The 57,076-nt window shown below is 65.4% G+C and carries 51 protein-coding genes and 6 pseudogenes (2 of these 57 only partly in view); 24 read left to right on the top strand and 33 right to left on the bottom strand.

What is annotated here, in order from left to right; translation table 11 throughout:
- The 3 pseudogenes from G6N61_RS30520 to G6N61_RS30510 all read right to left on the bottom strand — a co-directional run.
- Positions 1 to 331 (bottom strand): annotated as a pseudogene (locus G6N61_RS30520) (arsenate reductase ArsC) (it extends 299 nt beyond the left edge of the window).
- Positions 322 to 1,384, bottom strand: a pseudogene (arsB, locus tag G6N61_RS30515) (ACR3 family arsenite efflux transporter); the annotation flags it as partial. The pseudogenes arsB and G6N61_RS30520, both read right to left, overlap by 10 nt.
- A gap of 34 nt (positions 1,385 to 1,418) precedes the next feature.
- Positions 1,419 to 1,705, bottom strand: a pseudogene (locus G6N61_RS30510) (ArsR/SmtB family transcription factor).
- Between G6N61_RS30510 and G6N61_RS31055 the strand changes: the two are divergent.
- Together G6N61_RS31055 and G6N61_RS30505 are read left to right on the top strand one after the other, a co-directional pair.
- The gene (locus tag G6N61_RS31055; protein WP_235887704.1) at positions 1,599 to 1,826 is read left to right on the top strand and encodes a hypothetical protein; all 228 of its coding nucleotides are present in this window, start codon (positions 1,599 to 1,601) and stop codon (positions 1,824 to 1,826) included. The pseudogene G6N61_RS30510 and the gene G6N61_RS31055 sit on opposite strands and share 107 nt — an antisense overlap.
- A 203-nt stretch (positions 1,827 to 2,029) precedes the next feature.
- Entirely contained in the window at positions 2,030 to 2,815 is a 786-nt protein-coding gene (locus G6N61_RS30505; RefSeq protein ID WP_235887361.1) for a hypothetical protein, read from the top strand.
- Positions 2,816 to 3,058: 243 nt separating this feature from the next.
- On the opposite strand, the pseudogene G6N61_RS30500 reads toward G6N61_RS30505, so the two are convergent.
- From G6N61_RS30500 to G6N61_RS30470, 7 genes and pseudogenes are all read right to left on the bottom strand, one after another.
- Positions 3,059 to 5,189: pseudogene (locus G6N61_RS30500) on the bottom strand (heavy metal translocating P-type ATPase).
- 201 nt (positions 5,190 to 5,390) lie between these two features.
- Positions 5,391 to 5,666: a YHS domain-containing protein gene (locus G6N61_RS30495; protein WP_163916675.1), complete on the bottom strand. Its 276-nt coding sequence runs from the start codon at positions 5,664 to 5,666 to the stop codon at positions 5,391 to 5,393.
- 23 nt (positions 5,667 to 5,689) lie between these two features.
- A pseudogene (locus G6N61_RS30490) lies at positions 5,690 to 7,948 on the bottom strand (heavy metal translocating P-type ATPase).
- Positions 7,949 to 7,990: 42 nt separating this feature from the next.
- Positions 7,991 to 8,962, bottom strand: a complete 972-nt coding sequence (locus G6N61_RS30485; protein WP_163916672.1) for a DUF8832 domain-containing protein — start codon at positions 8,960 to 8,962, stop codon at positions 7,991 to 7,993.
- Entirely contained in the window at positions 8,959 to 9,171 is a 213-nt protein-coding gene (locus G6N61_RS30480; protein ID WP_163924532.1) for a heavy-metal-associated domain-containing protein, read from the bottom strand. Before G6N61_RS30480 ends, G6N61_RS30485 begins: the two co-directional genes overlap by 4 nt.
- A 647-nt stretch (positions 9,172 to 9,818) precedes the next feature.
- Positions 9,819 to 10,607 carry a methyltransferase domain-containing protein gene (locus G6N61_RS30475; RefSeq protein WP_163924531.1) on the bottom strand — a complete coding sequence of 263 codons (789 nt, stop codon included), beginning with the start codon at positions 10,605 to 10,607 and terminating at the stop codon, positions 9,819 to 9,821.
- A 44-nt stretch (positions 10,608 to 10,651) separates the two neighbouring features.
- Positions 10,652 to 11,404 (bottom strand): response regulator transcription factor, encoded by a 753-nt coding sequence (locus tag G6N61_RS30470; RefSeq protein WP_163916670.1) that lies wholly within the window; start codon positions 11,402 to 11,404, stop codon positions 10,652 to 10,654.
- A 372-nt stretch (positions 11,405 to 11,776) separates the two neighbouring features.
- Here G6N61_RS30470 and ripB point away from each other — a divergent pair, with 372 nt between their 5' ends.
- The 3 genes from ripB (at position 11,777) to G6N61_RS30455 (ending at position 14,511) form a co-directional block, all read left to right on the top strand.
- Positions 11,777 to 12,436 carry an NlpC/P60 family peptidoglycan endopeptidase RipB gene (gene ripB / locus G6N61_RS30465; RefSeq protein ID WP_163925218.1) on the top strand — a complete coding sequence of 220 codons (660 nt, stop codon included), beginning with the start codon at positions 11,777 to 11,779 and terminating at the stop codon, positions 12,434 to 12,436.
- Positions 12,437 to 12,733: 297 nt separating this feature from the next.
- Positions 12,734 to 13,504, top strand: a complete 771-nt coding sequence (locus tag G6N61_RS30460; protein WP_163924534.1) for a helix-turn-helix domain-containing protein — start codon at positions 12,734 to 12,736, stop codon at positions 13,502 to 13,504.
- 47 nt (positions 13,505 to 13,551) lie between these two features.
- Complete coding sequence (locus G6N61_RS30455) at positions 13,552 to 14,511, top strand: sterol desaturase family protein (RefSeq protein WP_235887360.1); 960 nt, start codon at positions 13,552 to 13,554, stop codon at positions 14,509 to 14,511.
- 67 nt (positions 14,512 to 14,578) lie between these two features.
- On the opposite strand, the gene G6N61_RS30450 is transcribed toward G6N61_RS30455, so the two are convergent.
- On the bottom strand, positions 14,579 to 14,848 hold the full coding sequence (locus G6N61_RS30450) for a metal-sensitive transcriptional regulator (RefSeq protein WP_137146001.1): 270 nt from the start codon (positions 14,846 to 14,848) through the stop codon (positions 14,579 to 14,581).
- A gap of 69 nt (positions 14,849 to 14,917) precedes the next feature.
- Positions 14,918 to 15,778, bottom strand: a complete 861-nt coding sequence (locus G6N61_RS30445) for a sulfite exporter TauE/SafE family protein (RefSeq protein ID WP_163924530.1) — start codon at positions 15,776 to 15,778, stop codon at positions 14,918 to 14,920.
- Between the two features lie 295 nt (positions 15,779 to 16,073).
- On the opposite strand from G6N61_RS30445, the gene G6N61_RS30440 reads away from it, so the two are divergent.
- The 5 genes from G6N61_RS30440 (at position 16,074) to G6N61_RS30420 (ending at position 21,093) form a co-directional block, all read left to right on the top strand.
- Entirely contained in the window at positions 16,074 to 17,450 is a 1,377-nt protein-coding gene (locus G6N61_RS30440) for an MBL fold metallo-hydrolase (RefSeq protein ID WP_163924529.1), read from the top strand.
- Positions 17,451 to 17,616: 166 nt separating this feature from the next.
- Positions 17,617 to 18,030, top strand: coding sequence for an ArsR/SmtB family transcription factor (locus G6N61_RS30435; RefSeq protein WP_163924528.1), 414 nt, complete (start codon positions 17,617 to 17,619; stop codon positions 18,028 to 18,030).
- Entirely contained in the window at positions 18,027 to 19,994 is a 1,968-nt protein-coding gene (locus G6N61_RS30430) for a heavy metal translocating P-type ATPase (protein WP_163924527.1), read from the top strand. The genes G6N61_RS30435 and G6N61_RS30430 overlap by 4 nt, the downstream gene beginning before the upstream one ends.
- Complete coding sequence (lspA, locus tag G6N61_RS30425; protein WP_163924526.1) at positions 19,991 to 20,497, top strand: signal peptidase II; 507 nt, start codon at positions 19,991 to 19,993, stop codon at positions 20,495 to 20,497. Before G6N61_RS30430 ends, lspA begins: the two co-directional genes overlap by 4 nt.
- Entirely contained in the window at positions 20,494 to 21,093 is a 600-nt protein-coding gene (locus G6N61_RS30420) for a cadmium resistance transporter (RefSeq protein ID WP_163924525.1), read from the top strand. Before lspA ends, G6N61_RS30420 begins: the two co-directional genes overlap by 4 nt.
- A gap of 410 nt (positions 21,094 to 21,503) precedes the next feature.
- On the opposite strand, the gene G6N61_RS30415 is transcribed toward G6N61_RS30420, so the two are convergent.
- From G6N61_RS30415 to G6N61_RS30405, 3 genes are all read right to left on the bottom strand, one after another.
- Complete coding sequence (locus G6N61_RS30415; RefSeq protein WP_163924524.1) at positions 21,504 to 22,469, bottom strand: M56 family metallopeptidase; 966 nt, start codon at positions 22,467 to 22,469, stop codon at positions 21,504 to 21,506.
- Complete coding sequence (locus tag G6N61_RS30410; RefSeq protein WP_163924523.1) at positions 22,466 to 22,840, bottom strand: BlaI/MecI/CopY family transcriptional regulator; 375 nt, start codon at positions 22,838 to 22,840, stop codon at positions 22,466 to 22,468. Before G6N61_RS30410 ends, G6N61_RS30415 begins: the two co-directional genes overlap by 4 nt.
- A 388-nt stretch (positions 22,841 to 23,228) precedes the next feature.
- Positions 23,229 to 23,606, bottom strand: a complete 378-nt coding sequence (locus G6N61_RS30405) for an SHOCT domain-containing protein (RefSeq protein ID WP_163924522.1) — start codon at positions 23,604 to 23,606, stop codon at positions 23,229 to 23,231.
- Positions 23,607 to 23,848: 242 nt separating this feature from the next.
- Here G6N61_RS30405 and G6N61_RS30400 point away from each other — a divergent pair, with 242 nt between their 5' ends.
- From G6N61_RS30400 to G6N61_RS30390, 3 genes are all read left to right on the top strand, one after another.
- Positions 23,849 to 24,028 (top strand): hypothetical protein, encoded by a 180-nt coding sequence (locus G6N61_RS30400; protein WP_163924521.1) that lies wholly within the window; start codon positions 23,849 to 23,851, stop codon positions 24,026 to 24,028.
- 121 nt (positions 24,029 to 24,149) lie between these two features.
- Positions 24,150 to 24,344 (top strand): hypothetical protein, encoded by a 195-nt coding sequence (locus G6N61_RS30395; protein WP_163924520.1) that lies wholly within the window; start codon positions 24,150 to 24,152, stop codon positions 24,342 to 24,344.
- 206 nt (positions 24,345 to 24,550) lie between these two features.
- Positions 24,551 to 24,736 carry a hypothetical protein gene (locus G6N61_RS30390; RefSeq protein WP_163924519.1) on the top strand — a complete coding sequence of 62 codons (186 nt, stop codon included), beginning with the start codon at positions 24,551 to 24,553 and terminating at the stop codon, positions 24,734 to 24,736.
- A 443-nt stretch (positions 24,737 to 25,179) separates the two neighbouring features.
- On the opposite strand, the gene G6N61_RS30385 is transcribed toward G6N61_RS30390, so the two are convergent.
- The 5 genes from G6N61_RS30385 to G6N61_RS30365 form a co-directional block, all read right to left on the bottom strand.
- Entirely contained in the window at positions 25,180 to 25,731 is a 552-nt protein-coding gene (locus tag G6N61_RS30385) for an MPT63 family protein (protein ID WP_163924518.1), read from the bottom strand.
- Positions 25,732 to 27,244: 1,513 nt separating this feature from the next.
- On the bottom strand, positions 27,245 to 28,183 hold the full coding sequence (locus G6N61_RS30380) for a M56 family metallopeptidase (protein WP_163924517.1): 939 nt from the start codon (positions 28,181 to 28,183) through the stop codon (positions 27,245 to 27,247).
- On the bottom strand, positions 28,180 to 28,569 hold the full coding sequence (locus tag G6N61_RS30375) for a BlaI/MecI/CopY family transcriptional regulator (protein WP_163924516.1): 390 nt from the start codon (positions 28,567 to 28,569) through the stop codon (positions 28,180 to 28,182). Before G6N61_RS30375 ends, G6N61_RS30380 begins: the two co-directional genes overlap by 4 nt.
- Positions 28,570 to 28,967: 398 nt before the next feature.
- On the bottom strand, positions 28,968 to 29,105 hold the full coding sequence (locus G6N61_RS30370; RefSeq protein WP_163916661.1) for a hypothetical protein: 138 nt from the start codon (positions 29,103 to 29,105) through the stop codon (positions 28,968 to 28,970).
- 71 nt (positions 29,106 to 29,176) lie between these two features.
- Entirely contained in the window at positions 29,177 to 29,407 is a 231-nt protein-coding gene (locus G6N61_RS30365) for a hypothetical protein (protein ID WP_163924515.1), read from the bottom strand.
- A gap of 113 nt (positions 29,408 to 29,520) precedes the next feature.
- Here G6N61_RS30365 and G6N61_RS30360 point away from each other — a divergent pair, with 113 nt between their 5' ends.
- Complete coding sequence (locus tag G6N61_RS30360) at positions 29,521 to 30,273, top strand: response regulator (RefSeq protein ID WP_163924514.1); 753 nt, start codon at positions 29,521 to 29,523, stop codon at positions 30,271 to 30,273.
- Positions 30,270 to 31,436, top strand: coding sequence for a sensor histidine kinase (locus tag G6N61_RS30355; protein WP_163924513.1), 1,167 nt, complete (start codon positions 30,270 to 30,272; stop codon positions 31,434 to 31,436). Before G6N61_RS30360 ends, G6N61_RS30355 begins: the two co-directional genes overlap by 4 nt.
- Positions 31,437 to 31,471: 35 nt before the next feature.
- Here G6N61_RS30355 and G6N61_RS30350 read toward each other — a convergent pair whose 3' ends face one another.
- Positions 31,472 to 32,125 (bottom strand): DUF305 domain-containing protein, encoded by a 654-nt coding sequence (locus tag G6N61_RS30350; RefSeq protein ID WP_163924512.1) that lies wholly within the window; start codon positions 32,123 to 32,125, stop codon positions 31,472 to 31,474.
- A 179-nt stretch (positions 32,126 to 32,304) separates the two neighbouring features.
- Positions 32,305 to 32,502, bottom strand: a pseudogene (locus G6N61_RS30345) (C40 family peptidase); the annotation flags it as partial.
- Positions 32,503 to 32,874: 372 nt separating this feature from the next.
- Here G6N61_RS30345 and G6N61_RS30340 point away from each other — a divergent pair.
- The 3 genes from G6N61_RS30340 (at position 32,875) to G6N61_RS30330 (ending at position 35,598) form a co-directional block, all read left to right on the top strand.
- Positions 32,875 to 34,017, top strand: coding sequence for a L,D-transpeptidase (locus G6N61_RS30340; RefSeq protein ID WP_407666509.1), 1,143 nt, complete (start codon positions 32,875 to 32,877; stop codon positions 34,015 to 34,017).
- Between the two features lie 352 nt (positions 34,018 to 34,369).
- Positions 34,370 to 34,606: a hypothetical protein gene (locus G6N61_RS30335; protein ID WP_163924511.1), complete on the top strand. Its 237-nt coding sequence runs from the start codon at positions 34,370 to 34,372 to the stop codon at positions 34,604 to 34,606.
- Positions 34,607 to 34,932: 326 nt separating this feature from the next.
- The gene (locus G6N61_RS30330) at positions 34,933 to 35,598 is read left to right on the top strand and encodes a DsbA family protein (protein ID WP_163924510.1); all 666 of its coding nucleotides are present in this window, start codon (positions 34,933 to 34,935) and stop codon (positions 35,596 to 35,598) included.
- Between the two features lie 136 nt (positions 35,599 to 35,734).
- On the opposite strand, the gene G6N61_RS30325 is transcribed toward G6N61_RS30330, so the two are convergent.
- A complete protein-coding gene (locus G6N61_RS30325; protein WP_163924509.1) occupies positions 35,735 to 37,660 on the bottom strand; it encodes a bifunctional copper resistance protein CopD/cytochrome c oxidase assembly protein in 1,926 nt (641 codons plus the stop codon).
- A 502-nt stretch (positions 37,661 to 38,162) separates the two neighbouring features.
- Between G6N61_RS30325 and G6N61_RS30320 the strand changes: the two genes are divergently transcribed.
- Positions 38,163 to 39,107 carry a L,D-transpeptidase gene (locus G6N61_RS30320; protein ID WP_163924508.1) on the top strand — a complete coding sequence of 315 codons (945 nt, stop codon included), beginning with the start codon at positions 38,163 to 38,165 and terminating at the stop codon, positions 39,105 to 39,107.
- Between the two features lie 26 nt (positions 39,108 to 39,133).
- Here G6N61_RS30320 and G6N61_RS30315 read toward each other — a convergent pair whose 3' ends face one another.
- The 8 genes from G6N61_RS30315 to ctaD all read right to left on the bottom strand — a co-directional run bounded on the left by G6N61_RS30315 (position 39,134) and on the right by ctaD (position 50,329).
- Entirely contained in the window at positions 39,134 to 39,916 is a 783-nt protein-coding gene (locus G6N61_RS30315) for a CbtA family protein (protein WP_163924507.1), read from the bottom strand.
- Positions 39,917 to 40,143: 227 nt separating this feature from the next.
- On the bottom strand, positions 40,144 to 40,668 hold the full coding sequence (locus G6N61_RS31045; RefSeq protein ID WP_235887359.1) for a hypothetical protein: 525 nt from the start codon (positions 40,666 to 40,668) through the stop codon (positions 40,144 to 40,146).
- A 110-nt stretch (positions 40,669 to 40,778) separates the two neighbouring features.
- Entirely contained in the window at positions 40,779 to 40,964 is a 186-nt protein-coding gene (locus tag G6N61_RS31040) for a hypothetical protein (RefSeq protein WP_235887358.1), read from the bottom strand.
- A complete protein-coding gene (locus G6N61_RS30305) occupies positions 40,964 to 43,045 on the bottom strand; it encodes a heavy metal translocating P-type ATPase (RefSeq protein ID WP_235887357.1) in 2,082 nt (693 codons plus the stop codon). Before G6N61_RS30305 ends, G6N61_RS31040 begins: the two co-directional genes overlap by 1 nt.
- Positions 43,046 to 44,503: 1,458 nt before the next feature.
- Positions 44,504 to 46,684, bottom strand: coding sequence for an acetyltransferase SucT (locus tag G6N61_RS30300; protein ID WP_163924505.1), 2,181 nt, complete (start codon positions 46,682 to 46,684; stop codon positions 44,504 to 44,506).
- 104 nt (positions 46,685 to 46,788) lie between these two features.
- Entirely contained in the window at positions 46,789 to 47,760 is a 972-nt protein-coding gene (gene ccsB / locus G6N61_RS30295) for a c-type cytochrome biogenesis protein CcsB (RefSeq protein WP_163924504.1), read from the bottom strand.
- Between the two features lie 169 nt (positions 47,761 to 47,929).
- Positions 47,930 to 48,424, bottom strand: a complete 495-nt coding sequence (locus G6N61_RS30290; protein WP_163924503.1) for a hypothetical protein — start codon at positions 48,422 to 48,424, stop codon at positions 47,930 to 47,932.
- 159 nt (positions 48,425 to 48,583) lie between these two features.
- Positions 48,584 to 50,329 (bottom strand): aa3-type cytochrome oxidase subunit I, encoded by a 1,746-nt coding sequence (gene ctaD, locus G6N61_RS30285; protein ID WP_163924502.1) that lies wholly within the window; start codon positions 50,327 to 50,329, stop codon positions 48,584 to 48,586.
- 484 nt (positions 50,330 to 50,813) lie between these two features.
- On the opposite strand from ctaD, the gene G6N61_RS31400 reads away from it, so the two are divergent.
- The 4 genes from G6N61_RS31400 to G6N61_RS30265 all read left to right on the top strand — a co-directional run bounded on the left by G6N61_RS31400 (position 50,814) and on the right by G6N61_RS30265 (position 54,476).
- Positions 50,814 to 51,830, top strand: coding sequence for a M23 family metallopeptidase (locus G6N61_RS31400; RefSeq protein ID WP_163924501.1), 1,017 nt, complete (start codon positions 50,814 to 50,816; stop codon positions 51,828 to 51,830).
- 226 nt (positions 51,831 to 52,056) lie between these two features.
- Entirely contained in the window at positions 52,057 to 52,443 is a 387-nt protein-coding gene (locus G6N61_RS30275; RefSeq protein ID WP_163924500.1) for a BlaI/MecI/CopY family transcriptional regulator, read from the top strand.
- On the top strand, positions 52,440 to 53,384 hold the full coding sequence (locus G6N61_RS30270; protein ID WP_163924499.1) for a M56 family metallopeptidase: 945 nt from the start codon (positions 52,440 to 52,442) through the stop codon (positions 53,382 to 53,384). The genes G6N61_RS30275 and G6N61_RS30270 overlap by 4 nt, the downstream gene beginning before the upstream one ends.
- Positions 53,385 to 53,759: 375 nt before the next feature.
- Complete coding sequence (locus G6N61_RS30265) at positions 53,760 to 54,476, top strand: DUF305 domain-containing protein (RefSeq protein ID WP_235887355.1); 717 nt, start codon at positions 53,760 to 53,762, stop codon at positions 54,474 to 54,476.
- 53 nt (positions 54,477 to 54,529) lie between these two features.
- Here G6N61_RS30265 and G6N61_RS30260 read toward each other — a convergent pair whose 3' ends face one another.
- Both G6N61_RS30260 and G6N61_RS30255 read right to left on the bottom strand, forming a co-directional pair.
- Positions 54,530 to 55,462, bottom strand: coding sequence for a cytochrome c oxidase assembly protein (locus G6N61_RS30260; protein WP_163925215.1), 933 nt, complete (start codon positions 55,460 to 55,462; stop codon positions 54,530 to 54,532).
- Positions 55,463 to 55,595: 133 nt separating this feature from the next.
- Positions 55,596 to 56,195 carry a TlpA disulfide reductase family protein gene (locus G6N61_RS30255; protein WP_407666352.1) on the bottom strand — a complete coding sequence of 200 codons (600 nt, stop codon included), beginning with the start codon at positions 56,193 to 56,195 and terminating at the stop codon, positions 55,596 to 55,598.
- A 294-nt stretch (positions 56,196 to 56,489) separates the two neighbouring features.
- Between G6N61_RS30255 and G6N61_RS30250 the strand changes: the two genes are divergently transcribed.
- Positions 56,490 to 57,076, top strand: the beginning of a protein-coding gene (locus G6N61_RS30250) for a L,D-transpeptidase (RefSeq protein ID WP_372481167.1). It continues 661 nt past the right edge of the window; the window shows 587 of its 1,248 coding nt (coding positions 1–587); its start codon is at positions 56,490 to 56,492; its stop codon lies beyond the right edge, outside the window.

Raw genomic sequence — 57,076 nt, 5'->3', positions numbered from 1 at the left:
CCAGGCCACCGCGTCGTCACCGGCGAAGTGGGTGAAGAAGCCCAGCGCCATTTGGGAACGACCGGCGTTGTGGGTGCACAGGAACAGCACCGTGGGCTTTCCGTCGGTGATCTTGCCTTCGACTCGGGCCAAGGCGTGCAGGCGTTGGCGCGCGAATCGTCTGACAGCAGGGCAGGAAGTTGGAAACGGTGGCGCGCCCGGCGAACTGGTCGTAGGAAGTGTGCGATCGTCTCGACGCCGAAACTGTCTGCGAAGTCGCGCTCCAGGTGGCCGCGGTCTTCAGGGCGTGTTGTTGATCTATGGAAAGGTCGCGGTGGGGCGCAGGGCAGATGGGCTGTCGTTCATGGTCAGGACCTTCGTCGCGGATGGCCGGTCGGCTGCTGACGCCGGCACAGAGGTGTGGTCGGCGAAGCGGCGGCGCAGCGCCAGCGAGACGTAGACCAGGGCGACCAGCACGGGCACTCGATCAGTGGGCCGACGACCCGCGAGCGCCTGGCCCGAAGTAGCTCCGTAAGTTGCGATGGCGACGGCGATCTCGAAGTTGTTGCCCGCAGCAGTGAAGGCAAGCGTGGTGGTGCGCTCATACCCCAGCCCGATGACCGCACCGAGCAAGTAGCCGCCGCCCCACATTGAAGTACACCAGCAGCGGTAGCGCGATGCGGACGACGTCGAGGGTCTGCTGGTGATCTGATCTCCTGCAGCGCAAAGAGAATGACGATGGTGAACAGCAGCCCGTAGAGCGCCCACGGGCCGATCCGGGGCAGGAACTTCGATTCGTACCAGTCGCGGCCCTTGGCCTTCGCCGAGCCGGCGCGACAGATAGCCCGCCAGCAGCGGGATGCCCAGGAAGATGAGCACCGATTTGGCGATCTGCCACGGCGAGGTGTCGATGGTGGTCTGCTCCAGGCCGAGCCAGCCGGGCAGGACCGACAGGTAGAACCACCCCAGGACGGCGAACATGACGACCTGGAAGATCGAGTTCAGCGCGACCAGCACCGCGGCGGCCTCACGATCGCCGCAGGCCAGGTCGTTCCAGATGATGACCATGGCGATACAGCGGGCCAGGCCCACGATGATCAGCCCGGTACGGGTATTCGGGCAGGTCGGGCAGCATCAGCCACGCCAGCGCGAACATCAACGCCGGCCCGAACACCCAGTTCAAGAACAGAGAACTCAGCAGGAGCTTGCGGTCCCCGGTCACGGTGTCGAGGCGGTCGTAGGACCAGCCAACACCGGGTACATCATGATCAGCAAGCCGGGCGATCGGCAACGAGATGCCGTCGATCTGTACGCCGTCGAGCGCCGCGTTCATGCCCGGCACCCATCGTCCGAGCAGCAGCCGGCGGCGGATCCACACCGGCAGGAACCGGTCGAGGGTGGACAGTTCACCGGCGTCGAGGAAGTCGCCACGGTGTCCGTCATGCCGTCACCCCTGCCAGCGCGGGACTGTCGAGATCCAGCAGCGCCGCGATCTGCAACGCCTCCGGGACGACGGCGTAGTACACCCACGATGCCCGGCGCTCAGAGGTCAGGCAGGCGGCGCGCAGCACCTTGAGGTGATGCGACACCGTGGCTGCGAAACGTCGATACCGCCGGAGATGTCGCAGACGCACGCCCGCCGCCGGCTGGCGATCGCGCTGAAGAGCCGCAACCGCACCGGGTCGGCCAGTGCCTTCAGCTTCGTCGCCATCTCGGCGGCGGCCAGTTCAGTCAGTGGCTCGCGCAGCAGTGGCGGCGTGGCACAGCAGCGGTCCGCCCGCTCTCCGGAATCGACATGCATCGATATTGACAGTGATCGAATCAACGCGCAAACGAACAGACGATGAATTTTCGAAAGGGAAACGAAGCCGCCGCAGACGCCACTGTCCAGAATCAGTGAGCTTTGCCCTCTGCCGTGATGCGGCATTCGCGCGTGGCGCCGTCGCCACCGCCTGCGCGGTCCGTGGCATCGGTGACGGATGCATCTCGGTCGGGTCTAAATGTGGCGTCACTCAACGACTACCGGTGGTCGCGCTGCCATCCTGGTTCCGTGGCACCCAGAACAGCGAGGAAGACTGACAGCAGGCTGGCCGCTCGGCTCGCCGCGCTCGCCTCGATCGGCGCGTCAGTAATTCACTTCGCCGTCGTGCCGAACCACTGGCAGGAGTGGATGCCAGCAGGCGTCTTCTTCGCATCGCTCGCACTCTTCCAATTGCTCTGGGCGCGGCTCATTCTCTCCCGAACCACGACCCCTGTGCTTGCTGTTGGCATTGTGTTCAACATTGGAGCCATCGCACTCTGGGCGTTATCTAGGACCGCGGGAGCCCCGTTCGGTCCCAACGCCGGAGAAGCGGAATTGGTCCAAGCCGCGGACCTCTGCGCGCTTCTACTTCAAATTTACGTCGTGATGGGCGCCAGCTGGGTGTGGTACCGCGGCCTACAGGGAGAGCCGGTACCGGTGTTCTTTAGCGCATCGGTGCTCATGAGCGCGGTCGGCATCGTTGCGCTGGCGTCGACAGTGGGCGTTGCCTCGGGCCTGCGGCATGGCCACGACGCGCCAGCGAGCGCCGATGGTGGTCATCACGGGACAGCCCCCGGGGACGCGCAAAGCGAGCACCACGGGACCGCCCCCGACGATGCACAGAGCGACCAACAAGCCAATGAGGCTGAGTCTGAACAGGCCAATCAGCACGACTCCAGCGCTCAGGAGCCCCATGACCCTGAGAGCAACCATGATTCGGCCGTCCCGCCGCCAGTGAACGAGCCCGCCGGCCAGTCGGCGGTGCGGGCCGGCAGAAGCCCCGGCTTCGCCCGCGGTACCTGCGCAAGACGGTGATAGCGATCATGATCACAGCGAGTGAACAATCGATCTCTGCGCTTGTTCGGGGCCCCTTGACGATCGAACAGTTACTCCGTTGGTATCCGGTCGGCCCGTCTCGAAAGATCAACGCTCACAGGGTACGTCGTCGGTCAGGCCGAGTAGTCAACGTCTAGGGACGCTTATCGCCAACCTCAACCCGACCGTGCAAGCGGCCTGCCATTCGCAGCGCACCACGGAAAAGCTTCGCCTTCCGCAGTCCTAATGATCAAGAACTGCGCGCGTGCTCGCCTCAGGACTGAGGTCGAGGCGGCGCAACACTTGCGCATTGAGAGCCACGACGATCGTCGACAAGGACATCAGAATCGCGCCAACTGACATCGGCAGCACGAACCCGATCGGTGCGAGGACACCCGCAGCCAATGGCACTGCGACGAGGTTGTATCCGGCGCCCCACCACAGGTTCTGCTTCATCTTCCGGTAGCTCGCCCGGGACAGCTCGATCACCGACAGCACCGATCGCGGGTCGGAACTGGCCAGGATTACACCGGCAGAGGCGATCGCTACGTCGGTACCCGCGCCGATCGCGATGCCAACGTCGGCCTGCGCCAACGCGGGGGCATCATTGACACCGTCGCCGACCATGGCGACCTTCTTGCCCTCGTGCTGCAGAGCCGAGACCTTCGACGCCTTGTCCTCCGGGCGCACGCCGGCAAACACCCGATCAATGCCGAGTTCGCGGCCCACGGCCTGGGCGACCGCCTCGGCGTCACCGGTAATCATGACCACCTCGACGCCGAGCTTGTGCAGGGCGGCGACCGCTTCCCGCGATTCGGGGCGGATTTCGTCTGCCAAGCGCAGGCCGCCGAGCACAGCGCCGTCGCGGACGACGTGCAAGATGATGGCGCCCTCCTCACGCCACGCGGTGGCAGTGTCGACCTCTTGTCCGCCGATCTCCTCGAGTAAGCGGGGGCCGCCCACCCGGATCTCGTGCCCCTCGACGATGGCAGTCACACCGACCGCCGGAGACGACGAAAGCCACTGGCGCGAGGCACACTGAGTGCGCGCTCCATGGCGGCTCTCACGATTGCCCGTGCCAGGGGGTGTTCACTGTCGGCCTCGGCGGCGGCCGCCAGGGCGAGCACGGTGTCATCGTCGAGGTCGCCGCTGGCCTCGATGGCGGTCACCGTCGGTTCACCCTTGGTCAGGGTGCCGGTTTTGTCGAAGAGGACGGCGTCGACGGTGCGCATTCCTTCTAGTGCCAGGCGATCCTTGATCAGCACACCTCCCCGCGCGGCACGTTCGGTCGCGATTGACACCACCAGTGGTATCGCCAATCCCAACGCATGGGGGCATGCGATGACGAGCACGGTGATCGCCCGGACGACCGAGGCGTCGGGGTCTCCGACGATCGACCACGCCGCGGCGGTGATTGCGGCGGTCCCCAAGGCGAACCAGAACAGCCAGCCGGCCGCCCGGTCGGCGAGGCGCTGGGCTCGCGAGGACGAGTTACGCGCCTCGGTGACCAAGCGCTGGATGCCCGCCAGCGCGGTATCGTCGCCCGTGGCGGTGATTTCGACCCGCAGCCCAGAATCTGTGGCGACAGTTCCGGCCGTCACCGCGTCCCCGAGACCACGGGCCACCGATCGTGATTCACCGGTCACCATCGACTCGTCCATGTCCGCGCGTCCGTCGATGATTCTGCCGTCGGCGGGGACGCTGCCGCCGGGTCGGACGACCACCAGATCCCCGACGTGCAGGTCGGCGGGTGAGACGGTGATGATGCGGTCGCCGTCGACTTTCTCGGCCTCGTCGGGAAGCAGGGCGGCCAGGGAGTCCAGTGCGGAGGTGGTTTGGGCGAGGGAACGCATCTCGACCCAGTGGCCGAGCAGCATGATCACGATCAGCAGCGCCAGTTCCCACCAGAACTCCAGTTCGTGGTGGAGCAGGCCCAGGCTCGCGCCCCAGGAGGCGAAGAATGCGACGGTGATGGCCAGCCCGATGAGCAGCATCATTCCCGGCTTGCGAGACCGGATTTCGCTGACGGCACCGGTGAGGAAAGGGCGACCACCGACGACGTACATGACCGTGCCGAGCAACGGCGCGATCCAGCGGGCGCCGGGAAAGCCGGGTACTTCGTAGCCGAGCAGCATTGCGAACATGGTCGAGAACACGATGACCGGGACGGCTATGATCACGTTGATCCAGAAGAGCCTCCGGAACACAGCGACGTGATCGCCGCCGTGGCCGGCATGGCCCCCGTGTCCAGCATGGCCGTCGTGGCCGGTGCTCGTTTGGTGTTCGGGGCGTCGTCCGTCTCCGCCGCGGCCTTCGTGGTCCGGTGCGCGCCGCCGTGAGACGCCGCCACCGCGTGCTCGTCGTGATGTGTCATTTTCGCTCCTTGGAAGACTCATGTGTCGGTTCGAACGTGTGAGCAGCGATCGGAGGGCCGACGCAACTGCGTCGAGATGCACCGCTGTCACGCGTCATGGCCGCCAGAGTCGGTCAATCTGGACTCTTCAGTGCGTTTGGCGTCGTCGGCCGGTCCTGCGGCGGCAGCGTCCCGAAGACGGTGGCGTCATGACGAATGCGGTCAGGCCACGCCGGCGTACTTGTCGGGATCACGGTCGAACCGCGGTCCACATCCTTTGCAGCACAACCAGTACCGCCGACCGCGGTAATCGCGGAACAGGCCTGCGGCTTCGGCGGCCACCTTGTCCACTGGCGTGCCGGGCATGACCGGGCATGTCGTCTCGTCCGTTGCGGGTTCGAGGAGGTTGGTGGGCGCGGGATTGATGACCGTCGTGCCGAGGTCTTGTGGTGAGCCGCTGCAGCAGCAGCTCGACGTCGCATTCTCGTTGCCGGACATGGGGTCTCCTTAGTGCAGGGGGGTTAGTGGGCAGAGGCTGTGGATTTGAAGCCGCGCAGTCGGAGGCTGTTGCCCACGACGAAGACGCTGGAGAACGCCATTGCCGCGCCGGCGAGCATCGGGTTGAGCATGCCCAGGGCTGCGACCGGTATGGCGGCGACGTTGTAGGCGAACGCCCAGAACAGGTTCGTCTTGATCGTCGACAACGTTCTGCGGGATAGCCGGATCGCGTCAACGGCGCTGCGCAGATCGCCGCGCACCAGGGTGATGTCGGAGGCCTCGATCGCCACGTCAGTTCCGGTACCCATCGCCAAGCCGAGGTCGGCTTGGGCGAGGGCGGGCGCATCGTTGACGCCATCGCCGATCATCGCCACGGTCTTGCCCTCGGATTGCAGCCGGACGATGACGTCGACTTTGTCCTTCGGCATCACCTCGGCGATCACGGTGTCGATGCCGACCTCGGCGGCAATCTGCCTCGCAACGGCTTCGTTGTCACCGGTGAGCAGCACGGGGGTCAGACCCATCTGACGCATCTGTGAGATAGCCTGCGCGCTAGTGGGTTTCACGGTGTCTGCGACGACGAGCACACCGCGAACCTGACCGTCCCAGCCGGCGGCGACCACCGTCTTCCCTGCGCTTCAGCCGCTTCTTTCGCCTGCACCAACTCCGGGCTCAAGTGTTGGGACCAGTCGGCGAGCAGAGATTGGCGTCCCACGACGACGGCGTGGCCGTCGACGACGCCCTGTACACCTTGCCTTCGACATTGGCGAAATCCTCAGGGTGGGCAGCGTCCCGAGTTCTTCGGTCGCGGCGGTCGCGATGGCCTGGGCGATCGGGTGTTCCGAAGCGTTCTCCAATGCTCCGGCTAGCCGGAGCAGGTCTGCGCGTTCGGTCCCCGCGGCAGTGATGACATCGACCAGGGTCATCTTGCCGGTGGTGACGGTGCCGGTCTTGTCCAGCACCACAGTGTCGACCTTGCGGGTGGACTCCAGCACTTCCGGTCCCTTGATCAAGACGCCCATTTGCGCCCCGCGACCGGTGCCGACCAGCAGTGCCGTCGGCGTGGCCAAACCGAGCGCGCATGGGCACGCGATCACCAGGACTGCAACGGCGGCGGTGAAGGCGGCCGCGACCGGAAACCCTGCGCCCAGCCACGCGCCCAGTGTGATCACCGCGATCGCGAGGACGATCGGTACGAAGACTCCGGAAACGCGGTCTGCTAAGCGCTGGACTTCGGCTTTTCCTGTTTGGGCGTTCTCCACCAGTTGCGCCATCTGCGCCAACTGGGTGTCCGAACCGACGCGGGTGGCTCGCACGACCAGTCGCCCGCCGGCGTTGACGGTCGCACCGACCACGGAGTCACCTGGACCGACCTCCACGGGTACCGATTCGCCGGTCAGCATCGACGCGTCCACCGCCGATGTCCCCGACGTCACCACCCCGTCGGTGGCGATCTTCTCCCCCGGGCGCACGACGAACTCGTCGCCCACCACCAAGTCGTCGACGGCGATCTTCGCTTCCGCGCCGTCGCGCAGCACCGACACCTCCTTGGCGCCCAGCTCCAACAAGGCGCGCAGCGCCGCGCCGGCCTGCCGTTTGGACCGTTTCTCGAAATACCGTCCCGCCAGGATGAATGTCGTTACACCTGCTGCGACCTCGAGGTAGATGTTGGCGGCGCCATGAGACGGTGCCAACGTCAGTTCGAAGGGGTGCTTCATTCCCGGGGTGCCGGCGGTCCCGAGGAACAGCGCGTACAGCGACCACAGGAACGCCGACAAAGTGCCCAGGGAGATGAGCGTGTCCATCGTCGCCGTGCCGTGACGCAGGTTGGTCCAGGCGGCGCGGTGGAACGGCCACGCCGCCCAGACGATCACCGGCGCAGCGAGCGCCAGCGACGCCCACTGCCAGTACGTGAACTGCGCTGCGGGGATCATCGCCATCGCGATGACCGGCACCGACAACAGCACCGAACCGATCAGCCGGTGGCGTAACGACGCCATGTCGGGGTCGTCGGTTTCGCCTGTTTCCCGGCTGGGGGCGGGCTTCTCCGGTGTCGGTAGCGTGGCGCTGTAGCCGGCGTTCTTCACCTCGGCGATCAGTTGCGCCGGATCGTATCCGTCAGGCACCGTGACGGTGGCCTTCTCTGTCGCGTAGTTGACCGTTGCGGCGACACCGTCGATCTTGTTGAGCTTGCGCTCGATGCGGTTGGCGCAGGACGCGCAGGTCATCCCGCTGATGCGTAATTCAACGCTCGGGCCGGACACTGCTGTCGATGTCGTCATGCGTGGCACTGCCTTTCGATTCTCTGGGTAAGGCGGAAGTCTTCAGTGCCCGCCGGCATGGCCGGCGTCGCGCGAAGACTCTGGCGCGGGCTGATCGGTGTCGCCGCGCGCGGCGTCGACGACGAACGTGGCGGTGTGCACGGTGTCATCGACTTTGAAGTCGAGGTAGAGCAGGTAGCGACCGGCGGTGGGTGCGGTCGCCGCGAATGACACCGCAGGCCCGCCAGTGCGGCCCGCTACCGGCCCAGCCCCCTCAGGGTGCACGTGCAGATAGGCCAGGTCTCCCTCACGCAACGCGACGAGGTGACCATAGGCCCCCAGGTAGGGCTGCAATGTCGTCACTGACTCCCCGTCCCGGGTGACCGTCGCAGTGAGCTGCTTCGAGACGCCCGCGGTGAGCGCACCGTCGAGTTCTACGGTGTAGTCGGTGATCTCATCAATGATGCGTGTGGCGGCCCGGGGCGACGGAGCGAAGACGCCGGCCACCTCCACGGTCCGGGTGAGGGTTAGTTTCGTGCTGCCTGCCCGGGCAGGCTGAAAGTCGGCGAACACGCGGTAAGAGCCCGCGGCGTTCCACGCCCAGGGCGTCGACCACGTGCCCGCGGTGCGGTCCAGGACGGGGTGTACGTGCGCGAAGTGCTGGCCATCAGAACGGACGACGATGAGATGCAGCTGCTTGTCGTGCACGGTCGCGTAGTCAAGCAGCGGCTCGCCACCAGGATCGACGATGGCGAAGCTCAACGTTCCCCGACCACCAGGGGCGACGGGTGCCCGTACCGGGCTGAGCGCATAGCCATCTCGGGCGAGGGACAACCCTGGCGGATCGGCGGACGGAAGGGACACCGGCGCCGCTTGCTCGGTGGTCGCGGCGCGACCACCAGGGCTATCCGCGCCGGGGTTCAGCGAAGCGGTCACCGCGGTGTCAGGAGCGACGGCCGCAGCGGCGCCGTACGCAGCCGCGAATGCCATCACCAGCCCCGCACCGAATGCGGCCAACCGTCCCGCGGCGTTCATGCGACGCGCAACGCCGAATAGCCGGCCTCGTCGACGGCGTTGAGAACCTGCGCGTCATCGATGGGACCGCTGGACGTCACGATCAGCGTCCCAGTCGTGGCGCTGACCTCGACGTCTTCAACCCCGGGCACCCCGCTCACTTCCTCACGCACCGACAGCTCGCAATGCCCGCAGGTCATACCCGTGACGGTGTACTCGATCGTGCTCATATCCGACTCCCATCTGCATGCCGTAGATACCCCTACGGGGTATTGGTACCTTCTGAAGGTATACCCCCCGCGGGTATGAAGCAAGGGTGGGGTTTACCGACTAACGAGGTGCCATCCGCGCGTCAATGCTCTTCGCGGCCTGAACGATGGAAGGGATGATTGACGATGCGGACGCTTCACGTGGGCAACGACGGCTGGCCGCTGATGGGCGAGGCGATCGGCAACGGCGAGCTGATCGTCATGCCTCACGGCGGTGGGCCCGGTCACCACAGCATGAAGCCACTTGCCGATCGGCTTGCGGGTCGGTATCGCGTTGCGCTACCCGACATTCGAGGGCATGGCGCACCAGACGCATCTGATGATCGCAGTTGCGCGCCGGGAGGCAGCACAGTTTGAACGTGGACCAAGGCAAGCGGCAATGTGCGCGTGGTGAAGCCAGATTGCCCTTTACCCTGCAGCGCAAACACGTTGCCAGGCAGCCGGTTCGAAGGGGCTGCGAGACCCGCACATGCCACACCGTATTCGGCACACATCGACCCAGGACGCTTGGTACGTAGCGTTCGACGCCGCGTGCCGCGACGTTCGGCCGGGGCCGTTTCTCCGCGCTGACCGGTACATGGCCGACCGCGCGCGACCGAGTCACACCGCTACTGCGGTTCCATCCCGCTGACCGGCTTGGTCAAGGCGTAGTAGGCGTACCGGCTGTCGAGGCGGTTGCGCGGGACCAGAGTGACTAGCTGCGGCTCGAGGCCGCACTCGCCCGCGAGTCTCCAGAACTCCTCGATGGTGAACGTCGTGTTGAGCGCCAGGTTGCGAGCGTAGGCCCAGCCGATCCGTCCGCGGGTACGACCGTCGCTGGTGTGATACTTCACCTGCACGAAGGCCATTCCACCCGGTCGAAGCACGCGTTGGGCGATGCGGAGGATGGTGCGCACGGCGTCTACTCCGGTGGTCAACTCAATGACGTAGAGGCATAGGAAAAGGTCGCACGCGTGGCGCAGGCCGTCGGCAGCTGCGTTCGGGTCGGCGAGATCGATGAGCAGGGTGTCCACCGGGGTGTTGCAGACGGCCTGCACTTGGCGGAAGCATTCGGCGAGGTTGTCCGGCGAAATGTCGGCGGAGATGAAGCGCTCGACATGCGGCGCGAAGGCCACGGCGTTGGCTCCCCCACCCGCCCCCCATTCGATGATCGTCGTCGGAGTGTCGACCTCCAGCGCGCGAGCGAACCGCTGATAGATCTCCAAGTGGTCCCTACCAACCTCAGCGAAGGCCTCGTCGCCGATTCCGTGTCGCCAATGCGAATTCGAGTCCCACGACTGGTCGCCATCGGAGGCGGACCAGTATCGGGCCGCTTGTCTCCCGATACGGGCGTCGTGTCGACGTGGCATGAGCAGCCGGACGGCGGCCACGATGAACCGTTCTCCGCGTGCGGCCATGCTCAACCCCGTCCGCCGGTCACGGGACTGGCCATCGCGTTTCCTCACGCGGTCACGCGGCCGGGCGCGACGGCCAGGCGGTACCCGACGCCACGCACGCTCAGCACCAGAGCCGGTTCTTCGGAATCGTCTCCGAGTCGGCGGCGCAGCGCAGCGATGTGCACGCTAATCCGTTCGGTGTTTGCGCTCGACCGCGATCCCCAGACCGCCTCCATCAGATCCCGGCGGGTGACCACGGCACCGCGCCGCCTGGCCAGCTCGACCAAGATGTCGAACTGGGTACGAGTCAGACCGATCCGCTGGTCTGCGATCCGCACCTCACGTCGACCAACGTCGATCGACAACGGTCCGTACGAAAATCGCCGTGGCATGGGATCGCCGCCTTCTGCAAGCGCTTCGTTGGCCTGCCATCTCCGCAGCGCGGCCCGCACCCGCGCCGCAAGCTCGCGGCTGCTGCGCGGACCGGTGAGGACGTCGTCAGCGCCTGCTCGCAAGCCCGCCACGACGACGTTCTCGTTGCCCGCACTCGTGCACATCGTGACGTGGGAATCACAGACGTCGCGTATTTCTCGGCACACCTGCATCACCGAACCACCCAGGAGATCCACGTCGAGCGCGACGAACCCCGGCTGCAGCCGCTGGGCGGCGCCCACCGCCTCATCACCGTCGTCGGCCACCACCAAGGAGACCTCATCGGTGCGGAAGTGGTCGGCGACCGCCTCGATCCACCTGAGGTGGTCGCCGACGATCAACATCGTCGCCGGGGCCGGTGCCGTCGCCATCAAGCCGTCACGCATTAGGAAATACTGCACTACTACGTAGAGCAGTACAGACTCTTGGCAGCGGCGTGTCGAATTCACCCCCTTGCATGAAGCCGATACACACGGCCGCGAAAGGCATAGCGCGCGCGAACTTTCGCGCGCCGCGCCGCGGCCGGTGAATTGTTACGCAAGCGAGACTTGAGGCGCAAGTCACCTCACGTGACAAATGTTAACGTTTGATCTGAACGTGATACCTACGTACTGCCCTGCTACGTAGACGGTCGGTGGTCGGTCGGCAAGCATCCGGTGATCGACGCGGGATCTACCCATGCGCTGCGCCGGCCGACGACCGAGAAGGCGAGGACCGTGTCCACGAAGCTCCACCGGCGCCTGAAGGCTCTGAGCTGTATGGCCATCGCCACGCTCGCAGTGACCCTAGCCGCGCCCGCGGCCGCGCAACCGGGCGACGTGACCTTGGATCCGAGCCTTCCACAGGTTGTCAGTGCTGGCGCACCCGGCGACCCCCTCGCCATCGCCAACGCCTCACTTCGCGCCACCGCCATGGCTACCGAGACCACGATGAACCTCGGCCGCAACTTCCTGCGCACTTTGGGTTTCGGAGGCGCCGAACCCAGCGCCGCTCCGCTGGCGTCGGGCCGTGTGTCGGGCAGTCAGGCCATCGAGTACGTCATCCGCCGTGCAGGCACACAGCTCGGGGTGCCTTATTCATGGGGCGGCGGCAGCCTGACCGGACCTAGCCGCGGCATCGACCAGGGCGCCGGCACAGTTGGTTTCGACTGTTCAGGACTGACTCGATTCGCCTTCGCCGGTGTTGGCATTCTGCTACCCCGCTGGTCCGGTGACCAGTACAACGCTGGCCGCAAGGTCCCTCCGTCGCAGGCCCGCCGAGGCGACCTGTTGTTCTGGGGTCCCGGAGGCAGTCAGCACGAGGCGCTCTATTTGGGTAACGGCCAAATGCTGGAGGCCCAACAGACGGGTGTTCCGATCAAGATCTCACCGGTGCGCAAAGCCGGAATGACGCCTTACGTAACGCGCATCATCGAGTGACGCGCCTGTGCAGCATCCGCATCTGCCCATCGTCGCCGTTCGGGCAGGCCGGGGCCCACCGGGCCCGGGCTGGGATGTCGGCGATGGTGTTGTCGCCACCGGGTTTAGCGAAGACGCGTTGGGCAGACTCGGAACGCAGACGTTGTCGACGTCATTGGTGTTCACGGCCGAGGGCCACTATTCAACCGCCGCAGGTACACCCGGCTAGTGTGATCGGAGCAGGAGCTGATCAGATTGGATCGGTGGCATCGCCACTAGAGGCACAATGCAGGGCGGCGCTATCGTCGCTCAGTGGCGATGAATACCCCGGGTGGTCATGCAGCTGCCGGACCACGCTGGAGCGGCGCGGCGCTCCTTCGCCCGGGGGTGTTGGCCTTCACCGGATCGATCGGCCCCACCGATGCCCACGCCCACCACGCCGTGCAGGTCATAACCGCGACATCGGCTTTGACGGTGCTCGATGGGCACGGCGCCCGCCACGTCGGAACGAAGGTGGTCGTGCCCGCCGACGCGCCACACCAGATCGAGGTCGGCGCACAGGAGGGCACGGTGGTGTTCCTGGAGCCGGAGTCCGCGCCGGGCCGGGCCGCGCATTCGCGCGCCGTCCACTTCGGATGGACGGTCACCCCTCTGCTTAGTTCCACTCGGCGACAAGCGCTGTCCGCGGTCGTCGACGAGCTGATCGCGAGCCTGGCACCTACCCCAGTTGTTCACGGCAGTGACACGGCGCGCCATCCCGCCGTCGATGACGCATTACGTCTGTTGCCCGACCTCATGGCGGCTGGCACGGTCAGCGGAACCAAACTCGCCGCCATAGTTGGGATCTCGGCGAGCCGCTTGACGCATCTGTTCTCTCAGCAGGTCGGCATTCCGTTGAGACGCTACGTGTTGTGGTCACGGTTGCAGCTTGCCATCACCCGGGTGCAGGCCGGCGATGACCTGACCGGCGCGGCGCACGGCGCGGGATTCGCCGACAGTGCCCATCTCACTCGCACCACCCGTGAGATGTTCGGCCTGCCACCCTCGGTGCTGAGCCGGCACGTCTCCTGGGACCTCGACAACGAATAGCCGAATCATTCAAGCCATATCGCGGCGGCGGCCGCGACGATCAAGGCATGAGAACGAACTCTTCGACATCGACGGCAATCACCGCGGTCCAGACGGTGGCCCGCTACGGCTACGTGCCGTTCATGTTGATCGGCTTCAACGGGGTGGGCATCGCCGTGGCGGCCGCCGGCGCGCCGAAGTACTGGCTGCTGGCGATTCTGGCGGCCGCGATCATGACCGCGTTCCTGGTGGAGCGGGTCATTCCGTATGACGAGGAGTGGAACGACGACCGCGCCGATGGCACCCGCGACCGCATCCACGTGGCGGTCAACGAAACCCTGATCCTGGCCAGCGTCGCCGCGATCCCGCTGCTCGCAGCGATCGTCCCCGCGCCGCAGTTGTGGCCACACAGCTGGCCTTTCGTCGCACAGGTCCTCGCCGCGATCCTGGTCGCGGATTTCGGCATCACCGTCGTCCATCTGGCCAGCCATAAGATCGGCGTGCTGTGGCGCTTTCACGCGGTGCACCACAGCATCACCCGCTTCTACGGCCTCAACGGCCTGATGAAACACCCCCTGCACCAAACCGTCGAGATGGCCGCCGGTGTCGCACCCCTGATCCTGATCGGGCTGCCCGTCAACGTCGCCTCCGCGCTTGCCCTGGCTGTCGCGATCCAGCTGCTGCTGCAGCACTCCAACGCCGACTACCGGATCGGCCCGGTCAAGTACGTCCTGGCCCTCAACGAAGGCCACCGCTTCCACCACCTGAAATGGGCCGGCATCGGCGACGTCAACTTCGGGCTGTTCACCCTCGTGTGGGACCACCTCATGCGCACCTACTCCTATGACCCCGCCCGCCGCTTCGACTCCACCCAGCTGGGCATGGCCGCCAAACCCGACTACCCCAGCAGCTACCTGCGCCAGATGATCTACCCGTTCACGCCCGGCGGCGGCTGCACCCTTGCACCCGCCGCCGACACCCGCGTGGCAGAGACACGGCCACCGACATTCGGTCCAGCCTCGAACTAGCCGGTTTCGTCGCACAACGCTGTCGTGACATCGAGGCTATTGACAACTGGCGCTACGTCATCGCGAGTCAGGCCAGTGCCAAGAACAGCTTTTCCAGCTCGGCCTCGGTCATGGGTTGTTGTCCCTCGGTGGCCTCTCCGGTCAGGCATTCGCGTAAGCCGGTGGCGACAATCTTGAAGCCGGCCTTATCCAGGGCGCGCGACACCGCGGCCAATTGTGTGACGACGTCCTTGCAGTCGCGACCTTGTTCGATCATCGAGATCACCCCGGCGAGCTGCCCCTGGGCCCGACGCAACCTGTTGAGCACTGCGGCGATGGCGTCTTCGTCACCGACCATGACTGTGGGTCCTTTCAGCAGCGGGGGTAAACCCCCACGTTACCCGTGGGGGTATTGGTTGGACAGTTCTCACGCGGCGATCCGAATCGGGATGAGGCGGCGCAGGGGGCAGTAGGTGTACCGGGCACACGCGAATGTCATGGTGGCGGCAACGGCAGTGAGTGTCGCGGCGGCGATTCCCACGCCGAGGTGGATTTCTTGGGACACGACGACCGTTGACATCGCAAGGACGAACCAGCCCAAAGCCTTTCGCAACAGGTCGGGTTTGACCATGGCGGTCAGGCGGGCGCCGACGAGGGCACCGACCGCGGCCGCGGTGGCTACTGCCAGCGCTGCCGGCCAAGTGATCGGCACGCTGGACAGGTAGCCGCCCAGGCCCGCGAACGAGTTCATCGAGATCACGATCAACGAGGTGCCGACCGCGACCGGCATGGGCAACCCACCGAGCACGGCGAGGGCGGGCACCACCAGAAATCCGCCGCCCGCGCCGACCACGCCGGTCACCAGTCCGACCGCCAAGCCCACGCAAAGGATCTTCGGAACCGGCACATGTGGTCGGTCGGCGGCGTCGACGGCCGTGCGGCCGCGCAGCATCGCGACCGCCGTGGCGGCCATCATCGCAGCGAAGCCGACCAGCAAGACCGTGCCCGGAATGAACCGAGCCAGGACGCCGCCACTGTAGGCGCCCGCCATACCCGCTGCGCCGAAAGTGAGACCCGTGCGCCATTGCACCCGGCCGGCCCGTGCGTGAGAGAGGACGCCGATCGTGCTGGTCACACCGACGACCAACAGCGAGGTGGCAATGGCCTGCTTGGCGTCCATGCCGGCGACATAGGCGAGCAGCGGCACCATCAGGATCGAGCCGCCGCCGCCGAGTAATCCCAGCACCATGCCGACGATCACTGCCAGGCCGACGGTGAGCACGGTCATCGCCAATTGCCGGAGCAATGTGCGGTCTCGGACTCACCGGTGTGTCGAACGTCGACCAGCCGTGAGGGGGTCGACGACGCTGCAGGCCCACCGTCGTCGACGTGGTGGGGATTGGGGGAGGTGGGTGCGGTCATCATCGTCACGGCGAATCCCTTCAGGCGTTCGGCATATACCTAGGGGGGTATAGTCAGATATGGTGGCATACCCCAGGGGGTACCCGCAACTCCGTACGCGTTCCGCCCTGGGGCCTGCTGGGGCGGTGACTCACCGCCACACACGAAAGGACACCTGAACCATGAAATTCATGCAGTACTACTTGGAATGTCTGTCCCACGCGTCGTATCTGATTGCCGACGAGACCACCGGCCGCGCAGTCGTCGTCGATCCCCGGCGCGATGTCGCGGACTATCTGTCGGACGCCGAAAAGCTGGGCTGGCGAATCGAACTCGTAATCGAGACTCACTTCCACGCCGATTTCGTGTCCGGTCACCTGGAGCTAGCCGCAGCCACCGGCGCCACGATCGTGTACTCCTCGGTCGCGCAGACCGAGTTCGCGTCGATGGGCGTCGCCGACGGCGAACGCTATGACCTGGGCGAGGTCACGCTGGAGTTCCGCCACACCCCAGGCCACACGCCCGAATCGATGAGCATCGTGGTCGAGCGCCGCGGCGATGAGGTCCCCTACGGCGTCCTGACCGGCGATACCTTGTTCATCGGTGACGTCGGGCGGCCCGATCTGCTCGCCTCCATCGGGTTCACCCGTGAACAGTTGGCGGGCATGCTGTACGACTCGCTGCACAGCAAGCTGATGACACTGCCAGATGCCACTTGGGTGTACCCGGCGCACGGCGCGGGTTCGGCATGTGGCAAGAACCTTTCCACCGACCTGTGGTCGACCATCGGCGAGCAAAAGCAGACCAACTACGCCCTGCATGCCGCCGATAAGGCCACGTTCGTGGATCTGGTCACCCAAGGACAACCGCCAGCACCCAGCTATTTCGCCGTCGACGCCATGCTCAACCGGCAGGACCGCGCACTGCTCGATGAGACGAAGATGCCGACCGCACTGAACTACACCGAGGTCCTCGACGCGCTCAACGGCGGCGCACTCCTGGTCGACGGCCGTAGCCCCGATCACTTCGCGCTGGGCCACCTGCGTCGCTCGATCAACATCGGACTCGACGGCCGCTACGCGGAGTTCGCCGGGTCGGTGCTGCCCTCCGACGTCGACATCGTGTTGTTCAGCGGACCCGGTCAGGAACTGGAAGGCAAAAATCGTCTCGCGCGTATCGGTTTCGACCGCGTCGTCGGCTACCTCGACCGCCCGTTCGAGGTCATGTTCGACCACCGCAGTGATGTCCAGATCGCCCCTCGGTTAACGGCCAAATCCTTCGACCAGCGCAGATCCGAGTTCACCGACGTGCAGGTCGTCGACGTGCGCAACCCCGGCGAAGTCGCGGCGGGAAGCATCCCGAACGCCGTCGCCATCCCCGTGGGTCAATTGCCCGATCGGTGCGAAGAGCTGGATCCAGCCAAGCCGACGGTCGTGTACTGCGCCGGCGGATATCGCTCCTCGGTAGCCGCGAGCTTGTTGCGCCAGCGCGGATTTGGAGACGTGAGCGACATCGTGGGCGGCTTCAACGCGTGGGAAGCCGCTCAACAGAATGCGTAGATGAGTAGACGAAATGGCGAGCGTCGCCAACGCACGAAGCATCGACGGCCCCTCCCGCGGCTAGGGCGGATGTCCAGTGACGCCGCGTTGCTCCGAACGGGCGCATGTCCAGCCTGCGGCCTGCCGCAGGCTCGAAGTATCGCCATGAACCGTCTATCATCGTCGAATGGCGATGAAGAAGTCTGATAGGTGTGCGGCTGTTCCCCCGAGAGGGGGAGCGTCATCGAATCTGGATGCTGCGGTGGCGCTGTTTCACAGTCTTTCCGATTCGGCGCGGTTGGCGATCGTGCGCCGCCTGGCTGACGGGGAGGCCCGCGTGGTCGATCTGATCGGGGAGCTGGGGTTGGCGCAGTCCACGGTGTCGGCGCACGTGGCGTGCCTGCGGGACTGCGGGCTGGTTACCGGGCGCCCCGAGGGCCGGCAGGTGTTCTATTCGCTGACTCGCCCTGAACTGATGGACCTGCTGGCCTCGGCCGAGACGCTGTTGGCCGCCACCGGCAACGCGGTCGCGCTGTGCCCTACCTACGGAACCAACTCGGGCATCGACGCGTCGACGGGTACGCAGGAGGCTCGGCGATGAGCGACGCATGCGGTTGCGGCGACGACGAGCCCCGCGCCGCCGACGAAGTCGACGGTGAGCCCGAACGGCTCCGGCAGATCAAGGAACTGCGGTTCGCCGCCCTCTCGGGAGTGCTCCTGGCGGCAGCGGTGATCGCGGGGTTCCTCGACGCCGCCGAGCCGGTCGTCCTCGCGCTGGAAGCGGCGGCGCTGCTGGCCGGCGCCTACACCTTCGTCCCGTCCACCGTGAAGCGGTTGGCGAAAGGCAAGATCGGGGTCGGCACGCTGATGACCATCGCCGCCGTCGGCGCGGTAGTTCTCGGCGAGGTGGGTGAGGCCGCGATGCTGGCGTTCCTGTTCTCCATCAGCGAGGGACTGGAGGAATACTCGCTCGCCCGTACTCGCCGCGGGCTGCGCGCCCTGTTGTCGCTGGTGCCCAACGAGGCCACCGTGCTGCGTGACGGCGCCGAGAAAACCGTCCCGACAGCGGATCTGAGGATCAGCGACCGGATGATGGTCAAACCCGGCGAGCGTGTCGCCACCGACGGCATCATCCGGTTGGGCCGCACCGCACTCGACGTCTCGGCCATCACCGGCGAGTCGGTTCCCGTAGAAGCCGGGCCCGGTGATGAGGTGTTCGCCGGGTCGATCAACGGCACCGGAGCACTGGAGGTGGAGGTCAGCACCACCGCTGAGGACAACTCCCTGGCCCGTATCGTGCGCATCGTAGAGGCAGAACAGTCCCGCAAGGGCGCGTCTCAACGCTTGGCCGACCGCATCGCCAAACCCCTGGTGCCCGGGATCATGATCGTCGCCGGACTGATCGCGGTGATCGGCAGCCTGCTCGGCGACTCGGCCACCTGGATCGAACGCGCCCTGGTGGTGCTGGTCGCCGCCTCACCGTGCGCGCTGGCGATCTCGGTGCCGGTCACCGTGGTGGCCGCCATCGGCGCCGCCAGCAAGCTCGGCGCGCTGGTCAAGGGCGGCGCCGCACTGGAAGGGCTGGGCAAGATCCGCGGCGTCGCCTTGGACAAGACCGGCACGCTAACCGCGAACCGGCCCGCCGTCATCGACGTGGCCACCATCAACGGCGCGACTCGCGAGCAGGTTCTGGATCTGGCAGCGGCACTGGAAGCGCGCAGCGAGCACCCGCTGGCCGCGGCGATACTCGCCGCAGTCGATGACGTCACACCCGCCTCCGACGTCGAGGCCGTCACCGGCGCCGGGCTCACCGGGCGTCGCGAGGGGCACACGCTTCGTCTGGGCCGCCCCGGCTGGCTCGACCCGGGCCCACTTGCCGGTGACGTCGCACGGATGCAGCAGGCAGGCGCCACCGCGGTCCTCGTCGAAGACGACGGCCAGGTCATCGGGGCCATCGCAGTGCGCGACGAGCTGCGCCCCGAAGCCGCTGAAGTGGTCGCGCAGTTGCGCCGCGACGGTTATCACGTGGCGATGCTCACCGGCGACAACCAGGCCACCGCCGCCGCGCTGGCCCGCGACGTCGGGATCGACGCCGTGCACGCCGAGTTGCGCCCCGAAGCCAAGGCGCGATTGATCGAACAGCTCCGCGCCCAACGCCCCACCGCGATGGTCGGCGATGGCGTCAACGACGCTCCCGCGCTGGCCACCGCCGACGTGGGCATCGCGATGGGCGCGATGGGCACCGACGTGGCCATCGAAACCGCCGACGTGGCGTTGATGGGCGAAGACCTGCGCCATCTGCCCCAAGCGTTCAGCCATGCGCGCCGGGCGCGGCGGATCATGCTGCAAAACGTCGGCCTGTCCCTCGGATTGATCATCGCGCTGGTCCCGCTGGCGCTGTTCGGGGTGCTCGGGCTGGCCGCGGTGGTGCTGATTCATGAACTCGCCGAGATCGTGGTGATCGCCAACGGTGTGCGGGCCGGGCGCGCCCGACCGCTGCCCGCCGCCCCGCTCGATCCGGCAGCCAGCCACACCCGCGCGGCACCGGTGAGCGCACCGTCGTGACCGCCGGCCCCACCAGCCCAGAGGCCAGGGTGAGGCGGGCGCGGATCACTTTGGTCGCCACCGTGGTCATCGTCGCCGCCTTGGACCTGGGATTGAAGACCTGGGCCGGCCGCACCCTGAATGACGGCAGCTCAATAGATCTCGGGCCGCTCAACTTGCGGCTGGCGTTCAATCCCGGGGTGGCATTCAGTTTCGGCGACACCCTGCCCCCCGCGGCTCTGCTCGGCGTCACCGGCGTCATCGTGGTCGGTTTGGCGGTGTTCGCCGTCCGCGTGACGCGCACCGCCGCGCTTCCCGTGGTGCTGGCGCTAGCGGCGATGCTGGGCGGCGCGGTGGCCAACGTGATCGACCGCGCCGCGGATGGGCTGGTCACCGACTACCTGCACACCGGCTGGTTCCCCACCTTCAACCTGGCCGGCGTCTTCGTCGTCACCGGGGCAGCCGCACTCGTCGTGGCTAGCTGGCGAACAAGCAACACCGCAGACATGAAGACACACGCATGATCTTGTCCTCGGTGCTGCCCGCGATCGGCCTGTTCATCGTGACCAACATCGACGACATCATCGTGCTCTCACTGTTCTTCGCCCGCGGCTCGGGCCAACGCGGAACCACGGCCCGTATCACCGCAGGCCAATACCTGGGATTCGCCGGAATCCTGGGCGCGGCAGTGCTCGTCACGCTGGGCGCCGGGGCGTTCCTCCCCCCGAAAGTCATCCCGTACTTCGGGCTCGTACCCCTGGCGTTGGGAGTGTGGGCGGCATGGCAAGCCTGGCGCGGCAACGACGACGACGACGACGACGGCAAGGCCGCGGGCAAGAACGTTGGCGTCGTGACCGTCGCAGCAGTCACCTTCGCCAACGGCGGCGACAACATCGGCGTCTACGTTCCGGTCTTCCTCAGCGTGGGACCGGCGGCCGTGGTGGCCTACTGCATCGTCTTCCTCGTGCTCGTCGCGGTACTGGTCATCGCCGCCCGATTCGTCGCCACCCGCCGGCCGATCGCCGAAGTCCTCGAACGCTGGGAACACGTCCTGTTTCCGATCGTCCTGATCGGCCTGGGCATCGTCATCCTGGTCAGCGGCCTCGCCTTCGAAATCTAGCCGGCCCCCAACATTGGTGGTGAATTCCGCGGCAACGTGGTCATCGTGGTGTGGCTGCCCTTTCACAGCGTATTTCCGCATCCGACACGCCGGGTGGATGGCGCACTGCTCCCGGTGGGGACAGGATTGGCGGTCCTGTCCGTCGCCGCGTCGTGGCCGGCCGTGGCTGCCGCACTTGTGCGCAGTCGCCGTGATGTTCAGCAATGGTTCATACCGACGGCTTTGATCGCCCTGAGTGGGGCCGACGCTCGCAGCGGCGATTGTCATCGTCGACACACTCGATGAGGGACATTGATCGCCCGACGTCCACAGGTCCAGAAACATCGAGGACACCCATAGCGGCTGTCGCCAACCCTCAGGAGGGTCTCAGTCCTCCTTGGCCGGTGGTGGCGCCACAGCACAGGGACGCGTTAGAGACACGCCATCCCGGGCTCTGTCATCATCAACGCCACCGCGAGGACCGGCCCAACGAGGACGGGACCGGTCGCCGTGATGAGATCGATGCGGGCCTTGATCCCGGTGGGCGGGAACAAGAGTCGCTCCACACGTTGCGTGACGGCCATTCCGGCGGCGCTGAGCGCCGCTGATGGTGCTGCGGCTGTGGTGGTGCGGGCCGGAACGCTGAGTGCGAGGAGTGCATCCACGACGGTGTCGGGACTATGGTGGCGAGCGGCAACGTCGTCGGCGCGCATCTCCAGAAGCCGGGCGACGTCGCCGGCCCCTTGGGTGAACAGCCGGAGCCTGGGTAAGAGCGTGCTCAGTGAGCGTGTAAGGGCGAGGATTAGGTGATGACGACCCCTCAGATGTGCGCGTTCGTGAGCGACGACCGCGCCCAGCTGGGCGTCGTCGAGGGCGTCGAGGGCGGCGCGGGTGACGACGATGGTGTGCGGACGGCCAGCTAGGCAGTAAACCCCCCGGTGGTCACTGTCGATCACGAACGTGCCTCCGGGACCACGCGGGGTGGAGTCCCCGGTGGCGATCCGGACGGCGTGGACATGGTCGTGGCTGTCCCGACGCATCCGATGAAGAGCCAGCGCGGCGCGCGTGCCGAGCGTGATCACCGCCAGGGTGCTCATCGCCGTCAGAGTCAGGACGGCGACCTGCACGAATTGGCCGTACCCGCCGCGCGCGATCATTCCCAGACCGGCCATGCACCCGGTCAGGATCGGGCCGATCCGACCCCAGGAGGCGACGGTCTGGGAGACGAGCAGCGTTACTGCGGCCACCGCGGCCAACAGGACACTTCCCATCACCGTCAGCCAAGCGCCGATGCCCCATCGTGGCGCGGCGCCGGCACGGGTGACCCGTGATAACACGGCCGGCCCCAACACCGTCAGGGACACCGCGTACGCGAGCAGGCACACGGCCAGGTTCATCGCTTGGTGGTCCCTCTGCTGCGGCGTCGGATCACGTCTTTGAGCCCGGCGAGTTCGTCGGGGCTCATCTCATCCACGAAGTGCGTCAGGACCGCGGTGGTGTGCTTCTCACCGTCGCTCAAGACCTCGCGCATCAGTCCGGCGATGTGTTCGGCGTGGCTGAGCGTGGTGTTGTAGCGGAATGCCTTGCCTTCGCGTTCTCGGCGCAGATGGCCCTTACGGTGAAGGTTTTCCATGGTCGACAGCACGGTCGTGTAGGCGATCTCACGGTCAGCGCGTAGCTGGTCGACCACCTCCCGGACGGTGCCCTGTCCGTCGTTGGCCCACAGCTGGGCCATCACCACGGTTTCAAGTTCACCGAACACCCGCACCAATACCACCTACTTCGTTCACTGTGCCGCGCATCCTCTCGCCGCGTCCGGTCCGACCCGGAGGCGGTCCTGCTGCCAACACCGGCGGTGCCGAATTACTATCTCGGTACAGAGATAGTACTCAGTGCGCACCCAAATCGGCGCACCGGCAGGAAGCCGTAAGGGCCGTCACCGCCACAGCCCAGACCTAGGTCTGACGGCTCGGAAGTGCCGACCCCGCGCGCCGGTGTCATCGCGGTGGTTGGAAGTTGGGTCCCCATGCTCGACGTGTCGCCCATGACCGGCGGTCCTGCGGTGTCGGTGACCCCCGGCATGGGACCGGCTGTCGGGGCGCCGACGACACCACGCAGGGCGTAGGCGGTGCCGACGAGTCCACCGCCGATGCCGATCAGCCCGAGCGCAGTCGCCTGATCATCTTATCCATCGCCGTCGATCTCCTGTCGTACGCACGCCCGGCCGAAAGCCACTGTGGTCGTGATGATGTCGGCGCGACGCGCACCGAATCCGCGCAATCCGCGGCACTCGTGTCATTGTCGAGCTTAGCCAAGCGATGAGCCAGCTCCTCATCGTCGATCGCCCCCTGGGCGTACCGGTGTCGCAGCACCTCGATGGCGGTTGGCGCGGATGCTGAAGGTGCTGGGCGGTCCGATCGCCCGATCGCATCCGCGAGCCAGGCCGCGCCGAATACCACTAGCGCCAGTGCCCCGACCAGCAGCAGCAGCCCGGCAAACATCATTCCCCAGCCCATTTCCGCTGTCATCAGCATCGTGGTGCCTCCTCGCTGCGCAATGCGCAATTTTTTCTAGTGCCTCGGTACCGAAGTCGTCAGTGACAACGCGTGCAGCCACCTTGGCTGCACGCATCGCTGCGGCGCACCTTGACCTACTATCTCGGTACCGAGATAGTAGACGAGTTAGCCGGTTCACGCCGCCGGTGACTCACAGGAGTGGTGATGCACGATGTGCTGCTGACGCTGGCCCGTCCGGCCTGTCGGTCGGGATGGGCGTGATGACGTGGATGATGATGCGCGGTCACCACCGCGACGCGCCTCCCACCACCGCGACGGGTGATCCCGCGTCGGGAGCCGGGACCGCCCAACTCGGCCCGGAGCAGATGGCGCCGCTCATCCCGGTGGACATCGATGTCGCGGTGACGACGAAATCCCCGATCCGACACGAAGTCTCGTGAAGGCGAGGATTCGAGCCTTGCGCACAAGGGGTACGCGCAGACCTCTGGAGGGTCGACGTTCCGATGCCCCATCGGTCGCCGGGGTAACAGACCCAGCCGGTGGCTGCCTGCCGCTGGCGTCATGGCCGTCGTCACCTTCGCCGCGGTCATCGGCCTGGTCATCGTCAGAGAACGTCCCGCTGACCCGATCGTCGCCGGTGGGATTCCCACGACACCATTGACCTCGGCCACCGGCACGGACAGCCCACCGCCCTGGCCCGCACTGAACGACCTCCCCGCTGCCGTGGGGCAGTCCGGGCTGCCGCTGTTGCGCTAGGAGGGCTCGGTGCTCCACTTTCATGCTCACCTCGACGTGTTCGTCAACGGCAAGGCTGTGGCGGTTCCCGCCGGCATCGGGATCGACGAGCGTGGCGGCGCGATCAGTCCGCTGCAATCCACAACGCCAGCGGCGTCATCCATATCGAATCACCGACCCAGAGCGCGTTCACCCTCGCCCAGTTCTTCTCCGAATGGAATGTCACGTTGACCGCATCGCGGCTCGGAGACCGCACCGCCACCACCGGTTCCCCGCTGCACACCTACGGCAACGGCCACCAGGTGACCGGCAGCCCCGGCGCTCTGACCTTCCACGGCCACGACGAGATCGGGCTGGTCTACGGGGCGGCCCCCGCCCAGATCCCCGGCGGTTACGCCTTTGGCGACCTGTAGCCAGCGCGGCCGTCACTGCCTGTGAGCCGGGCGCGGAGAGATCGGCGGGACGAGGTGGCCGAGGGCACACGTGCGACCTTGAACTCGATGGGGCGCCGCGGCGAACTCGGGCCACCCTTACAATCGGGCGGGTTTAGCGGGCTAGGGGTCCCCTCGGGGCGACAACTCCTCGGGAGCGCCACCACCGTTACTCCAGTCATGGATACTTCGTCGCAGATCTCAACCACCGCAGTCGTTCTCGGTCTGCCAGCTACCTCACCAGCGTGGACCCCGGAACCCCGATGCTGGACCAATCCCCTCGACATTATGCCTACATTTCCTACTTCGTCCCTCGGTTGCTCGAACCCTCGTGGTGTCCGATACCGCCGACCGGCGTCCACCCACCAAGTCCAGCGGTCCGCCACAGTGGTCGCGTGATGGCCACTGTGGCGGTTGCTTGTTCCTTACATCATTCCCGCGCAGCACGGGCACGGTTCCTTCATGTCGGCGCAACACGTGCACTCGTCCGTGGGCATCGCCATCATCGCCTCGCTACAGCACCACATCAGCGGCTTCGCGCCACCAGCGGTGTACGTGACCGCCTTGGGATCCCCGCCGGTGACGTCGAAGTAGATCTTGCCGGTCGAGGTTTGACCTTGAGCCAACGTGGCAGCTGAGATGCCCTGCGGACTCGCCACCTGCCACAGCACGGGGTAGCTGCTGCCGCCAGTTTTTGCGTTGAAGTTGGGGATCACGGGTGTCGAGGTCCCCGAGATCGCCGTCACCGTGGCGGTCGCCTCCCACAGCTGCCCGGCCACCGGGAATCCAGGCGCTACGTCACCGCTCTCCTTCAGGTCTGTTACCGACCAGTCCTGCAATCCACCGCCATCTCGCACCTGCTGGTGCGATCCGAAGCGGTGCGCACAGTCCTCCGCAGCCGACGCCACCCCGGCGAAACTCAACCCCGCCATCGCCGTCATGGCGATCAATACCGCCACTCGATAAAACTTGCGCATACCCACTCCTCGTCCTTGGCCCCCGGTCACCGACCGCATGGCATCTACTATGTTCGTACCGAGATAGTAGATGATGCTCGTAGCCAATCAACATGCCCCCCGTCAGGGGCCCGATGAGAAGGGTTGAAACTCATAGTCGAATCCAGAGAAGGTGGTCATACGTCGGCCGCCGCAGTTTCACCAGACGAATACTGTTCGCCGGCAACGGAGGTCGCTTCGGCGCACGACGGTGAATCGTCAACCTATCGGGGCCCACGGATAGAATTGCTCGTCATCCGCGATTGCCCTTACGCGACGCTCGCCGGGGCGTTGATCACAATGACACTCAACGAACTGGGCCTTCACCACACACCGGTACTGACCACGGTGATCGACACCACTGCCGAAGCGATTCGTCGGAGGTTCACCGGATCGCCCAGCATCATCATCAACGGTGTCGACCCGTGGGCGCACCCTGACGAGTTACCCGGCCTTGCCTGCCGTGTGCTTCCGTCCGGGGACGGACTGCCCACCCCGGAGCGCCTCGCCCAAGCATTGTGCACAGCCGTGGTCGATGACCGTCAGACGCTAGCCGGCGGAGGAGACTCGTCCCGAGTCTGTTGAAAAGAAGCCGTTTCGGGCTGCCCACTTTGTCGGCCGGTGGCGGTGTCTCATTTGTTGTCTCACACTCGGCGCGCGTCTTCGATCCTTGAAGTCGCAGTAAAACGAAACCCCAGTCGGCCACCACCACATGTTTCGGCACGGTGGTTCGATAGGGAGGCCCTGGGCCACCTCCTGCGCACCTTCTCCTACGACCCGCCCGGCGATTCGACTTCACACAGTTGGACATTGCCGCCAAACCTGATTACCCCGATGGCCATCTGCATGAGATGGTTCACCCATTCACCCAGAGTGGCGACTGCGCCTGAAGCCCGCCACGGCGACGAAGCACAGCGCGACACATCGGCAGCCAAGAAAGGCCTGAAAGATCGTGGTCGGTCAGTATTCAGCCGTTCTGAGACACGCTGTGCTGCCAGGTCTTAACATTCACTGAGTAACCTAGTAGAAGTGACTGGGGAGCAGCGGATTTCGTCGGCAGCCGCTACGCATCCAGCCACTGCTCATAGACCTGAGAAGGAGATCGATGTTCGCTGCGACGCCCATCTTCGACGCTTTGGCCGAAACATTGCTGGGTCGGGAAACTGACTTCGTACCGCAATGGCTGACCGTTCGTCGTAACGGGTACAGCGAGTCACCGCCGAATGGGTGGGCCCGCCATCAACTCCCCCGGTCAGCTTTGCACTCATCCGACGTCCCCGGCGGTGCGCGCCGCATGTCTAGCACCGACTGAAGCTTCCTTGTCCGCTTGGGGATGCGCCCGTACGTCGTCCCTGGTCTGCCACCCCCTTCCCCGCGGCGTGAAGCCAAGTCGTGGGGAGTTTGGCGCAGTGGTGTTCGTTTCGAACTCGTTCAACCTCGCAATGGCAGGACCGACCTCCTACGGCGGCCTTACGTGACGGCTGCGCCGACCGGCTCAACTGCAGACGAGCACACCGGAAGCGGCCAGCGTCAGACCCGCCAATGGCGCCAGCGCGATGAGGCCCGCCGCGCCGGCCAGCGCAGCCTCCCTGCCCCGCAAGCGGTTTACTGGCGGCAGGGTCAATCGCTCGACGCGACTCACCACGGCGACATCGGCGGCACCCAACGCCGTCGCTGGCGCCGCGCCAGCCAGCGCGAGCAGCCCACGCAACACGGTGTGGCGGCCGAACCGTCGGGCCGCGGCATCATCGGCGCACATCTCCAGCAACCGCGTCACCTCCAGGGCGCCGTCTCGCATCAGCGCCAGCCGCGGCAGCACCGACGCCACCGCGCGCACGAAGATGGTTACCTCGAGGTGGCGTCCGCGTACGTGGGCCCACTCATGGGCGAGCACCGCCTTCATCTCGTCTCCGTCGAGGGCGGCGACGGCGGCGCTGGTCATCACGATCGTTGACGGCTTGCCGGCTACGCAGTAGGCGGCGCGGACATCGGCGTTGACCACGAAAGTGCGGTGGTCGAGGATGGGACGGCCCACCAGCCGGATGCCGTGGGCGTGGCCGTGGGCAAGCGTCCGCAACCGCGTCACGGCGCACACCAGTCGGACGGAGACAACCAAGACCGCCCCGACCACCGCGCCGGCGCTAAGCAGCAGCACCGCCCGTGGTGCGCCACCAGACTGGCCAGCGAGCAGCCGACATACGAACTCGATGCAAGAGTCAATGAAGGTGTGCCGCTGGCTCCCGTGCGCGACCTCATCGACAACGATCAACACTGCCGAAACTAGCCAGGTCGCAAGCACGCTGACGATTGCGATCAACCACATCGCTACACCCAGCCGGGGGACGCGTCCCGCCCTGGTGAGCGCCCGCAGCACCGGCGGACCACCTAGGAGAATCGCCGCGCTATACAGCAGCAGGCAAGCGGCCAGGCTCACTGGCGCTTGGCATTGGTGGCGCGTTTCGACACGCGGCGCAGTGCCGAACGCAGCCTCTCGGACTCCTCCGGTCCGATCTGTTCGATGAAATGGTTCAGCACCAGTTCGGAGCGACCTCCCCCGTCAAGCGCCTCGCGCATCAAACGGGCGGTGTGCTCCTCGCGGGTCATCACCGCCCAATAGCGGTATGCGCGACCGTCGCGTTCGCGGTCGAGCCAGCCTTTGGTGTGGAGATTGTCCATCGTGGACATCACCGTGGTGTAGGCAATCTGCCGCTGCTGTGCCATTTCCTCGAATATCTCGCGCACCGTCACGGTGTAGGGATCGTGGTCCCACATGCGATCCATCACTGCGGCCTCCAGCTCGCCGAAACCCCGAACCCTCACCGCACAACCTCCACCGTCGTTGCTGGGCAGCCTACCTCGCGGCCCTGTCAATACCGCGGACGCGCAGTGGTCACCGCGCGTTCCCATGGCGGGCTCGGTTGCACTTCCTCTGTACGCAGGTTCTCCGTCGGTCATCGGGTGACCCCGAAGGCACGGCGATGATGCCGGGGATCGCCGTCGCTCACGACGAGTGCGGGCCGCCCGCGGCCCCACACGGCCGTCGGGAAGCGCCTCGTCCCGTTTGGTCTCAATTGGCCAAGTCGGCGATGCCGCAGCAGGATCGGACAGTTCCCTCTGGTTCGGTCGACGTATGCGGAGTATCGGGAAGGCGATTCTCTCCCCTGAGACCGACAGGCGCCGTGGTACTCAGCCAGCTGTGCACGACGCCAGCACACTCATCAACAGGTAGCACCGATGTCGCCGCCCACGTCGCGCAGCTTTACCAAGGCACCCGGGGTCATGCGCACGAAGATGGAGTTGGCCAGCTGCTCACTCGGCACGCCGGCGGCCGCGGCGACGCCCGCAGACACGGCCAAGCCGATCCCCCGTCGCATCCACGGCCTTACCGCAGGTGGCGGTGAAGAACCACCGGGCCAAACGGTGTCCTTCAGATACGACGTGAGCGCATCGTCGGTTCGTCCCCCGCCACCGAGATGGTGTCGACCGCGCGGGTCACCCGTGGTGCGCGGGCGCGCTCGGGGCCGGGCAAAAGCGCCGCGGTGGCCACGATGGCCGTCATCCAACACGCGATGAGAACGCCGACAAGGAGTGGCCATTCATGCCAATCATCGCCCATCACCGGATGCGTCATCAGGTCGGCAGCCGTCACCGTGCTCATCTCGCCCTCCTCAGTCACCACGGTGTGTCCTGCGGGCTGCGATACAGGTGTTGGTCTTGTGAAGATTCGTTGAAGATGACGCTTGGCGACGTCTGTGCGCCGGACCCGGCACCATGAACGTCATGAGTGATCCCGCATTGCGCACCGACGACCGTTCGCCCGAGTTCCGGGCGCTGGTGGTCGACGATGAAACCGCGTTGGCCGAAATCGTGGCCAGCTACCTGATTCGGGAACATTTCGACACGCGGGTCGCTCATGACGGCGTTGCCGCCGTTGCTCTGGCGCGTGACCATGACCCCGATGTCGTGATCTTGGATTTGGGTCTGCCCGGCATGGACGGGTTGGAAGTGTGCCGTCAACTCCGGACGTTCTCTGACGCCTACGTCGTGATGCTCACCGCGCGCGACACCGAGCTGGACACCATCGTCGGACTCAGCGTGGGAGCCGACGACTACGTGACCAAGCCGTTTAGCTCTGGTGAGCTGGTCGCGCGAATACGGGCGATGTTACGCCGCCCTCGCTCGGTACCTGGCGCCGCGGCCGCTGCTCCGGACGCCCCGGCGCCCCTGGTCCTGGGGCCGCTGCGCATCGATCTGGCGGCCCGCGAGGTGTCCCTCGACGGTCACTCGATCCCCTTGACGCGCACCGAATTCGACCTGCTCGCCGCGCTATCCGGGCGGCCCGGCATGGTGATGAGCCGACGCCAGCTGCTCGAAATCGTGCGCGACGGCCCATGGGTAGGCAACGACCACCTCGTCGACGTCCACGTCGGGCACGTGCGCCGCAAACTGGGAGACGACCCCACAAACCCCCGATACATCATCACCGTGCGCGGCGTCGGATACCGGATCGGCAGCCTCCAATGATCATCTCGGCACTGCGCCGCCGACCCGGCCTGGGCATGCGGCTGCTCATCGCGCAGACCCTGGTCCTGCTCGCCGGGGCGATCACCACCTGGGTGGTCGCCGCCCTCGTCGGACCACCGCTATTTCGAGAGCACTTGCGTCAAGCGGGGGTATCGGCAGGTTCGGCAGAGCAGCTGCACGCCGAGGAGGCGTATCTGTATGCCACCGTGTTCTCCGTGGGCGGCGCGGTCGCGGTCTCCGCGCTAACCGCGTTCGCGGTCTCGCTCTACGTCAGCCGCCGCCTGCAGCGGTCGGTCACCGAGGTGGCCGCCGCAGCCAGCGCCGTCTCCGAGGGCCGGTACGAGGTCCGGGTGGCCCCACAGAACCTCGGTGAGGAGTTCGACGCGCTCTCGGCAGCCTTCAACCAGATGGCCGCCCAGCTCCAGGCCATCGACACCACGCGCCGCCAGCTCTTCGGCGACCTCGCCCACGAAATCCGCACACCGGTGGCCGTGCTCGAAGCATGGTTAGAAGCCGTCGAAGACGGTGTTCGGCCGCTGACTCCCGACACCATCGCGTTGATGCGCGATCAGTCGCGCCGCCTGGTCCGGTTTTCCGGAGACCTCGGCGCGCTGGCTCAGGCGGAGGAAAGTTCAGCCACGATGTCGTTCACCGACATTGACGTCGCCGACGTGATCACGACGACGGCTGCCGCCGTGGCCGACCGGTATCACGCCAAGGGCGTGGCGCTGTCGACGCACCTAGCAGCAAGCCGACATCATCTGTGGGGAGACCCGCAGCGGCTGAGCCAAGTGCTGACCAACGTCCTCGACAACGCGCTACGGCACACCTCCGCACATGGCCGGGTGGACGTCAGCACTGACACGGAGGGCGACCAGCTCGTCATTCGCATCGCCGACAACGGCGACGGTATTGCCGCGCCGCATCTATCGCTTATCTTCGATCGCCTCTACCGCGCTGATGCCGCCCGCACCCGTGACCACGGCGGTTCGGGCCTGGGGTTGGCCATCGCCAAGGCTCTCGTCGAAGCACACGGTGGGCGCATCGGCGCCGCCAGCGGCGGCGTCGGCGGCGGCGCGATAATCACGATCTATTTACCGCTGCCGACGAACCCGCCGCCACTGGGCACCTCAGACGTCGCCCACCCGCCGCCCACCGCCTGAACTCCGAGACGAATCGGCCGAACCAGGGCGCCGTCTCACATCGAGGCCAGCATCGACTCCATGGAGTCGATCTCCTGCTGCTGGGACGCGATGATGGTGCGCGCCATCTCGGTTGCCGCTGGGAACTGGCCGCTGTCGACCTCGGTTCGAGCCATGGCGATGGCTCCCTTGTGGTGTTCGATCATCTGAGTCAGGAAGAGCTTGCTCGCTGCGGCGCCCTGGGCGTTCTGCAGTGCTGCCATGTCCTGCTCGGACATCATGCCGCCACCCATGCTGCTCATGTCGTGACCGGGCATCTCCGACATGTCCGGCATGTCAGAACTGGGCGCCGGCACCTTCCAATCGGACAGCCAACCTCGCATCGTCTCGATCTCGGGCCCTTGCGCTGCCTTGATTTCGTTGGCCAACGTCATGACCGCAGGATCGATGCCCTGCTTGCCCAGCAGCATGTCACTCATCTCGACTGCCTGCTGATGGTGCGGGATCATGCCCTGCGCGAAGGTCACGTCGGCGTCATTGTGCGCCTGCTCGGTCTGGCCGCCCGTCGTCGCGGGGGCCGCAGCCGCCGACGTCTGCGAGCTGCTCGTCGCCGACATGTCTTGGTCCGCAGGGGTACTGCTACAGGCGCCCACCGTCAGCGTGGCCGCCACGGCACTGACAACCAGCATTCCGACCCGTGTCACGTCCATCATCCAAATCCTCCACCATCGTTTATCTGCCGTAGGTCCGACTTTTGCTCGCCGACCTCGTTCGACCGACCAGCGCGAGCGGATCGGGACACCCAGCTTGACCGCCCCGCCTAAGGGTGACCGCGACGTTCGATGAAGAAACGGTAAAGCCGATCGTCTAGGTCCCGACGTTGCGCCGGTCAGTAACGCCTGGCGTTGTAGAACGGCGACGACGAGATCGGCGCCACCTTCACCGGTGTGCCGAAGGTCTAGGCGTGCACCATCATCCCGTCGCCGATGTAGATGCCGGCATGAGACACGTCGGAGTAGAACGTGACGATGTCGCCCGGCTGCAAGTCGGCTTCGGTGACCGGCTGTCCACCCACGGCCAGAGCTTGACCAAGCGCGGCAACTTGCGGCAGCTGTGAATCCCTTCATGCGGCTTTCAGTCTCGATAGAGACGACCCACTGGACGGACAACTCGTCGATCAACTGCTGCGGCGAACTCGCGGTCAACACCACAGACGAGCCAACGGGCAGCGAACCGTCTTTACCGAATCTTCACGGAAGAGCCAAACCAACCATAAGCGCCCACGTGACACTGAAGGTCGCAGCAACCGCGCCGCGCAGGCAGTCCGTACCTTCGAAGGGGTGGTTTCGTGCCAACCGACCACACGTCACCGTCCGCACGTCTCAGTCGCAGATTCGCACCACGACGGCGCCGGCGTTTCGCTGCGGCGATCGCCGTGCTCGTGGCCTCGACACTCGCCGTGGTGGCGTGCGCGAATCCAGCGACCACCACGACGGCAGAGGCGCCAGCTTCGATCGCCCAGAAGGGCGAACCCTACGCGGACCTGCTCGAGCCGTGGTTGCAATCCTCGGTAACGGACGGCGCGGTCGGGGTGCCCGTCGACGCACCGGTGACCGTAAAGGCCGGTGACGGCGTGCTCGGCGCGGTGAAAATGGTCAATGCGCAAGGCGAGACCGTGGCCGGTCAGGTTGGCTCGGACGGCGTGACGTGGTCCACCGCGGAACCCCTGGGTTACAACAAGCGATACACGTTGACCGCCGAGGCACTCGGGATCGCCGACGCGATCACTCAGCAGATGACGTTCCAGACTCAGTCGCCAAAGAACCTGACGATGCCCTACGTGATGCCGAACGATGGCGACGTGGTAGGCGTGGGCCAGCCGGTAGCCATCCGTTTCGACGAAGACATCACCGACCGCACGGCTGCACAACAGGCCATCGAGGTCACCACGAGCCCCCGCGTCGAGGGAGCGTTCTACTGGCTAAGTGATCGCGAAGTCCGTTGGCGCCCAGCGGAATATTGGACACCCGGCACGACCGTCGAAGTTGCGGTGAACACCTACGGTGTAGACCTTGGCGAGGGACTGTTCGGACAAGACAACATCCTCACCCGCTTTACCGTCGGCGATCAGGTCATCGCCACCGCCGACGACGCCACCAAGACATTGACGGTGCGACGAAACGGCGAGGTAGTCCGGACCATGCCGATGTCCATGGGAAAGAACAGCACCCCTACCGACAACGGCGCCTACATCATCGGCGATAGATACGCCAACCTCGTCATGGACTCATCGACCTACGGCGTCCCCGTCAACTCACCCAACGGCTACCGCCTCGACGTGGATTGGGCTACCCAGATGTCCTACAGCGGCATCTACGTCCACTCCGCCCCCTGGTCGGTGAGCAGCCAAGGCAAGACCAACGTCAGCCACGGCTGCCTCAACGTCAGTCCAGACAACGCAAAGTGGTTCTACGACAACATTAAACGTGGTGACATCGTTGAAGTAGTCAACACGGTGGGGTCGACCCTCTCGGGCGTCGACGGCCTCGGCGACTGGAATGTTCCCTGGGAACAATGGCGGACTGGCAACACCACCGTCTAACGACCGCGGCCATCGGCGGGGCGGCGTTGTCACAGACTGGCCACTCACATCTACGTAGAAATTGCGTAGGCTTTTGTCGAGTGACGTATCGCGGGAACCGCGGCACGTCGTATAAGTGTGAAGGTTCGACGTCAGGAGGAGTCATGACTCGGCGAACCACCGCGTGCGCTGCGCTTGGCGCAGTCGCCGTCGTCGACCTCAGTGCCACGCTATCGGCGGCTCCGACCGCCGACGCCGAACCGAGAGCACGATAAGCGACCCACGACAGACAAGCAGCTGCGTCGGCGCCGACACGCAAGCGCAACTAGCACCAAAGTTCGACCCGAGAACGATTACTTAGGAAGGGATAACTATGACTGACCTCGCCCACTCCACCTCGAGCCGGCCCCAACGGCTCTACCAAGCCTTGGCGATCACGGGCATCGCGGTGGGAATCTTCGTCATTGCCGCTGGCCTGTACTTCCTCATCGCACGTCCGGGTTGCTGCGATTCCATGAATATGAGCAAGACCAAGATGATGGAACAACCGATGGACATGCCGTCGATGTCGCCAATGCCGGGCGCATCCGTTCCTGCGCCCGCGCCCTGAAGATCCTCGTTGCGACACGCCCCCAATCGATGAGTGGCCGTCTCGGTGATTACGGTCCTACACGTGCGGTGGCCTCTCAGCGCGGCCGAACGGATTTCAACGCTGTGTTCGCTACGCCACAGCGGGAGTCCATGAACTCGGATGACGTGGGTGCTATTGCCCTCCAGCCTCAACCCCGGCCCAGGCACACCGGATCTACGGTCTTCCTCCGTATATTGTCGAACACACGACGCTCAACCGTGGACGCGGTTTAATTCGGTGCTGCGGTACGCCGCTGCTCTGGCGCTTTACAGACTTTCCAGTGAACTCAAGAAGGACGCATCCGAATGGCACCTCTCACACGCCTTCTACTGACCGTCTTCGTGGCCATCACCGCAATCATCGGGTTTGGGGTCTACCTCTCGGCCCAGGACAAGGGCATACCCGCCTCCGCCCAAGCTGAGGGTGGAGACGTCGGTCAGCTTGTCCGGGACAACAGTCGCCGCCTCAGTACCGCGACGAACAGCGATGTCAACTTCGTCGAATTCCTCGACTTCGAATGCGAGGCCTGTCGGGCAGCCTTCCCTATGGTTGAACAACTGCGTGCCGAGTACGGAGACCGCGTCAACTTCGTCGTCCGCTACTTCCCAATTCAGTCTCACTTCAACGCGGAGAGGGCGGCGCGAGCGGTCGAGGCGGCGGCCCAACAGGACAAGTTTGAGCCTATGTACAAGAAGATGTACGAAACGCAAAGCGAGTGGGGCGAACAACGAACTCCTGCGGACTCCCGATTCCGCGGATACGCCGACGAACTTGGACTCGACATGGCGGCGTTCGATGCCGCCTACAACGACCCCGCTACGCTCGATCGTGTCAATGTCGACGTAGCTGACGGCAAGGCCCTCGGCGTACAGGGCACACCGACCTTCTTCCTCGACGGAACGGAAGTGGAGTTCAGAAGCTACGACGACATGAAGACCGCAATCGAGCAGGCACTGAACAGCCAGCCTTAGTGCGGGGCAGCCGGTGTCGGCGGACGAGGTCGACACGTCGGGACGTAGCGGGAGGTGCCATTGCGCGACACCGGGTCGGCGCCAATCGTCGGCCCGGAGGCCAGCGTGAACGCGCCGCTGTGCGCCTGTGGGGTCGTCAGGAGCCGATACTCGGCGCGCCCGTCTTCCGCACCGTTGCAGCCGAGCGGACGCGCTGGACGATCGGCGCTGCAAGCACCGCCAGCATCGCCACGAGCCCGCCAGCAGCCAGAATTTGGCCGCCCAATCGCTGGTCGCCGAGCAAGTTCGTATGCCAGCCCAATTTCAACGAGCGGTAGAAGGCGCCACCGAGAGTGTCGCGCATGGTCGTCACTAAGACTCCAGCGAGGACGAATTGGGACAGCGCTAACAACAGTATTGCCATCCGCCACTGCTTGGGCATCGGCCGTAGCACCGGATCGACGCCGCTGACGGCGGCGAAGAACCATACACCGCTGAGCAGGAAGTACCCGATCATGAGTATGTGGGGAGCGTGCTCGCTCACGGCGGCATCGAAGATGACCTCGAAGCACAAACCGTAGACGCCCACCAGAAGAAGCGCGAGAGCCGTCCACGGACGAGCGATCAGACCCAGCGAAGATGAATTCAGTGCGGTCACAAGCCATTCGCGCGGGCCAGGCACCGCCTTCGTATGCGATGCTCGCATTGCCCTCAGCGCTAGGGTCGCCGGCGCGCCCTGCACGAGCAATACCGGCACCCCTATCGTGAGGATCAATTGAACGACGGCGTGCATGCTGAACATTGCCGCCATGTACATGCCAAGTCCTGACGAAGTGGCGAACACCAATGTGAGGCAACCCATCACCCACGATGCGGTGCGCCGCTTCGACCATGAGGCACCGCCGCGAGCTAGCCGATACACCGCAGCAAGGTAGATGCCGACCAGGACGAGCGCCGCCGTGCCGAATATCAGGTCGAAACGCCATTCGAGGAAGACCCGCGTGATCGTCGGTGGCTCGGCGAGGTCGAAGCCCAACTCAGCTTCGGCCGGAAGCGGTTCGCGCGTCGCGAGCGGTGGTGGCGTACGACCAAGCCCGACGGCTACGCCGACCGCGACGCCGAATAGGGCGGCTTCGGTGAGTGCGAGCCGCAGCAGCGCACGGCGCGACGTCGGATCACGCTGCAGCGCAACGATCGACGATCGTCGATGTCGCCATCCAATTGCACCGAGCCCAATCAAGGCCGCCACCTTCCCTACGACGAGGAGTCCGTAACTGCTGCTCAAGATGTCCGACAGATCTATGCGGACCGCCGCGTTGACGAATCCGCTCACGGCCATGGCCGCGAAGCACCACAACGCCAGCCTCGAGAAACGGCGGGCGGCGATGTCGGTGTGCCCGCCGCCGCGCAGTGCGTGCCCAAGCAGCGCCAGCAACCCGCCGGCCCACAATGCTCCGGCGACGAGATGGATGATCAGGCTGTTGGTCGCGATGTCGTGCGAGCCGCCCGAGGAGGAGTGCCCCGTCACGGCCAGCGGCATCAACGTCACTAGGCCACTGAGCAGCAGGGCGGGCGTCCATGACCACCGCAACACCGGCAGGCTCGCTACGGCAACGACCGCGGCCAAGATCGCTGTGGTACGCCACGCCGACGTGGTTTCGACGAGGTCGGTCGCTGACCAAATGTCCAGCGGCGACAGATCGGTCAACGGCACCCCTGACACGTCGGAGACCGTCAGCGCGACCAACACTGCAGCGCACATCGCCCAGACCGCGCAAGCGGCACCGCCGGTCCGAAGCGCTCGGTACCCGTCGACGTCGAGCACTCCATTGGCCTGCGGCGGGACGAGGAAGGCCGCGAACAAGAAGTGTCCGATCGCCACTATCGCAGCGATCTCGCCGGCGGCGCGCAGGAAGGGCAGCCCGTAGGTGGTTACCGGTCCCGGATCACTAAGCCCAGTCACCGCCAGCGCGTCTGGTAGTACCAGGGCGCCGATCGTGGCCGCGCTCACGCCTGCCAGCAGTGCGACACCAAGCAACACGGCCCGCCCCACCCGGCGTGGAGTATCAGTCGACGTCGCCACGCCTTCACCCTCCTTTTCTCTTTCCACCTTCTCTACTTCTACCCGTCGATCCGCCAGGCCCACTGTCGCGGCGTCACGACAGCACGGGGCCTCCCAAACCGACGGCTGGCCACCCGACGAACAACCCAGCGGCTCGGCGGTCTGCGAATGTCCTCGACGACACGACAGCGACTGTGTCGCTGCTGATCCTCGCCACGGTCATCCCGGCCAGGTAGAAACGGTCAGTCGGGCCCACGAAGCAGGGCGAGCACCGAGACCGTCCGGCATCGCCGGCGCGTGGGGATACGTGAGTGCGTGGCCTGAGATGGCGGTCGCGTGTGACTACCATCCACGCAGCCTGACGTCCTTCGCATGCACTCGTCCGTTGCCTGCTGACTGCTACGCAGGTCCCATGCATGCTGCCGGACCCGACGTCACATCATCTACTATGTAAGTACGTACAACAAATTCCGCCCAGCCGCCGCGAGCGTCGGTCGGCGGCTAGTGGAAGGGAGAGGCCCGAATGCGGTGTCCGCCAGTCAGCCCAGTCGTCACGATGATGACGGTCGCCCTAGCAGCTGTGACGATTGCTCTCGCGCCGTCGGCCTCGGCCGAGCCACAGGTTCCCGTGCCCGCACCCGGCGATCCCCTCACGATCCCCAACTCGACGGCACCGAATCCGTTCGCCGCTCCAACAACCGGCCCATCATCGACGGCTGTCAACGACTTAGCCGCCGGCCAGAACCCAGCGCCCTACACCGGACCACCGGTCTTCGCTCCACCCACGTTCAATCCGTCGAATGGCTCGACGGTTGGCGTCGCCAAACCGATAATCATCAACTTTCAACGTCCCATCGTCGACCGCAACCTGGCCGAGGACGCGGTCCACGTCTCCTCCTCCCCCGCAGTCCCGGGCAGGTTCTATTGGATGAGCCCAACTCAACTCCGATGGCGGCCCACTGACTTCTGGCCGGCCAACACCACGGTCAGCATCGATGCCGGTGGTACGAGGTCGAGCTTCCGCACCGGCGACTCGCTGGTGGCGACCATCGACAACGCCACCCTCCAAATGGAGATCATGCGCAACGGCGAACTCGAGAAGACCATGCCGGTATCTCTAGGAAAGCCTGGCTACGAGACACCCAACGGCACCTACTATGTGCTCGAGAAGTTTGCAGACATGGTGATGGATTCCTCCACTTACGGTGTGCCGGTCGACGCAGCCGAAGGTTACAGGCTCAAGGTCCAAGATGCGGTGCGCATTAGCAACACAGGCATCTTCGTCCACGGCGCACCGTGGTCGGTCGGCGATCAGGGTAAGCGCAACGTGAGCCACGGCTGTCCGAATCTGAGTCCAACCAATGCGCAGTGGTTCTACGACAACTTTGGCAGCGGGGACCCGGTCGTGGTCAAGAACTCCGTCGGCATCTACGACGAGAACGATGGAGCCCAGGACTGGCAGATGTGACGTCTAACCGACCGACAGCCGCATCCTCACAACGTAGTCAACCCACTCGACTTCGCCGGGGAGCCATCGCGAACTAGCCGGGCTGCCAACGCGGCGAACACCAGCGCGGTCGTCACCCACATCACCAAGGCGGTCCCCAATGAATGCAACCGGAATTCATAGAGGTCGTCGGCGGCGAATCCTGGGTACACGATGGCGCCGGTGTGATCGCGCAGCGCGTTCGGTGTTTCATCGAAAGTCGGCAGCACCCGCATCACGAGCGCAGTCGCCAGAACATACGATCCCGCAGCCGCGAGCGTCGCATTCCAGTGGCCCAAGCGTGGTGACAGCCGACGGGCCACCCACACCGCCGAGATCACCAGGACCGCCGACAACACCACCATGAGCACGAACAGCATGCTGCGCTGCTGAAGAGTCCCCTCCTGCCCTACCGCAGGCGGATTCTTCGGATACTTCAACGCCGGGACCAAGTAGAGCGACAAGAACATCCCAGCGGCTAGCAGAACGGCTAGCAAGCGCGCGGAGAAGTTCCCAAGGCGCCCGTAGGCGACGCAGAAGACCACCGCAAACAGCGCTCCCATGGCAACACTGAATGCAAGAACGCCGAAGCCCATCCCGATATTGGCCTGCACCCCGCGGGTGAACAATTCAACACCGTGGCCGGGTAGTTCCGCCGCCTTGGTGCGGCCCTCCTCGTAAGCCACAGCGCGGTCGATGACTGGCGTCACGAATAGCCGGGCGTATGCGAAGGACGTTAGGCCCGCCAGGGCGCCGGCGACCAGGCCGGCCGCGATGAGTCGCTTTTCCATGATCGAAATTCCTATCAGTGGTACGGCGTCAAGCCGTGGCGGGTGTGAAGCGATGACTCTAGATGGTCCTCGTCAGGCCTCCCAGCATGAAGCGCGGCGGCGCGCCTCGGGGCGATGCACGCCCTTAGCAGCCCGTTCCATTCTCGCGACGGCGCGGACGGTTCGGCATGTGAGCGAATAACACTGTTGGCGAGCATGATTCGGGGCGCAAGGTCACCGTCCGCGTTCTACGAGCAGATTGATGAGGTTGACGTCGATGCGGCATTCCCACCGGCTGGCGAGGGCACCGGCGTGCCGAAGTGCGCCGCGACCTCGCCGACGAACGACTGAATGGTCTCCGGGCCCCCGTCACCCGACGACGTGCCGACATTGCCCACGCGCTCTGCGAATTGGCTCAAACAGGCCGTCGAGCAGAAGTAGAAACGATAAGTGCCTTCCTGATGCACGATCATCAGCGACTCGGCGTCCGTCGTGACATGCATCCGACATATCGGATCGACGTGCTCCTGGTGGCGGGTTCCGACGTCAAGGGCGAACGCTTCCACGAACGCACCCACGTTCCGCAATCGCAGCGGGCCCAACGGCGTCACCGCTAGACGGTCCACCCCTTGAAGCGCGGCCGCAGCTTCGGCGTTGCCGACGATCTGGCCTGGCCGGGCGATAGCCGCCAATCTGGCTGCCGTGTTGACCGTCGACCCGAAGACGTCTCCGCCGCGCTTCACTACCGACCCGGCATAGATTCCCGCGCGCAACAGCGGAAATCCGTCGATGCGACGGGTCTCTTGGTGAATTCGCCGAAGGAAGGCGAGTGCGGCAGTGGGGTCCGAACTGGTGATTAGCACGGCGTCACCGATGGTCTTGATCATGTCGTCTCCGGGCCCGAGGACCTTTTCGGCAATGGGGCGAAACGATCTGCCAGTACGGCAGCACGATGATCACCGTGGGCTTCGGTAAACGCCGTGAACCCAGCCATGTCCACGAAGATGACCACCGTGTCCACGTCGGCATGCTCGAATTCATCTGCGACACTGGGCGGGTCGATGGTCATCACGTCTCTTCTGCACGCTCCACGCGCGGCGCTGCTGGGGTGACCGACTGCATAGGCATCCCGAGAAGTCGCAATGCATTTGCGACGACGATGAGAGTCGAGCCTTCGTGGATGAGCACGGCGGGACCGATGCCCAGGCCGAAGACCGTCGCCGGGATGAGGACCGCGACGATTCCGAGACTCGCCCACAGGTTTTGCTTGATGACCCGCGAGGAGCGACGGCTCAGGCTCACCGCGAACGGTAAGGCGCGCAGGTCGTCGGCCATCAGCGCAACGTCAGCGGTCTCCAGCGCCACGTCGGATCCGGCCGCACCCATCGCGATACCCACACTCGCACCGGCCATGGCGGGCGCATCGTTGACGCCGTCGCCGACCATGCCCACGCGGCCGTGGCGTTCCCGCAAGACGGCGATTTGGGCCACCTTGTCCTCGGGCATCAGATCGCCGCGGGCGTAAGCGACACCAACTTCGGCGGCGACGGCGTCCGCCACCCGCTGATTGTCTCCCGACAGCATCACCGTGTTCTCGAGGCCGAGTTCGGCGAGCCGTGCGATCACCGTCGACGCCTCCGGTCGAGGAAGATCCATCAATCCGATTGCGCCCAACCACCGATCGCCCGCGCGGACGATCATCGTCGTGCGGCCCTGCTGTTCGAGACGACTCACCTCGGCAGCGAGTTCGGCCGGTGGCGGCTGGGCGGCGTCAGTGAACAGTTCGGTCTTGCCGATGTAGACCTCGACACCCTCGACGGACGCAACGATGCCGCGGCCAATCACCGCACGGACGTCGGTCGCGCGAAGCGTCGCCGCTCCGGCCAATCGCTGGCTGCCGTCGCGGACGATGGCACGGGCGAGCGGGTGGTCGCTTTGCTCCTCCACGGCCACGGCGATTCTCAACAGTTCGACCTCGTCGCTGTCCCCGGTGGCCCACACGTCGGCAATCCTGGGCCGCCCCTCGGTGAGGGTGCCAGTCTTGTCGAAGGCCAGCACGTCGAGTCGCCCCAGTTCCTCCAGCGCGGCGCCGCCCTTCATCAGGATGCCGGCCCGCGCCGCTCGCGCCACCGCCGACAACACCGCACTGGGCGTGGCTATTGCCAGCGCACACGGGCTGGCCGCCACCAGAACGGCAAGCGCCCGGTACACCGTGTCGGTGAACGGCTCGTCAACTACTAACCCGGCGAAGAGCAGCAGGACCACACCGACCAGGATCGCCGGCACGAAGATGCGCTGAAATCGGTCGGTGAAACGCTGTGTGGAAGTCGTCTTGGTTTGCGCTTCGGCCACCAAACGCGCCACCCGGGCCAAGGTGGAGTCGCCGGCGAGCCGGGTGACTTGCACTTCGATGGCGCCGGCGCCGTTTATCGTTCCGGCGAACACCCGCGACACCGCGTCAATGCGTTCTGGCGCAGCGGCGGCTGCCGTTACGTCCGGGACCGGAATCTTGTCGACCGGGACGCTTTCGCCGGTCACTGGCGCTTGATCGACGCTGCTGGCACCTGCTACGACGAATCCGTCCGCAGGCAGCCGCACGTTGGGGCGCACGACGACGACGTCCCCAACGCGCAGGTCCGCAACGGACACTTCGACGATGTCGCCGGTGCCGCCGCGCCGCACTAGGGCCGTCTTGGGGGCCAGCTCGGCGAGCGCATCGATCGCTCGGCGAGCGCGGCCCATCGCGTACCCTTCCAGCGCGTGCCCGACGCCGAACAGGAACAGCAAAAGGGCGCCTTCGGCGACTTCGCCGAGCGCTGCCGCACCTGCTGCGGACACCAGCATGAGGAAATCGATCTCGAAGCGGCCCTGCCGCACACTCGCGAGGGCTTCCTGCACGGTGAAGAACGCACCGAAGAAGAACGCCAGGCCGTAGGCCACCACCTCCACCGAGCGCGGCGTCTCGGCTAAGGCGGCCAGTAACCAGCCTGTCAGCAGCAGCGCGCCCGCCAGTCCCGCGAAGATCAATTCGGTGCGCTCGCCGAAGATTCCGCCGTGACCGTGTTGATGGTCGCCGTCGTCTCCGTCGTGGGCGACGGGAGTTTCGGCAACGGCGGTCTCTGCGTCGGGGACTACCCCTGACGGCGCCACCTTCGCGGCGATGACGTCTACGAGTTCTTGGGCCGTCACCATCGCCCGCTCGAACTCCAGCTGGACCGATCCTGGTGCCGCTGCTGCGGCGACGACGCCAGGAATCGTCGACAGTGTGTCGACGAGCGCAGTTCGCACCGCCTCATCGTCATCAGTGCCTGTGGTCAACCACCGCAGGTGCCCGTACGTCGACGTGATCGTATTGGCCACCTGCAGAGCCCGTCGCTGCACTTCTGTTGCGGTGGCAGCCTCGGCGTCGTAGTGCACGCAAAGGCGGGGTTCCGACGTGTCGCCATCGATGACGTGGGCCTGTTCGATGACTCCGTCGTCTCCCAGGTTGCGCCTGAGCCGGTCAGCGCAGCGCTCGTCGCTACCGGGAAGCAGGGCTGCTAGGTCCAGTGCAAGAGTGTCGTTCGCGGGCCTGGCGTCCGCGCCGCCGGTATTCACCGTCCCGCCGTTGCGATCTGCCATGCATGCGATAGTACGCATGTATGCATATCAATCAACCCGTTGCCGCGAAACCTCGCCGCGTCGGCGAGATAATCGGGCCGGCGTCATCGTCCGGCTGTGTCGGTCGATACGCCCAAGGGTGAGCGCGGTGCCCCCGGGAGTTTTCCGATAAGGCTCGACGGGACAGTCGCCGTGTGGCAGAACGGCCCCGTACCGGCGGCGCGCTCTCGAGAATCGGCGTACAACAGACCGTCCAGCTCGACATCTGTTGTCTCGCACTGCTGCTGCGAGCGTCGCCACACCTGACTGTTTCGTCGGGTTTCTTCTGGTGAACATAGACGATTCCGATGCGCAGCGTCGCGGCGCACGCACCGGGGGCGCGGCGCTATTGCCGGCGTCGCGAGGCGACGCCGGGACATCGGCGATGATGGGAGCACTACCAACGGTGACCGAGGCCCGTGGCGGTCTTCGACGGCCAATACGCTACGTACTTACCCTGGGGATCGTAGAAGTGACAGCCGCCATCGGGACTGGTCTGCGCCGTCCATCCTCGCGACACGGCCCACTCCACTAGCGCACCGACCATCTCACCGGTTGCCGGCGGCCCGTCGGATTGGTTCCGCCCCGCGCCGTGGAACTGCTGCATATGCCATGCCCTGGGCCTGCCATTGGCGAGGCCTCTTCCTCTCGTCTCATGTTGGTCGCCGCAACGGAGCTATGCGGGAGGTCGTTTCGCCGCGTCACCTACGTATCTAGACAGTACTTGTTGGTGGCGCCGATGGTGGAAAGCGCGTTCGGGGCATGAGCCGAGAATCGCTCAGTGAACGCCAGCAGCAAGGAAGCTCGGACGGCCACCCTCAGAACGCCCCGCGGTGCGTTCATCTCGCTATCCGGCGCCGCCGTTGGCTATGCGAGGTCAGGCCGTCCCGTTAGCGAATCGTCGGCTTGCACAACGAAGCGGCACTGACGAAGTTGTGAGCCGCCTCAGTGCGCGCAATAGGACGCCGCTTAGGGCCACCATCCGGTCAACGCACCCATCCTGCGCCCAAGTTCTGGCGCCAGGGAGCGTACGTACGTGGCCGACAGGTGATGAGAATCTCGGTAGATGAGGACGTTCCCTTCGGCGGCTCGGCAGTAGTCGTCTCGACACAGCGCACCGCTCAGATCGATCACGTTCATCTGCGGGAACCGTCCGGGGAGACTTGCGGCGGGATTGACGTCGTCGAGGACAAGTGCTCGTGGCATGCCGCACGTCGTCGCGTCACCACCGTCGGCGAGGCAATCACTCGGGAAGAAGGGGTCGCCGTTGCGGACCAGCCACGGTGTGTCGCGCATGCCCAGCACCTTCACCCCGTTGTCGGCGAACGCCTGCCAGATCGGCAGGTACGCCTCCGGCATGACGTCACCGGGCCCGGTGTCTCGTGGTCTTGTCACGGTGGTGAACACGTAGTCTGGGCGGTCGGCGACGATCTCCCGCATGGCGGCTTGGACCCAGTTGAAGCACTGTGGGTACGGCTCCCCCGACCCCGGGATGCGGGGCACTCGCTCCGCCGATAGGGGGCAGCCCATCTTGAGGTAGGTGACGACCTTGAAGCCGTGCAGTCGGCCGAGCAGGTCCAGCGCGGTGATCCAATGCTCGGCGTGCGAGCCGCCGGCCAGCGCGATGGTGCGGGTCGCGGCCCCGGAACCGTAACTGCACTTGCGCAGACTCGGGTCCGAGAAGTCGCTGATGCAATTGTCTTTGGTGCTCTGCGGCAGGTCGTCCTTGGCCTCGAGGACCGTGGGCCGCATGGGCAGCTGGGGGACCTTGGCACGGTCGATCAGCGCGCGGGCCCCTGGGTAGTCGCGCGAGGACAGACCGGACAATTCCTTGCCGTTGGCCCGCTGAACCGTCATGTGCTCGCGCCACGTGAACGACGTCGCCGCAAGCGCCACGCCCAGCAGCGTGACGATCGAGCCCAGCACGACGGTCGGCCGGCGCAGCCGGATGCGCAGCGGCACGGCGGACTTCGGCTTTTGAGCATTCGTCGCACGCATCCGCAACGGGTTCTCCACGAAGCGCGTAGTCAACCAGGCCAGCACACCGGAGGCCAGCAGGACGCCTGCGCCCTCGGTCAGGTCGGTCTGGGTGTGTCCGCTGTAGGCGAGCCAGAAGATCAGCAGCGGCCAGTGCCACAGGTAGAGCGAGTACGCCATCGCGCCGAGGGACACGAGCGGCGCGGTGGCGAGGAGGCGATTCGGTAGCGGCAACCCGCCGTCCACGCCAGCGAGATGCGGATCGGCGGCACGGTTGGCGGCGCTGAGGATGAACAGGATGGTCGCCCCGACCGGTACCAGCGTCCAGGGCCCGGGGAACTCCGCGACGCCGTCGAGGAATGCGCCACACGACAGAATCGCGGCGAGTGCGATCGCCGAAACGGTAGTCCGCAGCCACATCGGCCACCGCACGTGCCGGATTAGCGCACCCGCCAGCGCGCCGAGGAGAAGCTCCCAGGCCCGGGCGAAGCTGTCGTAGTAGGCGGTTGCCTGGTCCGCGTCATGCGCGATGATCGCGTAGACGAACGACGCCACGGTGAGCGCCGACAGCACCGCGATGAAGACGATCCGCAGGTGATGGCGGAGGAGGCGGCGCAGCAGGAACCCCAGGCCGAATACCAACAGCAACAAAGCGATGTAGAACTGCCCCTGCACCGACATCGACCAGATGTGCTGCAGCGGACTCACCGTTTCGCCCGCGCGCAGGTAGTCCGACGCCGTGGTCGCCAGTTCCCAATTCTGGTAGTAGCCAAGGCTCGCCAAGCTTTGGTCGGCGAACGTCTCCCACCGGGTCTCGGGCTGCACCAGGATCGTCAGCACCGCCGACGCGGACAGCACCACCACCAGCGCGGGGAGCAGTCGCCGGACCAGACGCCGCACCTCCGGCACGAGTGCCAGGGATGCGGTCGGATTGAGCGCGGCCCGCAACAGCCTTCCGCCGAAGAAGAAACCCGACAGCACGAGGAAGACGTCGACACCACCGGAGACCCTGCCGAACCACACGTGAAACACGGCGACCAGTGCGATCGCGACGCCACGTAGGCCGTCTAGGTCATGACGGTAGACGCCGAACTCGCTAGGGCGCAACGAAACAGAGGTCGCTGACCCCGAACCATTACGTCGAACCTCCCGCGGTTGAGCGACGGTCAACATGGCCGTCGAAACGACGCTCGGTGAGTCGTAATTTCAGCCGCGGTCATGACGCTGGCGAGACGAGATCGGTGTGTTGGATACGTGCGCACGCTGTGGCCCCGGCGTCAGCCCACCCCGGCGTAGGAGTGCAACCCCGCAATGACTAGATTGATGAAGAACAGATTGAAGACCATCGCCACGAATCCGGCCACGTTTATCCATGCGGCCTTCCTGTCACGCCACCCCGCGGTGGATCTAGCATGCAGATAGGCCGCGTAGGCGACCCACGCGACGAAAGACACCGTCTCCTTGGGGTCCCATCCCCAAAAGCGTCCCCATGTCTCCTCGGCCCAGATCGCGCCGAAGATGACGCCGAACCCGAAGACGGGGAACGCGAATATCGTGGTGCGGTATGCGAGTCGGTCCAAGATTTGCGCATCGGGCAGTCTGGACACGACGCCCGCATAGAGTCCTTCGCGTCCGGGGTCGCCCAACCGCGACGTCCTCACCAGGAAGAGGATGCTCGCCACGCCGGCGACGAGGAACACCCCTGAGCCGAGGCTCACCACCGACACGTGAATCGGCAACCAGTACGACTGCAGCGCGGGCATGACGGGTGCGGCGTCGGCATACAGCCACTTGCCCGACACCGCAAGCAGAATCAGCACCGGAACCAGGACGAACACCCACAGTGGCCGAAGATCAAGACGCCGCAACACGATCAACGCCGCCACCAGTCCGCAGAAGCAGGTCAGGTTGATGAACTCGTACATGTTGCCCCACGGCGCGCGCGAGGTGGCCAGGCCGCGCAACACGATGCACAGCAGCAGGAACCCGGCACCCACGACGACGAGGGCAACACCAGCACGTTCCGCGCGTTCCACGACCGACCGTCTAGGGACGTCTGCGACGACACCCGGACGTGCGCTGTCGGTTGCGACTCCCACAGGCGCCATTGACCTCTCGAGTGCCCGACTGCGACTGTTCGCGAACGTTGCTGCCAGCACCAACAACGCGAGAACGAGTCCGACCATCGCCGACGTGTACGCCCAATCCGAATACAACGCCAGGGATACGCGTGTGCCAACTGCGTTCATGACGTGTCACTTGCATTGCTGTTGAAGGCCGTCGACGCAGCGCAGCGAGGCCGCGATCTGACTCGTCTGGTTCCGTTCCTCCCTGCTCTACGCGATAGCGTCGACGAATCGAACTTCGCTTCACACTGTTTGACTTGAAAGGCAGCCGGCCGCCGCCTCCCGCAAATGGTCATTGCGTGCCTGGCCTGTCGGATAGCGGAGGTTCGAGGTCCCGAAGGAGATGACCGAATCCATTGATTCGCATGTCGGTTCGAAGCGATGGGCTCGGCCGGTTAGTCCGCAGCCATCTCGCCAACGCATCGGCTTGCCGTTCCTGGGGGGCATCCGCCACACCAGCGTCGTCGAGGACGAAATAGCACAAGGTTGCGTCGCCGTAACGTTCGTCGATCATGCCCGCGGCGGTGGTCGCCTTAACGTCGGCCGCCATGACGCGCAGTTCGAGGAAGGCCCCATCGGCGTGCGGCGCTGCAGCTGCGTGCAGACGCAACCACTCGTGGAATTCCTGGTACAGGTCGGACGGCAGGGGGTGGCCGGTGCGGGACAAGGCAGTGACCACCACCAGTATCGCCAGGCTCGGCTCCCCGGCGTGTAGCGCCGTGAGCGCCGCCGAACGCTGCGCCTCCGTGAGGCAGGGTTCGGCGGCCTCCCACATCACCTCGGCCATCTCGAAGTCTCCCCTGATCATTCTGTGCGCCTGTGTGTTTCACCAGCCGACCCTGGCCTCAACCCAGGCCGCGTGCGCGTCCGTATGCCAGCGTCTCGTCGTTCGCCGCCCAATAAGCTTGGATAGCGCGCGCTCTTCCCGACCATCGCTGAAGCCGGCTTAGGTGCGCACTTGCGCGTCGTCGAGCCGGGTCACGTCGCCGTCGTCGGGGCCGTGAGCCTTGCCGACGTGCGCCTCGGCGCGCATCCGCTCCACCATGTGCGGGTAGTGCAGCTCGAACGCGGGACGCTCCGAACGGATCCGGGGCAGCTCGGTGAAGTTGTGCCGCGGCGGCGGGCAGCTGGTGGCCCACTCCAGGGAGTTGCCGTAGCCCCAGGGGTCGTCGACCACGACGGGCTCACCGTAGCGCCAGCTCTTGAAGACGTTCCAGACGAACGGCAGCGTTGACAGACCGAGGATGAAGGCGCCAACCGTGGAAACGATGTTTAGCGTGGTGAAGTCGTCCGCAGGCAGGTAGTCGGCGTAGCGGCGCGGCATGCCCTCGTTACCAAGCCAGTGCTGCACCAGGAACGTGGTGTGGAAGCCGATGAACGTCAGCCAGAAGTGCAGCTTGCCCAGCCGCTCGTCGAGCAAACGTCCGGTCATCTTCGGGAACCAGAAGTAGATGCCCGCGTAGGTGGCGAACACGATGGTGCCGAAGAGGACGTAGTGGAAGTGCGCGATGACGAAGTAGGTGTCGGTGACCTGGAAGTCGATCGGCGGGCTGGCGAGCAGCACACCGGACAGGCCGCCGAGCAGGAAGGTGACGAGGAAGCCCACCGAGAACAGCATCGGTGTCTCGAACGTCAGTTGGCCCTTCCACATCGTGCCGATCCAGTTGAAGAACTTGATACCGGTCGGGACGGCGATCAGGAACGTCATGAAGCTAAAGAACGGCAGCAGCACCGCACCGGTGGCGTACATGTGGTGCGCCCACACGGCCACCGACAGGGCCGCGATGGCCAGCGTCGCGTAGATCAGGGTGGTGTAGCCGAAGATCGGCTTGCGGCTGAACACCGGGAAGATCTCGCTCACGATGCCGAAGAACGGCAGCGCGATGATGTAGACCTCGGGGTGGCCGAAGAACCAGAACAGGTGCTGCCACAGCAGGACGCCGCCGTTGGCGGGGTCGTAGATGTGGGCGCCGAGGTGGCGGTCGGCGGCGAGTGCGAACAGGGCGGCGGTCAGCAGCGGGAAGGCCAGCAGCACCAGGATCGACGTCACCAGGATGTTCCAGGTGAAGATCGGCATCCGGAACATGGTCATGCCGGGGGCGCGCATGCAGACCACGGTGGTGATCATGTTGACCGCGCCCAGAATCGTCCCCAACCCGCCGACGATTAGGCCGAGGATCCACAGGTCGGCACCGGCTCCTGGGCTGCTGATGGCATTCGACAGCGGCGTGTAGGCCGTCCAGCCGAAGTCCGCCGCACCACCGGGAGTGATGAAGCCACCCAATGCGATCAGCGCGCCGAAGAGAAACAACCAGAACGACAGAGCGTTGAGTCGCGGGAAGGCGACGTCGGGCGCGCCGATCTGCAGCGGCAGCACCAGGTTGGCGAAGCCGAACACGATGGGCGTCGCGTAGAACAGCAGCATCACCGTGCCGTGCATGGTGAACAGCTGGTTGTACTGCTCGTTGGACAGGAACTGCAGCCCCGGAATCGCGAGTTCGGTCCTGATGAACAGCGCCATGAGACCGCCGGCGAAGAAGAACACGAAGCACGTGACGACGTACATCATGCCGATCAGCTTGTGATCGGTCGTGGTCACCAGCTTGTAGATCAGGCTGCCCCTCGGTCCCACCCGTGTCGGAAACGGACGGCGTGCCTGTAGCTCACCGGCCGGCGGCGCTTCGGCGACCATGACATCCTTTCGACACGGGGCTTTCGACCCCCACATCTGCGACCTACTGACTAGAGCCGTAGTTTAACCTACTGAGAAGACTAGTACTATCTGCCGTAGTAAGAAGGCCGAGACTCGCGAGTCGATGGACGATCTCCGATGACGGGCCCCGACGGCAACGGCATCGAGCGGCGCACCGGCTCCGGCTCGCACCGAGAGGGCGGGGCCACTACGCACCACATGCCCCGCTAGTCAGGCGCCGTTCAGGCTCGGACGAAGTCACGTGACAACGCCACGTAGCGGCCTACTACGTAGGTGCTTACACGCTCGCTCGTTCGACGTGTTACAACAAATGTGTTCAAATGTTCTCTGACACAGAATCTTTGACGCGATGCGGCACTGCCTGATCCACTCTGCGGCGACCGGCGGCTTGCTCAACCGCGAGTGTTCGGTTAGCGTCTCGCCAACCACATAACAAATCGGTAACGACAAGGACCGTCTCGAATTGGTGCATCACCAAAGCGCGCGCCGACGAACATCGGCTGACCGTGCGGCCACCGATGTCACCGAGGTCATTGCCTTCGGCGAGTTCGGGGCGTTGGCCGAGACGGCGAGTCGCTACAGCCACCCGTTCGCCGTCGATCGGGACGTGCTAAACGCACCCGAACTCGATGACCTCAACGACTTGGCAGACGAGTCGCCACGGCTTCTACTCGCGCCGAGAAGTGGGTCAGGTCCCGCGATGGCCGTGCCGGTTACCGAGACACGTCCCCAACGACGCCCACTGCCGTCGCACCGAGCCAACTCGAGCACTTCCGCCTCCACCACGGCCGGGGCGCATCGACGCCTCCCCGACTCAGCGGGTGCAGTGCACAGCAGACTAGTCATCGCGGCCATGGCCGCCGGCGCCGTCGCCGCGGCAGCAAATGCAGCGGTTGGCGCGACCGAGGCGCGACCCGACCCCATCCTGGTCGCCGACAGCGCAACGTCTCCGCCTGCTTCCCCCAACACTTCAGGGATGCAGATCGTTTCTGTCTCGAATCAATTCGATGCGGCCGTGCACCAACGGGAACTGGCCAACGGGACGGCCTTCGCCCAGGAACGCGCGCAGCGCGAGTCCCAACTTCGGCGCCCACAATTCGCCTTTCCCACTCAGGGCATCCTGACGTCCGGCTTCGGCGCACGCTGGGGAACCTTGCACGCCGGGCTCGACATCGCCAACGCCGTCGGCACGCCCATCTACGCCGCGTCGGATGGCCAGGTGATCGCCTCCGGCCCCACACCGGGCTACGGCATGTGGGTAAAGATCCGCGCCGCGGACGGCACGGTCACGCTTTACGGTCACATCGACACCACCACGGTGCAAGTCGGCGAGCGTGTGATGGCTGGCGACCAGATCGCCACCATGGGCAACAGAGGGAACTCGACCGGACCGCACTTGCACTTCGAGGTGCACGGCAACGGATCGATCAAGACCGACCCAATGGCGTGGTTGCAGGAGCGGGGAGTGCGCGGCAGATGACTCGCGTTGCTACGGTCGCGCCGCCGGGGCCGTCCGCCACCGCAATGCCCTTGGTATGACGGCTGAACGGGAGCCCTGCCGAGTCGAACGGGGCGCGCTGCACCGCATAACCCGTTACAACGGTCGTGCCCGCTGCGGCTGACGCCGGCGACAAGGGCTCACTTCGGCGCACCCTGCTGAGCCCCACACCGTAAGCTACCTACTGACTAGATCAGGAGGTTGGATCATGACGCGGGTGCGTGGCTTCGGAGAACTCGAGGCGTCCATCATGGACCGGCTCTGGAATCGTGACCCTGACGCCGACACCTCGGTACGACAGATATTCGACGAGTTGAGCAGCGAACGGCACATCGCGTACACCACCGTGATGTCCACAATGGACAACCTCCACGGCAAGGGTTGGTTATCGCGTGAACGAGACGGCAAGGCATACCGGTACCGGCCGACCCTGACTCGCGAGGAGCACAGTGCGCGGCTCATGCTCGAAGCACTGAGCGGCGGCGGTCGTTCAGAAGCGGTCCTCAGTCACTTCGTGGCTCAGATCGACACGGAGGAATCCGCTGACCTGCGCGCTGCGCTGCGTCGCCTCGCTCGGAAAACAAGCGGCCAATGACCATCGCGGCGGCCTTGATGCTGTACGTCGCGGCGATATTGGCGTTGGGGCCGAAACTGCTGAGCCATATCACCGCTGATGGCGGGGCGCCGCGGCTCGCAATAGCAGCTTGGACGACCGCGGTGGTGATGGTGATCGGCTGCTCGGTTGCCGCCATCGCGCTGCTCTTGGTCGAGGCCGCCGGACACTGGGACAGCCCCGACTCCTTGCTCGTCTCGTGTTTGGAACGTCTACGCGCAATCCTCCTTGGCCATGCCGGATTACCGGCAAGATGGGTCGCAACCGTCGCGGTTGCCATCGCCGTCGGAAGCTTGGTGGCCGTCGTCGTTCGAATCGGCCGCGCTATGAGTCGCATGCGCATACACACCTTTGCGCACGCCGACGCAGTGCGCCTGGTCGGCAAGTCGCACGGCAGCGACGTCGTAGTCATCGAGGCAGCTGAACCTGCAGCGTATTGCGTCGCGGGCCGACCCCCGGCGATCGTGGTGACCACCGCAGCGCTGGCCGCACTCGATGAAGCACAACTGGCAGCCGTCGTCGCCCACGAGCGAGCTCACCTCGACGGCCGGCACGCCTACGTCGTCGCCGCGGCGCGGGGCCTCACCGCCGCGCTGCCCAAATTCGGGCTCTTCACGAGCGCAGCGACGCACATCGGCGCCCTCCTCGAGATGTGCGCCGACGATACGGCCGCACGCCGCCACGGCCGTCAGCCGTTGCTCACGGGTTTGCTAACCCTCTCGGGCGCCTTCACCCCGGCCCACGGTCTGGCCGCCGCCGGTATCGCCGTGCTCACCCGAGCGGTACGGCTATCAGACCCACCACGCGGCATGGCTCGCATGCAGGCCCAAGTAACGCTGAGCGGTGCGGTGGCGGCAATGGCCGCTACGCCGCTAGCGATCGTCGCTCTGGCGCTGACGGGCGCGTTGATCTGCTTCGCGTAGAGCGCGTACGACATCCCCACGGTTGCTGACACCAAATGCCATGCCACAGGGCTGCTTCGACGATGGAGGCAAATACGGACCTGGGAGGTTCTGTCGGTGCCGACTAGGCGCCGGGAAGCATCACCATGCCGGCGAGGTAAGCGCCGGCAGAGTCGGCCATGGCGAAGGCCAACACGGTCAAAAACAGAGCCAGGAGCAGTGCCGTCGCGATCCATCGGCGAGCCAACCGACGCTTCCGCGGCGCTCGACGGTGCTCAGTGCACGTCAACCACGGTCCGTGACAAGACACGGCCACTGCGCTCTTCACGTCTTCAATCTACTATGACGCTACGTAAGTGACCAGCGCTTCACGGTCACCCGACACGAGGTGCAGTAATGGGTTCTCAGATCTATGTCGGCACGCTCCGAGGCTGCAACGGGCGCCGTCTGCCGAGCGGCGCTCGAACGACATGCCCACGCATCGATCCGGCCACCCACACCGGCCGGGCGGCTCGCACGGCATGGGTGTCACTCACACTCGTGACGACGATGCTTATGACGGGATGCGGCGGCGCGAATTCTCTTACTTCGCAACCAGATTTAGGTGGCGCGCCTGCCGTCACTGAACAATCGCACACTCGATCCGACGTGATGTTCGCCCTCGACATCATCGATCACAGCGCTCAGGCCATTGCGCTGAGCAACCCGGCCATGAGCAACCAAGGCATCGCGCCAATGGTCCGCGACATCGCCCAACGAATATCCGCGACCAGCACCACCAATCTCAACCAGCTGCAAACACTCCTTCAAGAGTGGGGATTCGCTCCCCCTCCCGTCGGGCAACCGCCGACAGCGGCGGCACCCAGCATCCCCGTTGCGCCGGGTGAACACCCCCTTGCCGTCGACGCCGACGTGCGTCGCGCAGCCAATGCGACCGGCCCGGATGCAGGGGGCCAGTATCTCGATTTGATGATTAGGCAACACCATTTCACCATCTCGGCCGCGCGTGACCAGCTGCAGACAGGGTCGAATCCTCGCGCGAGGGCGATCGCGCGCTCGCTCATCGAGCGCCAGCAGTCCGAGATCGTGGCCATGGAGGCCCTTCAGCGCTGACGGGAACTCCCGGGGACCCGGCTGCCAGTCTTGGGATCGTGGTTGCCATGCGGTCACTCGTGCTCGCTGGCAGGCCTCGGCTCGACGGTCGAAGGCCGCGATTGTTGACGCAGCCCGCGCAGAAACGCGTTATAGGCAGCCAATTCGGCGTCGTCGCGTTCGACGTCGGCCTCCCTCTTGACCGACTCCGACGCCTCGTCACGCTGCCACCGGATGGCGAAGATCAACGTAATCAGCAACGCGACGGGCTCGCCGTACGACCACGCCAAACCGCCGGCGACCGCCTGATCGGCGACCGGGTCGACGTTCCAGCCCGATGGTGGATGAGCAAAGGTGTCGGTGAGCGCCCGCGGCGCCATCATCAAGATGACACCAATGAAGACGTGCAGGGGCATCTCGACGAATATGTCGAAGAACCGGCCAAGGTTGCTCTGCCGGACTGGCAATGGACCGGTCGACAAGATCGGCACTATGAACAGCAGTCCGCTAATCAAGAAGAACATCTGCAGTGTGACGTGTCCAGCCACGCTGGCTGCCGCCGCGTCGAAGAGGTCGGACAGGTACAGGCCGTAGTAGCTCAGCAAGAAGACCGGAATGGTGAAGCCGGGATGCAGCACGATTCTGCTCGCCCGGCACCGCAGTCCCCCGAGCGCAGCGACTAACACGTACCGTCCAAATCCACGATGAGGCGTAGACCTGAGCAACAGTCGCCCGGGTGCACCGAGCACCAGCAGCGGTGGAACGAGGATCGACAACGTGAGATGTTGAAACATGAAGGCGCTGAACAGGCGGTAGCCGTAGCCGTCGATGGCTAGGCCCGTCACCGCCGCCAAGGCCAGGCACCCCGCCAAGAAACTCGCCGTTCGCATCCAGGCCCACTCGCGGCCCTGCGACTTGACGACTCGAACGGCAGCCACGTACCACACCGCCAACGCAACGGCCATCGTGGGCAAGATTGGAAGCGGCGGCGGGAACCACCCCAGCATCGCCCACAACGACGGCGGAGAGGCGGGAAGTACAACCTCACCGATCACCAGGCCGTCCCCCTTCAAGTCGCGGCGTTGCAATCGCGTACCGGCCGCACCACTCGCCGACCTTCAGCCGGGGCGCAGTCGCCGTTCACTTCGGAAGCCCTGAGTCGCTCACAGCCTCGGCGGCGAGGCGACGGACCAGGGGTTCGAGATCCTCGGCGAGCAGCGCCCGGAGGAACACTGCGGCGACGCGGTGCGACCGGTCCAAGACGATGGTTGACGGAATGACGGTGGTGGGATACCTCTCGCCCAACGCGATCATCGTGCGCATCGGCGGGTCGTAAATCGACGGAAATGTGACCTTTCGATCGATGATGAAGTCGACCGCAGCTTGGCGGTTGTTATCACGGACATCGATGCCCAAGAAGGCCACGCCCTCGGACCGGGTAGCGTCGTACACCTTCTGCAGCTCCGGCATCTCCGTGCGACAGGGACCACACCACTGACCCCACACGTTGATGACCACCACCTGCCCGGTGAAGTCATCGACTGACAACGTGCGGTCGGAGTCCATCAAATCGGGTCCGCGAATCGGCCCCGGACTACCACGATCTTGCGGCGGGTCATAGAGGATATCGACCTGCCCGCCCGGCGACACGAACTCGAAGGAACCGCCCTGAGCGACCGCATCGGTCCCACTAGAACACCCGGACACTGCGGCGCTGAGCAATACGGTACTCAGACCCACGACGATTCCGCGCCGGATTGCCGCTGCACCGCGTGACGGTACTCGCCGGCGACGCTCAACGCGTGTCGTCGTTCCCCACGTGGACGTCCGTGGCACACCGGTTAGTCCATCAGTCACTTTAGCCGCCACTCACTTGGCCTCACCCTCTGCGGAACAATTACTGCACGGCCCCACACGATTGCCAGCCATTCTCTGCGGCAGCCGTGTACCAGCGGCCGAACGCGCACAGCACATTCTACGTAGCGACTACGTACGATGTTAACGCAACGACTCCACCACGAATGACGGGACGACATGATGAGGCGGATCCACTCCGCGGCGAGCCGGCAGCGCAAGAGCATCTGGCGGACGACGCTGATGTTGTTGACGATCCTCGGCGTGGTCTCGAGCGTCGCAGCGTGCGGCGGCGGTCTCCCCACGCCACAGCAGGAGCAGCAATCCAGGGCGATCGTCGACAAGGGCACTCCTTACGCCGATCTGCTCGTTCCGAGCGTGCAAACGTCGGTCGCCGAGGGCGACGTCGGGGTCCCGGTGGAGTCGCCGGTTACGGTCAGCGCGGTGTCCGGTGTGCTGGGCGCCGTGACCCTCACAAACGAGGAGGGTCGAGTGGTCGCGGGCGAAGTGAGCGCCGACGGCGTCACGTGGCGCTCTGCGGAGCCACTGGGTTACAACCGGACCTACACGTTGAACGCCGAGGCGCTCGGGCTCAGTGGCATCGCGCGCAGCAGCGCCACGTTCGAGACGCACTCGCCACAGGACCTCACGATGCCCTACGTGTTGCCCAACGAAGGCGAAGTCGTCGGCGTCGGGCAGCCCATCGCCGTGCGCTTCGACGAAGACATCCCCGACCGGCTCGCCGCTCAAGATGCGATCACCGTCAC

The sequence above is a fragment of the Mycolicibacterium arabiense genome (assembly GCF_010731815.2).
Classification (GTDB): domain Bacteria; phylum Actinomycetota; class Actinomycetes; order Mycobacteriales; family Mycobacteriaceae; genus Mycobacterium; species Mycobacterium arabiense.
Note: the sequence above shows the minus strand (reverse complement) of the source record. Positions and strands in the feature narration are given on the sequence as shown.

Bases quoted from the DNA above. Each gene is read 5' to 3' on its own strand.
- G6N61_RS31055 (WP_235887704.1), top strand. From the start codon at position 1,599: ATGTCGCAGACGCACGCCCGCCGCCGGCTGGCGATCGCGCTGAAGAGC.
- G6N61_RS30495 (WP_163916675.1), bottom strand. From the start codon at position 5,666: ATGTCCGGCAACGAGAATGCGACGTCGAGCTGCTGCTGCAGCGGCTCA.
- G6N61_RS30485 (WP_163916672.1), bottom strand. From the start codon at position 8,962: ATGAACGCCGCGGGACGGTTGGCCGCATTCGGTGCGGGGCTGGTGATG.
- G6N61_RS30480 (WP_163924532.1), bottom strand. From the start codon at position 9,171: ATGAGCACGATCGAGTACACCGTCACGGGTATGACCTGCGGGCATTGC.
- G6N61_RS30475 (WP_163924531.1), bottom strand. From the start codon at position 10,607: ATGGCCGCACGCGGAGAACGGTTCATCGTGGCCGCCGTCCGGCTGCTC.
- G6N61_RS30470 (WP_163916670.1), bottom strand. From the start codon at position 11,404: ATGCGTGACGGCTTGATGGCGACGGCACCGGCCCCGGCGACGATGTTG.
- ripB (WP_163925218.1), top strand. From the start codon at position 11,777: ATGGCCATCGCCACGCTCGCAGTGACCCTAGCCGCGCCCGCGGCCGCG.
- G6N61_RS30460 (WP_163924534.1), top strand. From the start codon at position 12,734: ATGAATACCCCGGGTGGTCATGCAGCTGCCGGACCACGCTGGAGCGGC.
- G6N61_RS30455 (WP_235887360.1), top strand. From the start codon at position 13,552: ATGAGAACGAACTCTTCGACATCGACGGCAATCACCGCGGTCCAGACG.
- G6N61_RS30450 (WP_137146001.1), bottom strand. From the start codon at position 14,848: ATGGTCGGTGACGAAGACGCCATCGCCGCAGTGCTCAACAGGTTGCGT.
- G6N61_RS30445 (WP_163924530.1), bottom strand. From the start codon at position 15,778: ATGACCGTGCTCACCGTCGGCCTGGCAGTGATCGTCGGCATGGTGCTG.
- G6N61_RS30440 (WP_163924529.1), top strand. From the start codon at position 16,074: ATGAAATTCATGCAGTACTACTTGGAATGTCTGTCCCACGCGTCGTAT.
- G6N61_RS30435 (WP_163924528.1), top strand. From the start codon at position 17,617: ATGGCGATGAAGAAGTCTGATAGGTGTGCGGCTGTTCCCCCGAGAGGG.
- G6N61_RS30430 (WP_163924527.1), top strand. From the start codon at position 18,027: ATGAGCGACGCATGCGGTTGCGGCGACGACGAGCCCCGCGCCGCCGAC.
- G6N61_RS30420 (WP_163924525.1), top strand. From the start codon at position 20,494: ATGATCTTGTCCTCGGTGCTGCCCGCGATCGGCCTGTTCATCGTGACC.
- G6N61_RS30415 (WP_163924524.1), bottom strand. From the start codon at position 22,469: ATGAACCTGGCCGTGTGCCTGCTCGCGTACGCGGTGTCCCTGACGGTG.
- G6N61_RS30405 (WP_163924522.1), bottom strand. From the start codon at position 23,606: ATGCTGATGACAGCGGAAATGGGCTGGGGAATGATGTTTGCCGGGCTG.
- G6N61_RS30400 (WP_163924521.1), top strand. From the start codon at position 23,849: ATGACGTGGATGATGATGCGCGGTCACCACCGCGACGCGCCTCCCACC.
- G6N61_RS30395 (WP_163924520.1), top strand. From the start codon at position 24,150: ATGGCCGTCGTCACCTTCGCCGCGGTCATCGGCCTGGTCATCGTCAGA.
- G6N61_RS30385 (WP_163924518.1), bottom strand. From the start codon at position 25,731: ATGCGCAAGTTTTATCGAGTGGCGGTATTGATCGCCATGACGGCGATG.
- G6N61_RS30365 (WP_163924515.1), bottom strand. From the start codon at position 29,407: ATGAGCACGGTGACGGCTGCCGACCTGATGACGCATCCGGTGATGGGC.
- G6N61_RS30360 (WP_163924514.1), top strand. From the start codon at position 29,521: ATGAACGTCATGAGTGATCCCGCATTGCGCACCGACGACCGTTCGCCC.
- G6N61_RS30355 (WP_163924513.1), top strand. From the start codon at position 30,270: ATGATCATCTCGGCACTGCGCCGCCGACCCGGCCTGGGCATGCGGCTG.
- G6N61_RS30350 (WP_163924512.1), bottom strand. From the start codon at position 32,125: ATGGACGTGACACGGGTCGGAATGCTGGTTGTCAGTGCCGTGGCGGCC.
- G6N61_RS30335 (WP_163924511.1), top strand. From the start codon at position 34,370: ATGACTGACCTCGCCCACTCCACCTCGAGCCGGCCCCAACGGCTCTAC.
- G6N61_RS30330 (WP_163924510.1), top strand. From the start codon at position 34,933: ATGGCACCTCTCACACGCCTTCTACTGACCGTCTTCGTGGCCATCACC.
- G6N61_RS30320 (WP_163924508.1), top strand. From the start codon at position 38,163: ATGCGGTGTCCGCCAGTCAGCCCAGTCGTCACGATGATGACGGTCGCC.
- G6N61_RS30315 (WP_163924507.1), bottom strand. From the start codon at position 39,916: ATGGAAAAGCGACTCATCGCGGCCGGCCTGGTCGCCGGCGCCCTGGCG.
- G6N61_RS31040 (WP_235887358.1), bottom strand. From the start codon at position 40,964: ATGACCATCGACCCGCCCAGTGTCGCAGATGAATTCGAGCATGCCGAC.
- G6N61_RS30300 (WP_163924505.1), bottom strand. From the start codon at position 46,684: ATGTTGACCGTCGCTCAACCGCGGGAGGTTCGACGTAATGGTTCGGGG.
- ccsB (WP_163924504.1), bottom strand. From the start codon at position 47,760: ATGAACGCAGTTGGCACACGCGTATCCCTGGCGTTGTATTCGGATTGG.
- G6N61_RS30290 (WP_163924503.1), bottom strand. From the start codon at position 48,424: ATGGCCGAGGTGATGTGGGAGGCCGCCGAACCCTGCCTCACGGAGGCG.
- ctaD (WP_163924502.1), bottom strand. From the start codon at position 50,329: ATGGTCGCCGAAGCGCCGCCGGCCGGTGAGCTACAGGCACGCCGTCCG.
- G6N61_RS30275 (WP_163924500.1), top strand. From the start codon at position 52,057: ATGACGCGGGTGCGTGGCTTCGGAGAACTCGAGGCGTCCATCATGGAC.
- G6N61_RS30270 (WP_163924499.1), top strand. From the start codon at position 52,440: ATGACCATCGCGGCGGCCTTGATGCTGTACGTCGCGGCGATATTGGCG.
- G6N61_RS30265 (WP_235887355.1), top strand. From the start codon at position 53,760: ATGGGTTCTCAGATCTATGTCGGCACGCTCCGAGGCTGCAACGGGCGC.
- G6N61_RS30260 (WP_163925215.1), bottom strand. From the start codon at position 55,462: ATGCTGGGGTGGTTCCCGCCGCCGCTTCCAATCTTGCCCACGATGGCC.